The following is a 57,401-nucleotide window of genomic DNA, read 5'->3' on the forward strand; positions in this document are numbered from 1 at the left end:
ACGCGTCCGGGAACCGGCTCCCCAGCGGCGTTCTCTACGCTCCACGCTGCAGCGTTGGGCGAGAGGCACCCGGTCGGGCCCGCCGTGTCCGCGTAGGCGCCGGCGATCACCGAGTAGCCGGAGCTCAGGGGGAAGACCTGACGCGTCGAGGTCGTGCCCGTGCCGGCGCTCGGGAACTGCGTTGCGCCATAGCTGGACACAAAGGTGGTGGGCAGGTTCTTGGGCAGGCGTATCTTGCTTGCGCCCTCGCCTGAGTAGGTGCCCGCAAACTTGAGCTTGTAGCTGGCAGAGGCGTCGTACTGGAAGCTCACCGCGGTCGAGGCGCCCGCAGCGACACCCACGAACTCCTTCCTGGCGGGAGACTTGTGCTCGAGGTTGACGTATCCGGTCTGCGTGGCTGTCACGTCGTAATTCCCCGGGACGACCTTCAGGATGTAGCTGCAGCCCTGCGCGTCTGTCTTCATCGGGGTGACTGCTAGTACAGCCGCGCCGTTCGGCACGCTGCTCGGGGTGGCGGAGATGGTCACGCCGCCGCGCCCTTCGCCGTCTCCGTTCAGCACAGACACGAGGATGGTGCCGAGGCTGGGGTCGTTGATCGACTCCCCCGGGACGACGACTGTGTCGGAACGGACCGGGTCCGTGCCCTCGCGCATGTTTTCCCAGGTCACCTCGACGTTCACGCGCTTGTAGCGCAGCACTCCGCTGGCCGGGCTCGCCCCGCACTTGAGCTCGACGTCGGGGTCGGACACCCACTGAGTGTCCACCGCCACGGCAAAAACGTCCCCATTGACGGTCTTCGACGCGGTCGATCCGGTCTCCGCGAGCAGCTTGTCGTAGTCCGAGATCGACAGCGCCCGGTCGATCTCCTGCGAGGCGAGGTTGAGAGCTACCTGGCGCGCGCGGGCGTCGCGGGTCAGCGTCAGGGTCTGCAGCATCGTGTACACGAGCCCGGTGGAGACGATGGCGAAGATCAGCATCGCCGCGAGCACCTCGACGAGGGTCATGCCGGAGTCGTCGGTGCGCGCGAGGCGGCGGGTGAAGAACGCCACGGTTCCCCCTCTCGAGGAGATGTCGTCTGGGCGCCGCGTCGAGGTCGCGCTCGGTCGTCGGCGGGTCGCGCGGTGATACGCCCATGGGGCGCCGCCCTCAGGCGGCGCCCCACAGGTGAGTCGTCAGTGACCGATCACGGAGTAGTAGGGGCAGTAGGGGCAGCGGTCTCGGTGATCTTGCCGTCCGTGCTGCTGTACGTCCACGTGCCGGCGAGCGAGCCGTGCTTGCCCACGAGGGTGTACGTCTTGAAGTCACCCGCCGGCGTGACCGTGATCGTCACGTCGTCGGTGCCGTTAAAACCGTTTGCTTCGAGGTCAGCCAGGTCCATCGCGGCGTCCGACGCGTCCTTGTACAGACCGTTGTTGTCAGTCGCGAAGGACTCCGCGGCGATCGACGCGTTCTTGAGGTCGGAGGTTACGGCGGACTCCCAGGCCTTCTCGCGCTGGTTGAGGAACGCGGGGATCGCGATCGCGGCGAGGATGCCGATGATGATGATGACGACGAGGAGCTCGATGAGCGTGAAGCCCTTGTCGTTCTCCTTGGCGGAGCGGATGCGAGCCAGCATGAGCGGCCTGCCTTTCTCGGTTTCAGGTGCGAGGGTGAAGGTGTCGATCCCTCCGCAACGGAGTGACCTACGCCCTCTCATCGGCGTCGTTCGCGCACGACTTGAGGAGTTGGTGCGACGAGTTTTCCGCCGCCTCACCCCTCCGGGGTGATAACGCCCGTGGCGCTGTCGAAACGCCACGTCTGTCCCATCTGCGCGTGGCTTCCGACCAGATGAAAGGTCTCTCCCGACGGAAAAGGCGTCACGGAGACGGCCTCGGTGGGGACAAAACCGCTTCGGCCGAGGGCCGCGACATCGAGTCCGTCGTAGCCACCTCCCCGACCGGCGGCATACGCCTCCGCGGCGGTGCGCGCATTCCGCAGGTCGCTGACGACGGCCGTCTCCCACGCCTTGGCGCGCTGGCTGCTGTAGACGGGCCACGCGATCGCCGCGAGCACGCCGAGGATCACGATGACAACGAGGATCTCGACGAGCGTGAAGCCGCCGTCGGTGGTCGAGCGGGGGCGCACGCTCAGCCGACGAGCTCGAAGATCGAGAAAATGGGCATGTACAGCGCGATGATCATGCCGCCGACGATCACACCGAGGACGGCGATCATCAGCGGCTCGATCATGCTGGTCAGCTGCTCGGTCGTCGCCTCGACCTCCTGGTCGTAGAACTCGGCGACCTTCTCGAGCATGGTGTCGAGCGCACCGGTGTCCTCGCCGACCGCCATCATCTGGACGACCATGGGCGGGAACACGGGGTGCTGGGCCAGCGGTGCCGTGAGCGGCTTGCCCTCCCGGACGGACGCCTGCACCTCCTTGATCGCCTCGGCGATCACGTTGTTGCCCGAGGTCTCCCCCACGATGTCGAGCGCCTGCAGGATGGGCACGCCTGAGGACAGCATGGTGCCGAAGTTCCGGGTGAAGCGCGCGACCGCGACCTTCTTGAAGAGGTTGCCGAAGATCGGCGTCTTGAGCTTCATCGGGTCCACCCGACGGCGCACCTCGTAGTCGTTCTTGTGCTTGCGCCACCACGCCGCGGCGATCACGATCGCGATGATCAGCGGGATGATCCCGACCTTGAGCACACCGGAGAGGAATACCAGGAACTGGGTCGGCGCGGGCAGCTCGCCGCCGAGGTCGGAGAACATCTTCTCGAACACGGGGACGATGAACAGCAGCATGCCCACCACGGCGAGGATCGCGATGCAGAACACGACCACGGGGTAGGTCATCGCGGACTTGATCTTGGCCTTGAGTTTGACCTCGGCCTCAAAGTTCTCCGCCACGGACAGCAACGTCTCGTCGAGGAAGCCGCCGACCTCGCCGGCACGGATCATGTTGAGCATGAGCGGCGGGAAGATGTTCTCGTGCCGCGCGAGCGCGTTGGACAGCGAGGACCCCGTCTCGACGTCCGCCCGCACCTGGGCGAGGACCTTCTTGAGCTCGTCGCTCTCCGTCTGCTCCGACAGGATCGTGAGCGCGCGGAGCAGGCTCAGGCCGGAGACGATCATCGTGGCGAGCTGGCGCGCCATGATCGACAGGTCCTTGAGCGAGACCTTGGGGCCGAAGCCCGGGATCGTGATCTCGCGCTGCAGGCCGGTGCTCGACACCTCCTTGATGCTCAGCGGCGCCATGCCCATGGTGCGCAGACGGGTCGCGACGGCACCCTCGTTGGTGGCCTCGATCCGGCCCTTGACGGTCTTGCCCTTGCCGTCGCGCAGGGTGTACTCGTACGTGCGTGCTGCCGCCACGGTCACATGCCTCCGATGTTGTTGGCGGCGGCCTGCAGGGCAGCGCCACCCTGGTTCATGCGCGCCTGACGGCCGGTGAGCTTGTTGAACTCCTCGACGTGGTGGCACTTCTCGAGCCCGGTCTCGTACGTGATCTGCCCGACCCGTGCGAGGTCGGCCAGGTTCTGGTCCAGGGTGTGCATGCCCTGGTCGATCCCGGACTGCATCGACGTGTAGATCTGGTGCGTCTTGCCCTCACGGATGAGGTTCCGGATCGCCGGCGTCGCGAGCATGACCTCGGTCGCGACCACGCGCCCCGGGCGGCCCGCGCGCTTGCACAGCGTCTGGCAGACGACGCCCTGGAGCGTGGCCGCGAGCTGCACGCGCACCTGGCCCTGCTGCTCGGGCGGGAAGACGTCGATGATGCGGTCGATCGTCTGTGCGGCGTCCTGGGTGTGCAGCGTGGCGAACACGAGGTGGCCGGTCTCGGCCGCGGTCAGCGCCACCGAGATCGTCTCGAGGTCACGCATCTCACCGACGAGGATGATGTCGGGGTCCTGCCGCAGCACGTGCTTGAGCGCGTTCGCGAAGCTGTGCGTGTCCGCGCCGACCTCGCGCTGGTTGATGATCGACTTCTTGTGGTCGTGCAGGAACTCGATCGGGTCCTCGACCGTCATGATGTGGTCGGACCGCGTGCGGTTCGCCAGGTCGATGATCGAGGCGAGCGTCGTGGACTTGCCGGAGCCGGTGGGGCCCGTGACCAGGACGAGTCCGCGCGGCAGCCCGGCGAAGTTCGCGACGACCCCGGGGACCCCGAGCTCCTCGAGCGCCTTGATCTCGAACGGGATGACACGGAAGGCCGCGCCGACGGTCTCGCGCTGCTGGTACATGTTCACGCGGAAGCGTGCGACGCCGGGGACGGAGTAGGAGAAGTCGAGCTCCAGGTTCGCCTCGAACTGCTCGCGCTGGCGCTGCTTGAGCACCGAGTACAGCGTGCGACGCAGGCTCTCCCCGTCGATCACGGGGTACTCGAGCGGGACGAGCGAGCCGTTGCGACGGACCATGGGCGGAGCCTTGGCCGTCAGGTGCAGGTCCGAGGCGCCGCTCGAGACCATCTCCTGCAGCAGGTGGTCGATGTCCAGGTCCTCCGCGGTCGTCGCCGCGCCGCGGCGCGACTCCGCGCGGACGGGTGCACCGGCACCGGCACCGGCTACCGACGCACCGAGCGGACGCGCGGGCGCCTGCTGTGCCGCGGCCGGAGTCTGCACGCGCGTGACGGGCGGCGGGGCGGGGTCGTTGCGCACCTGCCAGCCGAGCGGCTGCGCGGGGGCGGCCTGTGCGGCGGCCCACGGCTGGGCAGGAGCCTGGCTGGCCAGCGGCTGTGCTGCACCAGCCTGCGGAGGCGGCGGGTACGCGCCGGGAGCACCCTGGGCCTGAAAGTGGCCGGGTGATACGGGCGCCGCGGCAGCCTGCTGGCCGTAGCTGCCGACGCCCATCGACCCCGACGCCATCGACGCGGGGCCGGGAGCGCCGAGCACCGACTCGCGGCGCAGCGCCCCGCGGGTGGGCATGCCTTCGGGTGCCCCGTACGGGGTGGGGTTCTCGTTGAGCTCAGCCACGCCTCTGCCTTTCACCTGTGTCACGCCGCACGCATGACGCCTACTTATCGGCGCGCTGCCGACCGTCCTTGAGGTCCGACGTCACGCCACGACGCGCAGGATCTCCTCGATCGACGTCTGACCCTCGACGACCTTCATCCAGCCGTCGTCGCGCAGCGTGATCATGCCCTCGGCGCGCGCCGTCTTGGCGATGTCCGCGGCGGACGAGCCGGACACGGCGTGCCGCTCGACGGCCTCGGTGACCTGCATGACCTCGTGGAGCGCGAGGCGGCCGCGGTACCCGGTTCCCGAGCACGTGGAGCAGCCCACGGGGCGCTGCAGGACGGGGATCTCCTCGCCCGGCACCCAGGGGAACCGCGCGGCCTGGAGCTCGACGTCGGTCGGCTCGTACGGCTCCTTGCACTTGCTGCACAGGCGGCGCGCGAGGCGCTGGGCGACGATGCAGTCGAGGGCGGACCCGACGAGGAACGGCTCGATGCCCATCTCGACGAGACGCGTGATGGCCGACGGCGCGTCGTTGGTGTGCAGCGTGGACAGCACCATGTGCCCGGTGAGGGCTGCCTCGATGGCGATCTGTGCGGTCTCGTGGTCACGGATCTCACCGAGCAGCACGACGTCGGGGTCGGAGCGCAGGATGGAGCGCAGCGCGCCGGCGAACGTCAGCCCGGCCTTCGGGTTCACCTGGACCTGGTTGATGCCGGGCAGGCGGTACTCGACCGGGTCCTCGACCGTGATGACGTTGATCTCCGGCTTGGAGACGGCGTTGAGGGTCGCGTACAGGGTGGTCGACTTCCCGGACCCGGTCGGGCCGGTCACGAGGATCATGCCGTACGGCTTGCTGTACGACTCGGAGTAGATCTCGTAGTTGGTCTGCCCGAACGACAGGTCGCGCAGGTCGAGGCTCGCGGTCGAGTTGTCGAGGATTCGCATGACGATCTTCTCGCCCCACACCGTCGGCAGCGTCGCGACGCGGAGGTCGATCTTGCGGCCGTTGTGCACCACGGACATGCGGCCGTCCTGGGGCTTGCGCCGCTCCGCGATGTCGATGTCGGAGAGGATCTTCACGCGGGAGATCACGCCGTTGGTGAGGTTCTTGGGCGAGCGCTGCATCTCGTGCAGCACGCCGTCGATGCGGTACCGCACGCGCAGGTCGTGCTCGCTGGGCTCGATGTGGATGTCGGAGGCGCGGTCGGTGATCGCCTGCGTGACGAGCAGGTTGACGTAGCGCACGATCGGCGCGTCGTCGGCGTCCACGCTCGTGAGCTTGGAGAGGTCCGTCTCCGCCTCGGCGGTGTTCTCCGCCTCGAACGCGTCCGTCAGGTCCGCCATCTCGCCGTCGGCGCGGCAGTACCGGTCGATCGCCCGCACGAGGTTGTCGTGGGCGGCGACGACCGGGGTGACGAACATGCCGGACATCGCACGCGCGTCGTCGAGCGCCATGACGTTGCCGGGGTCGGCCATCGCGAGGACGAGCTGGCCGTCGCGCACGCCGATGGGCAGCACGACGTAGCGCCGACACTGTGCAGCCGGGAGCATCGCCACGGCGGCGCGCTCGACCGGGTACTCGTCGAGGTCGACGAACTCCATGCCGACCTGGGAGGCGAGCGCCGCGACGAGCTGCTCCTCGCTGAGGATCCCCAGCTCGACGAGCACGCGTCCCAGGGACGTGCCGCGGACGACCTGCTCGTCCAGGGCCGCCATCAGCTGCTCCTCGTTGACCAGGCCCTCCTCCAGGAGGATCTCTCCGAGCTGCTTCATCACTCACTCCCTCGTCCGACGGCGCGCGAGAGACCGCCTCGCCCAGGTGTCCTATCGGCGGATCGGGCGCGGATCGTGAGCGTTTAGGCGGACGTGTTGCGCGCGGCGAGGGCAGCGGCGAGCGCGGCGTCCATGGCCGCCAGCGGCGGGGTGCGGTCGGTCATGAGCCGCACCTGCTCGGCAGCCTGGTGCAGGAGCATCCGCTCCCCGGGCGCCACGGCACCACCAGCGGCTGCCCAGGCGAGCGCCAACGGCGTCGGCGATGGGTACACGACGTCGAGGAGCGTCCCCCGGACCTGCACACCGGCGAGAAGAGGCGCCAGCGGGTCCCCCGCGCCGGCGGGCAGCGTCGAGACGACGACGTCGGCGCCCGGGAGGACCTCGCTGGCCCGGTCGAGCGTGGCGAACGTGGGCTCCACGCCCATCTTGTGCGCCGCGCGGCGGACGGCACCGGTGCGCGCGAGGGACCGCACGAGCACGACGGGCGCGTGGTGCCCGAGCTCGCCGAGAGCTGCCAGCGCTGAGCACGCGGTCGCTCCCCCGCCCAGGATCACGGCAGGACCGCCGGGCACAGGCGTGCGCACCTCGCGCAGCGCGGCCACGATCCCGTGCACGTCCGTGTTGGCGCCGACCTTCACGGCGGCACCGGGGCCGTGCTGCAGCAGCAGGGTGTTGACGGCGCCGACGGCCTCCGCCAGCGGCTCCACGTGGTCGAGCAGCGGCAGCACCGTCTGCTTCAGCGGCATGGTCAGGCTCAGCCCGGCCCACTCCGCACCGCGGGACGCGACGAACGTCGCCAGGCCCTCAGACTCCACGTCGATCGCGTCGTACTGCCAGTCGAGCCCGAGATCCCGGTAGGCCGCCCGGTGCAGCACCGGGGACAGCGAGTGCGCGATCGGGTGCCCGAGCACCGCTGCCCGCACGTCAGTCCTCCGCGTCGGCGGTGGAGTTCTCGCTGATCCAGGTGAGGTACTCCTGGCGGTTCACCAGGTGCTGGTCGTAGGAGTCCGTGAACTTCGTCTCGCCGGTCTCCGGGTTGACCGTCACGAAGAACACCCAGTTGCCGGCCTCGGGCTCCGCCACGGCCTCGAGCGCTGCCTTGCCCGGGTTGGCGATCGGCCCCGGCGGCAAGCCCTCGTAGCGGTAGGTGTTGTACGGCGAGTCGACGTTGCGCTGCTCGTCGGTGGTGCTCGCGTCCGCCGAGCCCTCCCCCGCGATGAAGTGGATGGTCGAGTCGAACTGCAGCGGCATGCCCTGATCGAGCCGGTTCTCGATCACCCGGGCGACCTTGGCACGCGCCTCGGCGGGCGCCTCCTTCTCCACCAGCGACGCCTTGATGAGGGCCTCCATGCGGTCGCCCTCCTTGATACCCAGGCTGTCCATGTCGGAGATCTGCTTGGCGATCATCGTCGAGAGCAGGTTGACCGCCGTCGTGCCCTCCTCGTACGGGTAGGTGGCGGGGGCCAGCCACCCCTCGGCGTCCCCGTCGGCCTCCTTGGGCAATCCGATCGCGTCCGGGTCCTCGAGGGCGGCCTCAAAGTCCTCGACCGGGATCGTGGTGACCGAGCTCAGGCGTGCGATCGTCTCGGCCACGCTGAGGCCCTCGCGGACCGTCACGCCGTCCTGGACGAGGTTCGCCTTGTCCAGCATCGCCGCGAGAGCGTCAGCGGCCTTCATCTCGAGCTGGAGCGAGTACGTGCCGTACGAGAGGTTCGGCGCGATGCCGGTCTCTGCGGTGTAGTCGCTGATGGCTGTGGTAAACGCGCGCTGCGACGCGACGACACCGGCCTCGGTGAGCGCCTGGCCGATGGCCGCGCCGGACGCGCCCTTGGCGACCTGCACCTGGACCTCGCCCGCGCCGGGGCCGTCGAAGTCCGTGGCAGCGACGACGTCGTCGCCCCCGAACAGGTCCGACCACTGGTTCTTGATGAACAACCCTGCGGCAACGACGAGCGCGCCGACCAGCACGACGACGACGGTCGTCCGGATGCGCCGCTGCCGACGACGACGCCGGGCGGACGGGCTGACGCGCTGCGCGCTCCGGGAGCGGCGGACCTCGGGGGCCGCGCCGGGCATCAGATCGCTCATAGGTCCACAGCCTCCGTCGGTGTCACGTGGATCGTCTGGGTTCTCGGCAAGGTCATCACGCGACCAGCTCCCCCGCCCGCGCGCCGCGCGAGCGCTCATGGTCGAGCGCCGACTGCAGGATGACGACGGCGGCGACCTGGTCGACCACCGAGCGGTGCTTGCGTCCGGCTCGTCCGGCCGCGTGCAACGCCTGGTGCGCGCTCACTGTACTCATTCTCTCGTCCACGAGCCGAACCTCGACCGGCGACACGAGCGCCGCGAGCTCCGCGGCGTAGGCCCGCGCGGCGGCGCTGGCTGCGCCTTCCTTGCCGCTGAGGTGCATCGGGAGGCCGACGTAGACGACGGCCACCTGGCGCTCCGTGACTTCCGTCACGAGGGCCGCCAGGTCCGTCCTGCGGGCGGACGTGTCACGCGCGAGCGTCTCCACGGGAGTGGCGATCAGCCCGTCTGGGTCGCTCGCCGCGACGCCGACGCGCACGGCGCCGACGTCGACGGCGAGGCGAGCCCCGCGAGGCAGAGTCACTGGCCTCGGGACCGCGCGACGTCGTCGCGCACGCCGGTCAGCGCCGCGGGAACAGCGCTCGCGTCGGTCCCACCGCCCTGGGCCAGGTCGTCCTTGCCGCCACCGCCGCCACCGAGCACGCCGGACGCGGTCTTGGTGAGCGCGCCGGCGCGCAGGCCGGCCTCGCGCGCCGCGGCGTTCGTCGCGATCACGACGAGGGCCCGACCGTTGCTCGCGCCGGCCACGGCGACGACGCTCGGGGCTGACTCCCCCAGGCGGCCGCGGACGTCAAGCGCGAGCGCCCGCAGACCGTCGGCCCAGGCGACCTCACCGGCGTCGTGCGTGACCACGCGGACACCCGAGACGTCCTGCGCCTGCCCCGCGAGCTGGCCCGCGACCGCGAGCAGCTGCGCCTGCTGCAGGGACGCGAGCTGCTTCTCGGCGTCCTTGAGCTTGGTCATGAGCGAGGAGATGCGCTCGGGCAGCTCGTCGCGCGAGCCGCCCACCAGCGAGGTGATCTGCCCGACGAGCGCGTGCTCCTTGGCCTGGAAACCGTACGCCTGGGCGCCCACGAGCGCCTCGACGCGCCGGACACCCGACCCGATGGAGGACTCCCCGAGCAGCGTCACGAGCCCGATCTCGCCCGACTGGGCCACGTGGGTCCCGCCGCAGAGCTCGAGCGACCAGTCGCCGCCGATCGACACGACGCGGACCTGGTCGCCGTACTTCTCGCCAAACAGCGCCATGGCGCCCATCTCGCGGGCCTTGTCGAGCGTGGTCACGGTGTCCGTGACGTCGAGGTTCTCCTGCAGCCGCAGGTTGACGCGCTCCTCGATCTCCGCCATCGCCCCGCCGGGGACGGCCTGGGCGCGACGGAAGTCGAAGCGCACGCGGCTCGGGGCGTTCTCCGACCCGGCCTGGGTCGCGTCCTTGCCGAGGCTCTCCTGCAGCGCCTTGTGGATCAGGTGCGTCGCCGAGTGGGCGCGCGCGATCGCACCGCGCCGGGCGGTGTCGATCTGCGCGGTGCCGGACTCGCCGAGCGTCACGGTGCCGTCGACCAGGCGGCCGCGGTGCACGTTGAGGCCCTTGAGGGGCGCCTGGACGTCGTCGATCTCGATGCGAGCGCCGCCGTCGAGCAGGATCGTGCCCTGGTCGGCCAGCTGGCCGCCGGACTCGGCGTAGAACGGCGTCGCGTCGAGCACGATCTCGACGTCAGCAGGGGCGGTGGCCGCGGGGGCCGGCTGGCCGCCCACGAGCAGCCCGACGACGTTCGAGCGCGTGGTCGCCTCGGTGTAGCCGAGGAACTGCACGGGCGCGGTCATCGTCTGACGCAGCGCGTCGTAGGCCGCGGTGTCCGTGTGGCCGGTCTTCTTCGCGACGGCGTCGGCCCGCGCGCGCGAGCGCTGCTCGGACATGAGCGACCGGAACGCCTGCTCGTCGACCTGCACGCCCTGCTCGGCGGCCATCTCCAGGGTGAGGTCGATCGGGAAGCCGTAGGTGTCGTGCAGCGCGAAGGCCTCGGCGCCGCCGAGGACGGGCGTGCCCGACGTCGTCGTCCGCTTGGCGGTCTGCACCGCGGTGTCGAGGATCGTCGTGCCGGACACGAGCGTACGCAGGAACGCCTCCTCCTCGCCGTAGGCGACCTGGGAGATGCGATCCCAGCCGGCCTCGAGCTCGGGGTAGGACGCCTTCATGAGGTCCTTCGAGATCGGCAGGAGCTCGCTCAGGGCGGCCTCCTGCACGCCGAGCAGACGCAGTGACCGCACGGCACGGCGCACGACGCGACGCAGCACGTAGCCGCGGCCCTCGTTGGACGGCGTGACGCCGTCGCCGATCAGCATGAGCGAGGACCGCACGTGGTCGGCGACCACGCGCATGCGGATGTCGTCCTGGGTGTCCCTGCCGTAGGTACGGCCGGTGAGCTGCTCGGTCGCGGCGATGACCGGGAAGATCTCATCGGTCTCGAACATGTTGGCCTTGTCCTGGAGCAGGAAGGCCATGCGCTCGAGCCCTGCGCCGGTGTCGATCGCCTTCTGGTCGAGCTCGCGCAGCAGCGGGTAGTCCTTGCCCTTGCCCTCGCCGCGCAGGAACTGGTCGAACACCAGGTTCCAGATCTCGAGGTAGCGGTCGCCGCCGGGGTCGACGTTGCCGCCCTCGGCCTCCGGGCCGAACGCGGGACCGCGGTCGTAGTGCCACTCGGCGCACGGACCGGCGGGCCCGGGCTGGCCCGTGTCCCAGAAGTTCTCCTCGCGCGGCAGGCGCACGATGTGCTTCGGGTCCAGGCCGATCTTGTTGGTCAGGACATCGAACGACTCGTCGTCCTGGTCCCAGAGCGTGACCCAGAGCCGGTCGCCGTCGAACCCATAGCCGCCGTCGGACTGCGCGCCGGTGAGCAGACCCCAGGCGAGGTCGATCGCGCCTTCCTTGAAGTAGTCGCCGAACGAGAAGTTGCCGTTCATCTGGAAGAACGTGCCGTGGCGCGTGGTCAGCCCGACGTTCTCGATGTCGTTGGTGCGGATGCACTTCTGCACGCTCGCGACGCGCGGCCACGGAGCGGGCTCCGTCCCGAGGATGTACGGGACGAACGGCACCATGCCTGCGACGGTGAACAGCAGGGACGGGTCCGGGGAGACCAGGGACGCGCTGGGCACGACGTGGTGGTCGTGCTTGGCGAAGTAGTCGAGCCAGCGCTGGCGGATGTCGGCGGTACGCATAGGTCCTCAGAACTCGTCGAGGGGAACGCCTGTTCCCGGGGTGCCCGCGCTGTGCCGCGCGGCGCGGAGGTCGGATGTGGGGGTGTCGTCGGTCGCCTGGCGAGCGGCGTGCTGGCGGAGCTCGTCCTCGCGGGCCTGCGATCCGGCGTGCAGGTCGTCCGTGAAGCCACGGATCCCGGCGGACAGCCTGCTGAGCAGGTCCTCGGCCTGGGTCTGGACGGTCTGCGCGGTCCGGGCTGCGACGGCGGGCGGGCTGTACCGCTCGGCCATCTCGCGTCCCTTGCGCTGGGCGTAGAGCGTGCCGCCGACGCCGACGGCGACCCAGAACAGGCGGCTCATGCGGCGCCGCCGCGGAACCGTGCGGACGCCTTGCGCGTGGCGTGGCCCAGGCCGGAGAAGAAGCTCGCGATCTTCACGGCGGGCGCGCCGAGCACGGCTGCGTAGACGTTGGTCAGCGCGGAGACGTTCTCCGTGACCTGGGCGGCGTTCGTGGTGATCGTGTCGACCTTCACGAGCTGCGCGTTGGTCTGGGCCACGGTCGAGGCGGCCTCGTCGAGGATGGGCAGGGAGTGCTCGGTGACGTCGCGCAGCGAGGTGCGCGCCTCGTCCAGCACCCGCCCGAGCTTGACGAGCGGCACCGCCAGCAGGGCTACCAGCACCACGAACGCGATGGCCGCGATGAGCCCGGCCACGTCTCCCAGATCCATTGTCGCTGTCCTTGTCCTCGTGCGGGGTCCGGCGCCGTGCGCCCCGTGAGCGCAGGTGCTGGTCAGATGGGGAAGAGACTACCGTCCGGCGTCCGGATCACCGTCGCCGGGAACGCGCGAGGGCCCCGCGCGCGCAAGCGTGCGGGGCCCTCGTCGTCGGATCAGCGCGAGTAGTGCTCGACGACGAGCTGAACCTCAGCCGTCACCGGGACCTCGGCACGCTTGGGGCGACGCACGAGCACGAAGCTGAGCTTCTCCAGCTGCACGTCCAGGTAGGCCGGAACGGCGGGGAGCACGTCGCGGTGCGCGCCGGCGGCGGCGACCTGGAACGGCGTCATGGCCTGGCTCTTCGGCTTGACCTGGACGGTCTGGCCGGCCTTCACGCGGAAGGAGGGGCGGTCGACGATCTTGCCGTCCACGAGGATGTGGCGGTGCACCACGGCCTGGCGGGCCTGGAGGACCGTGCGGGCGAAGCCCGAGCGCAGGACGAGCGCGTCGAGACGCATCTCGAGGAGCTCGACGAGCGCCTCACCGGTCAGACCGGACTCCTTGCGAGCCTCCTCGAAGGTGCGCGCCATCTGCTTCTCGCGCAGGCCGTACTGGGCGCGCAGACGCTGCTTCTCGCGCAGACGCACCGCGTAGTCCGACTCGGTGCGGCGACGGGCGCGGCCGTGCTCGCCGGGCGGGTAGGGGCGCTTCTCGAAGTGCTTGACGGCCTTGGGGGTGAGCGCAAGGCCCAGCGCGCGGCTCAGGCGAACCTGGCGACGCGAACGAGTCACTGAGGACACGAGGTACTTCCAATCCTGTCGAGATGTCACACCCGCGACGACGTCGTGGGTGCGGGACCAGCCGATGACCTCACCCTCGTGCCGGACGCTGCCGAGGCAGTGCCGGAGCGATCGCAGGATGGGGTGACGGGGCCGAGGTCCCAGGTGGCTGCACGAGGCAACCGCACGAGTCTACCTGACGCTCAGCCCTTGCGCCGCAGCATCTGCCGAACCTTGGCGAGTCGCTCCCCGAGCGAGCGCTCGTACCCGCGGTCCGACGGCGTGTAGTAGCGCGCGTCCGCCAGGTCGTCCGGGAGGTACTGCTGGGCGGCGACGGCGTGCGGGGCGTCGTGGGAGTACTGGTAGCCCTTGCCGTGGCCGAGGCCCTTGGCTCCGGCATAGTGCGCGTCCCGCAGGTGCGCGGGCACCGGCCCGCCCTTGCCCGCCCGGACGTCGGCGAGCGCGGCGCCGATCGCGAGGTACGACGCGTTGGACTTGGGTGCCGTCGCCAGGTGCACGACGGCCTCGGCCAGGATCAGCTGCGCCTCCGGCATGCCGATGAGCGCGACGGCCTGGGCCGCGGCGACCGCGGTCTGCAGCGCGCTGGGGTCCGCCATCCCGACGTCCTCAGCGGCGGAGATGACGATGCGGCGGGCGATGAAGCGCGGGTCCTCCCCTGCGGCGATCATCCGGGCGAGGTAGTGCAGCGCGGCGTCGACGTCGGAGCCTCGGACGGACTTGATGAAGGCGCTCGTGACGTCGTAGTGCTGGTCGCCGTCCTTGTCGTACCGCACGGCAGCGACGTCGATCGCCCGTTCCATCGCGGGGAGGTCCACGACGGCGGGTGCATCCACGCTCGCTGCCCCGGGGTCGTCCGCGAGGACCGCACCGGCCGCGGCCTCGAGGATCGTCAGTGCCTTGCGCGCGTCCCCGCCCGCCAGCCGGAGCAGGTGGCCGCGCGCCTCGTCGTCCAGGCGGACCACGCCCCCGAAGCCGCGCTCGTCGGTGACGGCGCGCTCCACGAGCGCCGCGACGTCGTCGGTGGACAGCGGCCGCAGCGTGAGCAGCAGCGACCGCGAGAGGAGCGGCGAGTTCACGGAGAAGCTCGGGTTCTCCGTGGTGGCGGCCACGAGCGTGACCCAGCGGTTCTCGACGCTCGGCAGCAGCGCGTCCTGCTGGGACTTGGAGAACCGGTGCACCTCGTCGATGAAGAGGACGGTCTCCTCGCCCCCGCCCGCAAGGCGGCGCCGGGCATCCTCGATGACCTGGCGCACGTCCTTGACCCCGGCCGTCACGGCCGAGAGCTCGACGAACCGGCGTCCCGAGGAGGCGGCGATCAGGTACGCGAGCGTCGTCTTGCCCGTCCCCGGGGGACCCCACAGGACGACCGACGACGGCGCCGCCCGGCCCTGCTCTGCGCCCGGGTCCACCAACCGCCGCAGCGGGGCGCCGGGCCCGAGCAGGTGCTCCTGGCCGGAGACCTCGGCGAGCGTGCGCGGTCGCATCCGGACGGCCAGCGGCGCCCCGGGTCCGGGCAGCGGCACGCCCTGGGCAGAGGAACCCAGGGTCTCGAACAGGTCCATGCCCCGAGGGTACGTCCCCGGACCGACACCGGGGGCCGGCGGATCGATGATCCGCCGGCCCCGTTTCGTGCTGCTCAGCTCCGCGTCAGCGGATCTTCTTCTTGGGCAGGTCCGTCTTCGGGACCTCCGCGGCCTCCTGCCCGGTCAGGACCGTCGCGTCCGGCGCGGGTGCCGGCTCGTCGCCGCCCACGGTCACCTGCAGCGCGATCGACTTGCCCGTGTCACCGAGGACGACGGAGCCGAAGTAGGTTCCCGCCTCGAGTCCGCTCCAGGCAACCGTGATCTCGCTCTCCACGCCGTTGCGCAGGGTGAGCGGGTCCGGCGTCGCGGTGAGGTTGCCGGCGTCACCCTGCAGCGCCACGAAGTCGAGCGAGGCGCTGGCGGGCCCGTTGTCCGACGTCGAGTACAGGTTCCCGATGATGTAGTAGTCACCGGGCGCCGGGTCAGTCAGGACGATCTGCTCCGACGCCGCCGCCGTGGCCGCCTGGATGACGCCCCCGGTCGCCGGGATGTACAGGAACATGTCCCAGTCGTCGGTCGGGTCGTCCGCGTTCACGGCGAACGTCGCGCTCGTCGCTCCCTCGGGGACCGTGACCAGCGAGTAACCGGTCGACTCGTTCTCGCCGATCACGGCCGGCTGACCGGGGACCTTCTCGATCACGGCGCTCAGCGCCTTGGACAGGCCGACGACCGACAGGTCCACCGTCGCGTCCACGCCACCGACGAGGTCGATCGTGCCCGACCCGTCCCCGGTCTCGGAGCTGAAGGTCGCGAGGCTCGGGGCGATCGCGGCCACCGGACGGACGGAGACCGGGCTCGCGACCGAGATCGCCGCGCCGCGGTGCTTGTCGCGACCCTTGCCGTACCAGGTGCCCTTCCCCTTGCCCTTGCCCTTGAGGTCCCAGCGCAGCTCGCCGTGGGAGAACGCCTCGAGGGCGGCCGAGCGGTTGGTGAAGGTGACGGTGAAGGACTTCTTCTCCCCCGCACGCTTGAACGAGAGCTTGGCGGGCTTGACCGTGACGTCGATGCCGGGGACGTCCGCGGTCGCGACGTACGTGCCGGGCGTGACCGCCGTGACCGTGCGCTTGACCGTGACCTCGCCCGCGAGGCTGCCGACCGCGATCGAGGCCAGGTTGACGTCCCGGGCCGCGAGCTCGCCGGCGATCAGGGCGTCCCACTGCCGCACGTCGTTCTGGTAGACCAGACCGGGCTTGGCCATCGCGCGGGGGTCGGCCATGCCGGCGCCCGTGGCGAAGTTGTCCAGGTCCGTGTCGCCGGCGTCGGTGACGGCGTCGAACGCGGACGTCATCATGGCCGACTTCACGGCGCTCGGCGACCACGTCGGGTACTTCGAGAGCATCAGCGCAGCCATGCCCGCGACGTGCGGGGCGGCCATCGACGTGCCGGACATGAACCCGAAGTTGTTGCCCTCGTAAGCCTCCGGCACGACGCCGGCGAGCACGTTCACGCCGGGGGCGGCGATGTCGGGCTTCAGGAGGTCGGAGTCCGCCGCGAGCGACGGACCGCGCGAGGAGAACGCCGCGATCTGCGGGAACGGCGTCTGCGGGAGGTCGGTGGTGTCCTCGTTGCGCAGCGCCGCGGTGATGCCGGGGTTGTCGATCACCTTCTGCTTGATCGACGGGTCGGAGATGTGGACCGTGGGCACGGCGTGCATGTCCGAGTCCTCGGAGCCCTCGGTCAGGTTCACGAGCACCATGCCGACGCCGCCGGCGTCGCGCACGACGACGGACTTCTCGGCGCGGGCGTTCTGGCCCCGGTCGCAGACGACGATCTTTCCCGTCGCCGCCGCGGGGTCGAGCGTCCCGGGCAGGCACAGGTTGGGGCTGACGGCGCCGGGCAGCCCGGCGTCCTGCGCGAGCACGACCTCCGTCTGCTCGACGTCCTGCGCCGCGATCGAGATGCCGCGGTACTTGGTGCCGTCCTCCATCTCCACGGTGCCGTAGAGCCCGGCCGTGAAGGTGGACGCGGCGACGGTCGTCAGCCACGGCGACGCGTGCGCCACGGTGCTGACCGTCGGTCCCGAGTTCCCCGCGGAGGCGGCGACGAAGACGCCGGCCGCGGCGGCGTTCTTGAACGCGATCGCGACCGGGTCGACGAACGAGTTGTTGTTGCCGGAGATGGAGTAGTTCAGGACGTCGACGCCGTCGACGATCGCCTGCTCGATCGCGGCGACCGAGGCCGAGGTGTAGCAGCCGCCCGTGTCCGGGTCCGTGTCCTCCCAGCAGATCTTGTACACGGCCAGCTTGGCCGCCGGCGCGACGCCGGAGCCCGTGCCGAAGTCGCGGCCCGCGACGACCTGGTCGACACCGTAGTTGCCGACCGCGGTGGTCGCGGTGTGGGTGCCATGGCTGCCGACGTCGACCGGGGAGATCAGCTCCTCGGGCGCGCGCTGGTCCTCGGGCACGTAGGTGAGGAAGTCCTCGGCGAAGTACCGCGCGGAGATCACCTTGTCGTTGCACTCGGTGCCGGCGAAGCCCTCGCCCGCCTCGCACGCGCCGCGGAAGGTCGTGCCGTCCGACTTCAGCATCGCGATGGTGCCGTCGGCGTCGCGGTAGGGCTCGCCGACCTTCGGCTTGCCGCCGCGGCCCCAGCCCCAGCCCTTGCCCTTCTTGGTCTTGGTGGCCTTCTTGACCGGGTCACCGGCGAGGAACTCGTTGTCAGGGTCGTATCCGCTGTCGATGACGCCGACGACGACGCCCTCGCCAGCGTCGCGCACGCCGCCGTACACGCTGTTCCACGTGCCCTTGCGGCCGCTGAGGCCGAGGAAGTCGGTTCCCGAGTAGTCAGGGGACAGCTGCACGTTCTCCGCGACCGCGAGCACCTGCGGGTCCTTGGCGAGCTCGGTCGCCTGCTCGGCGCTGAGGTCAGCCTGGAAGCCGTTGAGGACCGTCGTGTAGGTGCGCTGGAGGTCAGCGTCGTGCCCGCGGGCCACGGAGCGCTGCTGCTTGTTGAGGTGGGCCTGGTACTTCTTGACGTCCGCATCGGTCATGTCCAGCTTCTCGCCGCGCTCGACCTTGGTCGCGTCGATGCCGGCGACACCGCCGTCGTACGTGGTGACGGGCGCGTCCTTCAGCACGACGATGTAGTTGCCGTCCTTGTACGACTCGATGACCTCGCCGGTCACCGCGGTCGCAGGTGCGGCAGCGGAGCCGGACCCCGTGCTCGCGAGCGCGTGCGGCGCGACGCCGACGCCGAGGACGAGCGGGAGTGCTGCGACGAGCGCCGTTGCTCGCCGTCTGACCGCGAAGCGGCTCCGTTCGACTTCTCTCACCATGGAAGGTGCCTCTCTCGTGATGGACGCCCTCGCGGGCGACGGATCCCCGTCGGTCACGACCCGGCAGCGCGGCCGTGCACCAAAACGACCATCGGGGATGATTGCGAGAAACGTACCCGAACGCGCGCGATATGGATACGGCGTCGTGCAGATATCTTCACGGCAGGGTCCGATAACGGCAATGCTCGCCCCCGCGTGGCGCCATCGGTCCCGGGGGTGAGAGATTAGGGCGGTGTTCGAAGCCCTCGGTCGCTCCCTCGCCCGCCGCCCACGTCGCGCGCTGGCCCTCTGGCTGGTCGTCACGCTCCTGGGCGTCGCCGTCGCGCTCGTCGGCGTGACCGGCGAGAACCTGTTCGAGCGCCTCGAGAGCGGGGACACCCCCGTCGCGGGCTCGCAGAGCACCGAGGGGAACGAGATCCTCGCGACGCAGGACACCACGGGCGAGTCCGTGACGATGATCGTCTCGGGTGTGGACCTGGCCGACCCGGGCCTCGCGACGACCATGGCGGGCGTCAACGCGTCGGTCAGCGAGGTGACCGGGGTCGCGAGCGTGATCGACCCGTTCATCCTCCCGGACGGCCTGCAGAGTCCCGCCGCCGCTCCCCTGCTCGCCCAGGGCGGGGACGGCTTCATCGTCGTCACCGAGCTCGCGGCGTCCCTGACCGAGGACGAGTCTGCCGGCGTCATGGACGAGGTCGTCGAGGCGCTGCGCGCTGCGGGTGGCACCATCGCCGCGGTCCAGCCCGAGGCCGAGACGCTCGTCGGCTCCACGAGCCTGATCGTCGACGCCATCACCGACCAGGTCCAGCAGGACCTGCAGACCGGCGAGGCGGTCGCCCTGCCGGTGGCGCTCGTCATCATGGTCCTCGTCTTCGGTGGCTTCCTCGCTGCCGCGATGCCGATGGCCGGTGCGATCGCGTCGATCGGGGCCGGTCTCGGGGTCCTCTACGCGTTGTCCTTCGCGCTCGACGTCGACGCGTCCGTCGTCAACGTCGTCACGCTCGTGAGCATCGGCCTGTCGATCGACTACGGCCTCCTGATCGTGTCGCGGTTCCGGGAGGAGCTGGCAGCTGCGACCGGCGGGGAAGCGACCACGTCGCGCCGACGGCGCGCCGAGAGCCCAGCCACGCAGGCGCTCGTGCGCACCATGGCGACCGCGGGTCGGACGGTCGCGTTCTCCGCGCTGACGATCGCCATCTCGATCGCGGGTCTGATGGTCTTCCGGCCGGAGATCCTGCGGGCGATCGGCGCCGCCGGGCTCGCCATCGTCCTCATCGCCGTGGGGACCGCGCTCACCCTAGTTCCCGCGCTCCTGATGCTGACCGGGACGCGCCTGGCGCGGCCCGGGGTCCTGGCCAAGGTGCGACCGCTGCGCAAGGTCCTGGCGACGACCGCCGACGTCGAGACGGACGAGGGCGTCTTCTCGCGGCTCGCCGTCCGCGTGCAGCGCCACCCCTGGATCGTCCTGGTGAGCTGCGTCGTCGTGCTCGTTGTCCTCGCCCTGCCCGTCGCCAGCCTGCACATGCGCAACTCCGGGATCGAGCTCCTGCCCGCCAGCGCGCCGCAGCGCGAGTTCGTGCGCGAGCTCGCCGCCGAGTATCCCGACGCCGCCGGCTCCGACCTCGTGATCGTCACCCAGACGACGCTCGAGGCCGCCACCGCGTGGACCGCCACCCTCGCCGGCGTGTCGGGCGTCGAGGCGGTCGAGGGGCCGACCGCGCTGGGCTCCTATGCGGTGATCGGCGTCGACGCGGCCGGCACCGACCCCGGCGGTCCGGAGGCCTCCGCGCTCGTGCGTGAGCTGCGCACGCTCGACCCGGGGTTCGAGTACTGGGTGACCGGCCAAGCCGCGGGCCAGGTCGACTTCACCGACGCGCTCACCGAGCGCGCCCCGCTCGCAGTCACGGTGGTCGTGCTCGCGACGTTCGTCCTGCTCTTCCTCATGACGGGGTCCGTCGTGGTGCCGATCAAGGCGCTGCTGACCAACGCGCTCTCGCTCGCGGCGTCCATGGGCGTGCTCGTGTGGGCCTTCCAGTACGGGCACCTCGAGGGACTGCTGGGCTTCGAGTCCACGGGCGGGATCGAGACGTACGTCGTCGCGCTCGTGATCGCCTTCGCGTTCGGCCTCGCCATGGACTACGAGGTCTTCCTGCTCGCGCGCATCAAGGAGCTCTACGACTCGGGGCTCGACAACGACGCGGCCGTCCGGGTAGGCATGCAGCGCTCCGGACGGATCATCACATCCGCCGCCGCGATCATCGTCGTCGTCTTCGCCGGGTTTGTGTTCGGCGACCTCCTCGTGATCAAGGAGGTCGGCTTCGCCCTCGCGTTCGCCGTGCTGCTCGACGCGACGCTCGTGCGGCTCCTCCTGGTGCCGGCGACGATGACGCTCCTGGGCCGCTGGAACTGGTGGGCGCCCGCGCCGCTGCGGCGCCTGCACCAGCGCTTCGCCCTCACGCACTGACGGCAGGACGCCGGGACGGTCAGCTCAGCCGGTAGGTGACGAAGCTCGGTCCGTGCTGGAACCCGATCCGCTCGTACATGCGCCATGCGGGCTCGTTCGCGGTGTACACGCCGAGGGAGGCGAACGCGCAGCCCTCCGCGAGGAGGTCCCGGACGGCGACGGAGAGGAGCTGCTTGCCGAGCCCGCGCCCGCGCGCGGCCGGATCGACCCCGAGCGACGACAGGTGCGGCGCGCCGCCGTCGGCGACGTGCAGCGCGGAGATGACGCCGAGCAGGCGACCGGAGTCGCGCACGCCCCACCAGCCGAGCGCCTGGGTGGTGCACGGTCCTGCGCTCGCGTCGGGGAACGCCCGCTCGAGGCACTCGCCGATCTCGTCGGCCACGGGACCGTCGGCCGGCCCGGTGGTCAGTCGGCCGAGGGAGAGCCCAATGTCGCTCGCGCGGCCCGGGCTGACGAGGGGGCCCACCGCCAGCGGGCTGTCGGCCCACATCCACTTCCAGCGGCTCTCGGCCGCGGGCAGGCCCAGGTCGGCGTGCACCCGCTCACCGACCGCCCCGGCGAACGTGCCGTCCTCGACGAACACCCGGCGCACGGTCGCGAAGGGGTCCACCTCCGCGCGGACGACGCTCGCGTCCCCCCGCACGACGTCGCGTAGCAGCCCGGCGATCCGCTCAGGGTCGCCCAGGCCCAGCAGGTAGTCGATGCGATCGGGGTCCTCCGGCGGGTCCGAGGGGCGCGCCGCAGGACCGATGACGAGCACGCACGCGTCGGCGTCGGCGTGCACCCAGCGCACCGGCGCCCCGGCGAACTCGCCGTTGAGGTACGGCGAGCGCGACCAGGGCGCCGGGAGCACTGCGAGATTCGAGGCGAGCACCTCAGACAGCGGAGGTCTCCCCTGCCGGAGCCTCGGCCTTGGGCGCCGGAGCGTCGACCCCGGCCTCCTTGCGCTGCTGCGCGGTGATCGGGGCGGGCGCCTGCGTGAGCGGGTCGAACCCGCCGCCGGACTTCGGGAACGCGATGACCTCGCGGATCGAGTCGGACTTCGTCAGCAGGGCCACGATGCGGTCCCACCCGAAGGCGATGCCGCCGTGCGGGGGCGCGCCGAACGCGAAGGCGTCGAGCAGGAAGCCGAACTTCTCCTGCGCCTCCTCCTCGCCGATCCCCATGATCCGGAACACCCGCTCCTGCACGTCCCGGCGGTGGATACGGATCGAGCCGCCACCGATCTCGTTGCCGTTGCAGACGATGTCGTACGCGTAGGCGAGCGCCTCGCCCGGGTTCTGCTCAAACGTGTCGATCCACTCGGGCGTGGGGGACGTGAACGCGTGGTGCACGGCGGTCCAGGCGCCCTGGCCGACAGCGACGTCGTCGTCCTCGCCCGTGGGCTTGAACAGGGGCGCGTCGACGACCCAGACGAACGCCCAGGCGTCCTCGTCGATCAGACCGGCCTTCTTGCCGATCTCCAGGCGCGCCGCACCCAGGAGCGCACGAGCCTCGGTCGGCTTGCCGGCAGCGAAGAACACGGCGTCGCCCGGCTTCGCGCCCGTGGCCTGGGCGAGCCCGGCGCGCTCGTCGTCGGACAGGTTCTTGGCCACCGGGCCGCCGAGCTCGCCGTCCTCGGTGAACGTGACGTACGCGAGGCCCTTGGCGCCGCGCTGCTTCGCCCACTCCTGCCAGGCGTCGAACCCGCGACGCGGGGTGGCCGCCCCACCGGGCATGACCACGGCGCCGACGTACGGTGCCTGGAAGACGCGGAAGGGCGTGCTCGCGAAGTACTCGGTGAGCTCGACCAGCTCGTTGCCGAACCGCAGGTCAGGCTTGTCCGAGCCGTAGCGCTCCATGGCGTCCTTGAACGTCATGCGCGGGATGGGCGTGGGGATGGTGTAGCCGATCAGGTCCCACAGGGAGACGAGGATCTTCTCCGCGACCGCGATCACGTCGTCCTGCTCGACGAAGCTCATCTCGACGTCGAGCTGGGTGAACTCCGGCTGGCGGTCCGCACGGAAGTCTTCGTCGCGGTAGCAGCGGGCGATCTGGTAGTAGCGCTCCATCCCCGCAACCATGAGCAGCTGCTTGAACAGCTGCGGCGACTGCGGCAGGGCGTACCAGGACCCGGGCGCGAGCCGCGCGGGGACCAGGAAGTCGCGGGCGCCCTCGGGCGTCGAGCGCGTGAGCGTGGGCGTCTCGATCTCGACGAAGTCCTCGGCCTCGAGCACGCGGCGCGCAGCGGCGCTCACCTTGGAGCGCAGGCGCAGCGCAGCAGCGGGGGCAGGACGGCGCAGGTCCAGGTAGCGGTGCTTGAGCCGAGCCTCCTCACCGATCGTCTCGGTGCCGTCGAGCGCGGTGGACACCTGGAACGGCAGGGGCGCGGACTCGTTGAGCACGACGACGTCGTTCGCCACGACCTCGATCTGACCGGTCGCGAGGTTGGTGTTCTCGTTGCCGTCGGGGCGCTTAGACACCGTGCCGGTCACCTGCAGGACGTACTCCGCGCGCAGCGGGTGGGCTACCGCCTCGTCCCGGATCACGACCTGGGCGACGCCCGACGCGTCCCGCAGGTCGATGAAGGCGACGCCGCCGTGATCGCGCCGACGGTCCACCCACCCGGAGAGGGTGACGGTCTGACCGATCTGCTCGGTCCCCAGGGAACCGGCGGTGTGAGTGCGAAGCACGAAGAAGTCCTTCCGAACTGCGATGACGGGTGCCCGGCGTGGTCTGCGCCGGGCGCGGCACGAGGCGCGCCAGACAAGTCTAGACGTAGGCTCGAGCACACCCGAGCGCCGTGCGGCGCCCCCGCACCCAGGAGCACCCAGGAGCCCTGATGGCACGTCAGATCGCCACGAACACGTCCGTCTCCCGCGCCGAGCTCGAGGACTTCCTGCGCACGAGGCACCGCGCGGTCCTCCTGACGACGCGCGCCGACGGCTCCCCCCCAGCTCTCCCCCGTCGCGTGCGGGCTCGACGGCGCCGGCCGGCTCGTCGTCTCGACCTATCCCGACCGCGCCAAGGCCGTCAACCTGCGCGCCCGCCCCGCGGCGTCGGCGTGCGTGGTCTCCGACGACTGGGACGGCCCGTGGGTCCAGGTGTCCGGCACCGCCGAGGTGCTGGACCTGCCGGACTCGGTCGAGCCCTTGGTCGAGTACTTCCGCTCGATCGCCGGGGAGCACCCCGACTGGGACGAGTACCGGGAGGCGATGCGCACCCAGGGCAAGTCCCTCGTCCGGCTCACGATCGAGCGCTGGGGACCCGTCGCGACCGGAGGCTTCCCCGCGTACCTCGCCTGACGCCCGCGCCGTCCAGCAGATGGACGGCCCGCGGGCCGAGCCTGGCGGGGGCGTGCCGGCGCTGCTAGCGTCGGCGTCACCAAGCCTCCGGGGAGCGCACGAGCGCTGAGAGTGCGGGCCGGACTCACGTCCCACCCGCAGACCCGTGGAACCTGATCTGGTCAGTACCAGCGTAGGGAGCAGGGCTGCAGCTCCAGCGTGCGTCCGCGTCAGCGGGGGCACGGCCCCGGCGTGCGTCGGGGGTCGGGGCTCGCGTCTGCACACCCCCGGGGGCGTCGACGCGAAAGGTCTTCCGATGACGCCCTCCGCCCCCACCCGCCCCGACGAGCACGGCATCGGAGCGCGCCTCACCGCCTCGGTGATGCGTGACGACTACGTCGCCGTCCTCAGCGACGCGCTCCTCGCCGCCGGTGCCCAGGCCGACCTCACCACGATCGAGACCGACCACGTCTCGACCTTCGTTCGCGGCGACGAGGACGCCCTGCTGCGCTACACCGGCGCCGTCGTCGCTGAGCTCGCGGCGACCGGCGCGCACGCGATGGTGCACCTGCTGCTGTCCCGGGGGTGCCCCGGGGAGGTCGCATGCTCCCCGACGGACGTCTGCGAGCGGTCACCGCGCACGGTGGCACCGCTGCCGCCGACCGGCCACGAGGTCGCCGCCCAGTGGTCGTTGTACCCGCTCAGCGACCAGCACATGGACGCGATCGAGGAGGCGATCGCCGACGTGCGGGGTGCGGGCCTGGTCACGACGCCGCGGCACTACGTGACGGAGCACGTCGGCGACGCAGGCGAGGTCCTCACCGCAATCGTCCAGGGCTGGCTCTGGGCGGGCCGCGGCGTGGCGCACACGGTCGCGCACGCCACCGTGTCGATCAACCACCCGAGCACCGACGACCTCCGGGCCAGCATCGCCGCCCACCAGCGCTACGAGGACGCACGATGAGGGCCCGCCTCGCCCTGCACGAGCTGGTCCTCCTCGCGGTGCTCGGGGCCGTGTTCGGGTTCCTCTACTGGGCCTTCGTCCAGGCCTGGTACGCGCTTCAGGTGGCGATGGGCCCGCTCGGGGACGTCGCCCAGAACGTACTCGCGGGCGCGTGGATCGTGGTCGCTCCCCTGGCGCTCTACATCGTGCGGAAGCCGGGGGTCGGCGTCGTCGCCGAGCTCATGGCCGCGATCATCGAGGTCGTGTTCCTGGGCTCCCCCGTCGGCGCGCCCCTCCTGCTCGCGGCGTTCGTCCAGGGCGCGAGCGCCGAGGTCGCGTTCACGGCCACGCGCTACCGCCGGTACGGGTGGCCCGTCTTCGTCGCCAGCGGGCTGAGCGCGGGATTCCTGACCTTCGCCTACAACATGGTGCGCCAGGGCTGGTGGGGACAGGAGCACCTCGAGCTCCGCCTGCTCCTCACGGTGGTGTCCTGCGTGCTCCTGAGCGGTGTGGCGGCGAAGCTGCTCGGGGACGCGCTGGCACGGACCGGCGTGCTGGACAACCATGCGATCGTCCGCGACCGCACGCCTGAACCGGTAGGCGCATGACGCCGGTCAGCGCACGGGACCTGACCGTCCGCTTCCCGCGCCGTCCGCACCCGTCGCTGCAGGGGGTGGACCTCGACGTGGCGTCAGGCGGACAGCACCTGCTCCTGGGCCCCTCGGGCGCGGGGAAGTCCACGCTGCTCCGGGTCCTCGCCGGGGTCGTCCCAGGCACGGTGCACGCCGAGGTCACAGGGTCCGTCACGACCACGGGATCGGTGGGCTACGTGCAGCAGAACCCGCACGACGCGCTGTGCCTCCCGGACGTGGACAGCGAGGTCGGGTTCGCGCTGGAGTGCGCGGGCGTGCCGACCTCCGAGGCCCGCGCCCGCGTCCCGGCCGCGCTGGCGGCGGTCGGCGCGGCGCACCTGCGCGACCGCGACCCGGCGACGCTCTCGGGCGGCGAGGCGCAGCGGGTCGCCCTGGCGGCCGTGCTCGTGGGGGACCCGGACGTCGTCGTCGTCGACGAGCCGACGGCGATGCTCGACCCCGCCGCTGCCCGCGGCGTGGCCGGTCTCGTGGCCCGGCGCGGGCGCGCGGCCGTGGTCCTGGCCGAGCACCGGCTGGACCTCGGTGCGCCGCTGCCGGACGCGGTGACGGTGCTGGACGCGCAGGGGCGCGTGGTGGCGTGCGGGCCGACCAGGCACGTGCTGGCGGACACGCACGCGGTGCTCGAGGCACAGGGCTGCTGGCTGCCGATGAGCGTCCGCGCCGCGGTGCACGGGCACGCTGCGGCCCTCGCGCTCCCGCACACCTACCGGCGGGAACGGCGGCTCGCCCCAGGAGCTGCGCTGCTGGTGGCCGCGGGCATGGGAGTCCGCTCCCCCGACGGGGTCGACCTCGTGCGCGACGTCGACCTCACCCTCCGGGCGGGCACCGTCACCGCCGTGATCGGCGTCAACGGCGCGGGCAAGTCGACCCTGCTGCGCGCGGTCAGCGCCGTGGTCCCCACGAAGGGCACCGTGCGCGGCGGGCGCGTCGCGTACGTGGCCCAGGACCCCGAGCACCAGTTCCTGGGTCGCACCGCGGGCGCGGACGCGGCGCTCGGCGCGACCCGAGACGTCGCCGAGGTCCTCGCCACGTTCGATCTCACCGACCACGCGGACCGGGACCCCTTCCGCCTGTCGGGCGGCGAGCAGCGGCGCCTCGCGCTCGCCGGTGCGGTCGCCTCCGGCCGGGACGTGATCGCGCTCGACGAGCCCACGAGCGGGCTGGACCGGCGCCACGCCCGCGACGTGCTCGCGGCGATCGACCGCCATGCCGCTGCCGGCGGAGCGGCGATCCTCACGTCGCACGACCTCACGCTGGTGGCTGAGAACGCCGACGACGTCGTCGTCCTGCACGAGGGCCGCCTCGTCGCGCGTGGCGCGCCCGACGACGTCCTGCACGACACCGTGCTCGGCCCCTTCGGCCTGACCGTCCCGGCGCTGCTGCACGCTCGCCGCAGTGCCGGGCTGCGCGCCGACGGGACCCCGGCGCGGGACCGAGCGAACACGGCGGCCCGCTCGTGAGCCGCGCGGCGCCGCCCCTCGAGCCGTGGCTGCGGGAGCGCGACCCTGCGGTCAAGCTCGGGCTTGCGCTCGCCGTGTCGACCGCGGTGCTGCCGCTGACCGACCCGGTGACGACGTCGTCGTTGTACCTGCTGGCACTGGCGGCCACCCTGCTCGCTGTGCCCGCGCGCGTCGTCGTGCGGGCGCACGCCGCCTTCGCGCCCTTCGTGGTCGGGATCGTGGTGGTCAACGTGCTCACGCGTCCGGGCCCGTCGCTGACCCTCGCCGGACTGGACATCAGCCGCCACGGGCTCGCGGTCGGGGTCGCCCTCGCGGCGCGCGCCCTGCTGATCGCGACGATCGCGCTCGCCGTGACGCGCACCAGCGAGCCCGCCGCGACCATCCTCAGCCTCCGCGACCGTGCGCGGCTCCCCGCCGAGGCCGCCTATGCGCTGCTCACCGCGAGCCGTGTCCTCGCCGGCCTGCCGGCCGTGTGGCACTCGATCCGCACCGCCCAGGCCTCGCGCCTGCCGCGCGGTGGACGCGGTCCCCGTGCCCTGGGGCGCGCGGCGTTCACGCTCCTGGTCACCAGCCTGCGCCGGAGCGAACGGATGGCGATCTCGCTGGAGACGCGCGGTCTGGGAACCGGCCCCGGGGCCGCCGCAGCGCCGCCTCCGCTGACGGCGGGCGACCGCTGGCTCGTCGTGGTCGTGGTGCTGGTCGGCGCCGTCGTCGTGGTCGCCGGTGCCCTCGGCGGCTGGCTGCGCGGTCCCGGCTACCTCACGGGGTGACGGCTATTCCTCCATGACCTTCGGCTGGTACCGCACCGCTCGGTACTCGACGATGTCGTCGAGCACGCTGGCGGGGTGGTAGGCGCGGAAGTCGGTGTTGCGCGCCGCGGCGGTCGTAGCCGGCAGCTCGAAGGTCGTGGTCTCGCCGACCTCGATCGCCACGGACTTGATCGCCTGGAACGTCGCCACGACCGTGCCGTCGGCGTCGATCCCCTGGATGTCGAAGTCATCGAACCGGATGGCCCCGACCGCCTCAGGCACGCCGGGCTTGACTGCCTTCTTCGTGATGGTCACGGGAAGCAACTCCGCACCGGGCTCACCAGTGATCTCACCGAAAGTGAAGTCTGCGTCGTAGTAGTCGTAGACCGGCGCAGACCTGACATAAGGAGCGGACACCGTGATCTCTTCCGTGGCGGGCGCGTCCTGTGTGTCTGCGGTGAACTCGAAACTGTTCTCCAAGTCGAGCAGCTGCACGTCTGTGCTGGCTCCGGGAGCAAGGACGAAGGTGCCGCCGTCGGTCACCTGGCTTCCGTCGCTCCCGTCGGCGACGAGGAGCACACCGATCGCGCACGTCACGTCGAGCGGATTCGTCATCGTCACCGGCACGTAGTGGCGCCACTCCTTGCCGTAGAAGTCGGCACCCTCGTCGTCTCCTGCGGTGACCTCTCCGATGGTGACGAATCGCTCGATCTCAGCCGTGTCCTCGATCTTCTGGTCCGGGCACGCGTCGGCACCAGTGTCTGAGTCCACAGGGGCGCCCGTGGTCGATGGAACGCCTGCCGTGGTCTCGGCCGTCCCACCGGGCGCGGCCGGTGCGTCTGTCGTGCCCCCCGAGCACCCAGTCAGGGCTGCGAGGATCGCGCCGGTAGCGACAAGGGTGCGCGGGTTCATGTGTGCTCCTACGGGTCGTAATCTCACGGGTTGACGGCACTCACGGTCGGCCAGAGGTCGGCGGCCGGAGGCATCCAGGAGGCGCGGTCGGCCGCCACCTGGTCGCCCGAGCGGATGTCCTTGACCTGGTCGGGTTGGGCCGGCACGACGGTGCCGTCCGCGCGGGTGGACTCGGTCGTCGCGGGGAACCAGACGAACGGCACGCCACGGCGGTCGGCGAACTTGATCTGCTTGCCGAACTTCGCGGCCGCGGGCGCCACCTCCGCGGGGATGCCCCGGGCGCGGAGCGCGGCGGCGATCGCGTCGGACTCGGCGCGCCCCTCCTCGGTGGTGACGGCGACGACGACGGCGGTCGGGACGGAGCGGGAGGCGCGCACGAGGTCCGCGTTGAGCAGGCGCGAGACGAGGCGGGACACGCCGATCGACAGACCCACGCCGGGGTACGTCGTCGTGCCGTCGGAGGCGAGCGTGTCGTAGCGCCCACCGGAGCAGATGGAGCCGAGCTGCTCGTGCCCGACGAGCACGGTCTCGTAGACCGAACCCGTGTAGTAGTCCAGGCCCCGGGCGATCTTGAGGTCGGCGACGACCACGCCCGGCGCGCGCACGGCCGCGGCGGTGATCAGCGCCTCGAGCTCGACGAGGCCCACCTCGAGCAGCTCGCTGGTCACCTGGTACGCGGAGGCCAGGTCGCGCACCCGCTGGATCACCGAGGTGTCCGGGCCGCTCACCGCAGCGAGCTCGAGGCACGCCATCGCCTGCGTGCGCGTGGCCCCGGCCTCGGCCTCGAGGAGCTGCACGACGACGTCGGGGCCCACCTTGTCGAGCTTGTCGATCGACCGGAGCACGGCGTCCACGTCGCTCAGCCCGAGACCACGGTAGAAGCCCTCCGCGACCTTGCGGTTGTTCACCAGGATCCGCACGGGCGGCACCCCGATGGCCTGGAGCTCACCGAGCGCCTCGGCCATGACCAGCGGGAGCTCGACCTCGTAGTGGTACGGGAGCTCCCCCGCGCCGACGACGTCGATGTCCGCCTGGACGAACTCGCGGAAGCGGCCGTCCTGGGGGCGCTCGCCCCGCCACACCTTCTGGATCTGGTACCGGCGGAACGGGAACGCGAGGTGACCTGCGTTCTCCAGCACGTAGCGCGCGAACGGCACCGTGAGGTCGAAGTGCAGGCCGAGCTGGTCGCCCCGCGCGTCCGCGCCGCCGTCGTCCGCCCCCTCCTGGAGCCGGCGCAGGACGTAGACCTCCTTCGAGGTCTCCCCCTTGCGCAGCAGCTGGTCGAGGGGCTCGACGGCGCGCGTCTCGATCCCCGCGAAGCCGTGGAGCTCGAAGGTGCGGCGAAGGGTGTCGAGGATGTGCTGCTCGACGATGCGACCGTCGGGTCGCCACTCGGGGAATCCGGACAGGGGGGTGGGGCGGGCCATGGTCCCCGATCCTAGCGGCGCGCCAGGTACGGGTTGGTGCGCAGCTCCACGTCGAGCCGGGTGGCCGGGCCGTGACCGGGCAGGACAAGGGTGCGCGGGTCGAGCGTCGACACCACGTCGGTCAGCGTCCGCGTCATCTGCGGCATGTCACCACCGGGCAGGTCCGTGCGTCCGATCGTCCCGGCGAACAGGACGTCGCCCGTCAGCGCTACCGCGACCGTGCCCTCCGCGACCCCCGGACGTGCCGCGAGCGGGAGCGGGCCCTGCGGCCCCGGCAGGACGCTGTCCGGCGCCACCGCCTCGTCGACGACGAACAGCGTCGCGCCTTGCGTGTGCCCGGGCGCGTGCACCGCGCGGACGGTCAGCCCGCCGAGCGTGAGGGCCTGTCCCGCGGTGAACGTCGACACGTCCGTCGGGACCACGTGCTGGTCCGGACCGAAGCCCGCCGCGGCCAGCGCCTGCGCGAGCGGGCCGGAGGCTCCCCCGGTCGAACCGTCGAGCGAGCCGAACGGGTCGGCCAGACGGTAGGCGTCGTCCGCGTGGATCCACAGGGGCACGCCGTAGCGCGTACCGAGCTCGGCCGCGGACCACGTGTGGTCCAGGTGGCCGTGGGTCGCCAGCACCGCGACCGGCGCCAGCCCCCGGCGGACCACCGTCGCATGCACGTCGTCGGCCACCCCTCCCCCGGCGTCCACGATCACGCACGGGCCTGAGCCGTCGGCCGACAGCAGGTAGCAGTTGGCCCCGAACACCGGGGCGAGCAGGGTCTCGACGTGCATGCTCGCAGGCTATCCCGGGCGGTCCGCCGACGAGACTCGCCGGTCGGGCAGCCCCGGATCTGACGTCGCGTCCCTAGACTAGGGAGCGTCCGAACCTGTGGACCTGTCACGCCCCGCCCCGCGGGGCAGTCGATGACGACCCGAACGTCCCCCGGGCCGTCACCAACCGAGGAGTGAAGCTCGATGAGCGAGAACACCGAAGGCGCACCCACCCCGAGCGAGCCGGAGGCGGCCGCTCCTCACCCGACGCCCCGACCGGTCCCGACACCGAAGGCCGTCGCCGCGCGCCCCGCGCCACGGCCGGCCGCCAGCGCCAGCCCTGCGCCCGCGCCCGTGGTGCCCGTCCCCGACGAGGCTGCGGCGATCGCGGCGGCGCGCGAGTTCGGACGCGTCGACGACGACGGCACCGTGTACGTGCGCGAGGGTGACGGTGAGCGCGCCGTCGGGCAGTTCCCCGGCGTCCCCGCCGACGAGGCGATGGCGCTGTACGTCCGGCGCTACCTCGACCTGCGCGCCAAGGTCGGGCTGTTCGAGGCGCGCCTCGACAGCGCGGAGCTGGGGATCAAGGAGATCGACCAGACCCTCGCGACCCTGCGTCAGGACCTCGCCGAGCCGGCTGCCGTGGGCGACCTCGACTTCCTCCGGACCAAGGTCACGGCGCTCGCCGAGCGCGCGGCGGCCCGCCGCGGCGAGCTCGAGGCCGAGCGCGCCGCAGGCAAGGAGAAGGCGGTCGCCGAGCGCACGGCGATCGTGGAGCGCGCCGAGGCCATAGCAGGGACCGACCCCGCGCGCATGCAGTGGCGTCCCGCGGGCGACGAGCTCCGCACCCTCCTCGACACGTGGAAGGACGCGCAGCGCAACGGCCCGCGCATCGACCGGCCCACGGAAGAGTCGCTGTGGAAGCGGTTCAGCCACGCGCGCACCGCGTTCGACCGCGAGCGGCGCCACTACTTCGCCGAGCTCGAGCAGAACAACGCGCAGGCCAAGAACGTCAAGGCCGCCCTCGTCGACGAGGCCGAGAAGCTTGCGAGCAGCACCGACTGGGGTCACACGGCGGGCGCCTACCGCGACCTGATGACGCGGTGGAAGGCCGCAGGCCGCGCCAACCGGAAGGACGACGACGCCCTCTGGGCCCGGTTCCGCGGCGCGCAGGACGCGTTCTTCGCGGCCCGCGAGGCGGCGAACGCCGCCACGGACGCCGAGTACGGCGCCAACCTCGTCGTGAAGGAGCAGATCCTCGCGGAGGCGGAGAAGCTCGTGCCCGTGAAGGACCTCGGCAGGGCGAAGACCGCGCTGCGGGACCTGCAGGACCGCTGGGAGCAGGCGGGCAAGGTGCCGCGCGGCGACGTGCAGCGCGTGGAGGCGCGCATGCGCGCCGTCGAGACCGCCGTGCGTGAGGCGGAGGACGCGGCCTGGCAGCGCTCCAACCCGGAGACGCGGGCGCGCGCCGAGGGTGCAGCGGCGCAGCTGCAGACGGCGATCGCGTCGGCTGAGGCCGACCTCGCGTCGGCCGAGGCCGCCGGGGACAAGCGGAAGGTCAAGGAGCTGACCGAGACCATCGCCGCGAAGCGGACGTGGCTCGAGCAGATCCAGCGGGCCGCCCAGGACTCCTGAACGACAGGGTCGGCGTCCACAGGGCGCCGACCCCTGCTGGCACACGGCCCGCCCGGGGCCCAAGGTGGTCGGGTGCTCCTCGACCTGTTCCGTGCCCCTGCGGCCCCGACCGACGTCGTCGTGCCCGCCCACGTGGGTGGCTCCGCGGCCTACGCGGCGCTCGTGCGTGAGGGCGCGCTGCGCCCGGTCTGGACATCCGGCCTCGGCGACGCACCCGTCGCTCTGCGCGCCACCGCGGCCGACGACGCGACCGGCCGGGCGTGCGCGCTGCACCGCGCCGGCGCGGGCGCGCTGCTCGCCGGTGGCGCGCCGATCCCCTCGGGCGCCGTGGTCGTGCTCGAGACGGCGCTGTGGGTGCACGTGGGCGGCCACCTGGCCGCCACGATCCACGTCTGCCGTGCCGCGCAGGGGCGCCCGCCGCTGCCTCGTCCCGGTCTCACGTGGCACGAGCTGCGACTGCGCCCCGAGGACGTCGAGGTGCGCAGCGGCCTGGCGCTCACGACTCCCGCACGCACCGCGGCGGACCTGGCGCTCTGGCTACGTCCCGCCGACGCGCGCGCCGCGCTGGCACGGATCCTGCCCCTCGTCACGCCCGACGACGTGGTCGCCCGCCTCGCCGTCGAACCGCGCAGCGGCCGCGCGCGTGACCTGGTCCGGCTCGCGGCTGCTCAGTCCTGCAGCGCCGGGGCCTCCTGAGCCCGCGAGCCCGTCAGCCGGTAGACGTCGAACACGCCGTCGACCTTCCGCACCGCCTTGAGCACGCTGGCCAGGTGGGCGGGGTCGGCCATCTCGAACACGAAGCGTGAGATCGCGACGCGGTCGTTCGTCGTCGACACGGTGGCCGAGAGGATGTTGACGTGGTGGTCGGACAGCACCCGGGTCACGTCGGAGAGCAGGCGCGCGCGGTCGAGGGCCTCGACCTGGATCTGCACGAGGAAGAGGGTCGAGCTGCCGCTCGTCCAAGTGACGTCGACGAACCGCTCGGGCTGGGAGCGCAGCCCGTCGACGTTGCCGCAGTCCGCCCGGTGCACCGACACGCCCTGCCCGCGGGTGACGAAGCCGATGACCTCGTCGCCGGGGACTGGCGTGCAGCACTTCGCGAGCTTGACCCAGACGTCCTCGACACCCTTGACGACGATGCCCGGGTCTCCGGCGCGGCCGCGGCGCGACGTCCCGGGGCGGGCGACCTCGGCCATGTCCTCCTGGGCGCCCTCCTCGCCGCCCATGCCCTGCACGAGCTTCTGGACGACCGATGCCGCGGACGCCTGCCCCTCCCCGACGGCCGCGTAGAGCGCGGAGACGTCGGGGTAACGCATCTCGCTGGCGAGCGCGACGAGCGACTCGTGCGACAGCAGGCGCTGGATCGGCAGGTTCTGCTTGCGCATGGCCTTGGCGATCGCGTCCTTGCCCTGCTCGATCGCCTCCTCGCGGCGCTCCTTGGAGAACCACTGCTTGATCTTGTTGCGCGCACGAGGGCTCTTCACGAACGCGAGCCAGTCACGGCTCGGGCCGGCGTTCTCCGACTTCGAGGTCAGCACGTCGACCACGTCACCGTTGTCGAGGGGCGAGTCGAGCGACACGAGGCGCCCGTTAACGCGGGCGCCCATGGTGCGGTGACCCACCTCGGTGTGCACGGCGTAGGCGAAGTCGACAGGCGTGGCACCGGCGGGCAGCGCCATGACCTCGCCCTTGGGGGTGAACACGTAGACCTCAGCGCCGGCCATCTCGAAGCGCAGCGAGTCGAGGAACTCGGCAGGGTCGGCGGTCTCCCGCTGCCAGTCCACGAGCTGGCGCAGCCACTGCATGTCGCTCGAGCTCTTGTCCGGGCCCGGCGCCGTCGTGCCCTTGGCGGCTTCCTTGTACTTCCAGTGCGCCGCCACGCCGTACTCGGCACGACGGTGCATCTCGTGCGTGCGGATCTGGATCTCCACCGGCTTCCCGCCGGGGCCGATCACGGTCGTGTGCAGGGACTGGTACATGTTGAACTTGGGCATCGCGATGTAGTCCTTGAACCGGCCGGGGACCGGGTTCCACCGCGCGTGCAAGGAGCCGAGGACCGCGTAGCAGTCCCGGACCGAGTCCACCAGGACCCGGGTGCCGACGAGGTCGTAGATGTCCGCGAAGTCGTGACCGCGCACGATCATCTTCTGGTACACCGAGTAGTAGTGCTTGGGGCGGCCGGTGACGGTCGCCTTGATCTTGGCCGCACGCAGGTCGGCGACGATCTGCTCGCGCACCACGGTGAGGTACTCCTCGCGGGCCGGTGCGCGCTCGGCGACCAGGTGCACGATCTCGTCGTAGACCTTCGGGTACAGGGTCTGGAACGAGAGGTCCTCGAGCTCCCACTTGATGGTGTTCATGCCCAGGCGGTGCGCGAGCGGCGCGTAGATCTCGAGGGTCTCGCGCGCCTTGCGCGCCGCCGAGGCGGCCGGCACGAACTTCCAGGTACGTGCGTTGTGCAGCCGGTCCGCGAGCTTGATGACGAGCACGCGGATGTCCCGCGACATCGCGACGACCATCTTGCGCACGGTCTCCGCCTGGGCTGCGTCGCCGAACTTCACCTTGTCGAGCTTGGTGACGCCGTCGACGAGCATGGCGATCTCCTCGCCGTACTCGGTCCGCAGCTGCTCGAGCGAGTAGTCGGTGTCCTCGACCGTGTCGTGCAGCAGGGCTGCGGCGAGCGTCGGGGGCGTCATGCCCATCTCCGCGAGGATCGTGGTGACGGCGACAGGGTGCGTGATGTACGGGTCGCCGCTGCGTCGCTTCTGACCACGGTGCGCGCGCTCGGCCGTGACGTAGGCGCGCTCGACGAGCGACAGGTCGGCCTTGGGATGGTTTTGACGCAGCGCCCGGAGCACGGGCTCGAGCGCGGGCGAGGACTGCGGGCGCGCGCCGAAACGCACGAACCGGCGCAGCGTCGTCGGGTTCGGGGTCGGCACCGGTGCCGGCGTGGTCACCGGAGCGGCGACGGGCGGCTGGGCGCCGCGCGCGGGCGCGGCGCTCTCGCGTGCTTCGTCTGCCATGCCGGCCTCCTGCCCGTGCTCGAACCGAACGTCTCATCCTACGGCCGCGGCCGCGTGCCCGGGCCCGCGCTCCGCCCAGGGCGCAACGCTGGTCAGTCGAGCACGGACTCCACGCGGTGATCGCCCAGCCGCGCGCGACCGTCGAGCTCGGGCAGCTCCATCAGGAACACCAGACCGACGACCTCCGCGCCCGCGCGCTGCAGGAGGTCGACGCCAGCGCTGGCCGTCCCCCCGGTGGCGAGGATGTCGTCGAGCACCAGCACGCGGGCGCCCGGCTCGACGACTCCGTCACGGATCTCGAGGGCGGCCGTGCCGTACTCGAGCTGGTAGCTGGCGTGGTGGACCGGCGGCGGCAGCTTGCCGGCCTTGCGGACCGGCAGGAATCCCGTGCCGAGGTGGACGGCCAGGGGCGCGGCGAACATGAACCCGCGTGCCTCCATGCCGGCCACGTGGTCGAACGGCTCGAACGCTGCCGAGACCTCCGCCAGGCAGCGCACCGCGGCCGCGAAGCCGCCGGTGTCCGCCAGGACGCCGGCCACGTCACGGAACATCACGCCGGGTGCGGGAAAGTCCGCGACCTCCCGGACGAGCGATCGGACGAGGGCGCGGTCGGCGTCGTACCCGCTCACTTGCGCTTCTTCTTGCGCGGCTGCGCCTGGTTGCCCAGGTGGTGGCCGGGCCTGGGCGCGCCGGCGACGTGCGGGGCGACGACGGTCGTGCCGTCCTCGGCGACCGTCACCCGAGAGTCGAGGACCTTCTTCGTGTGCGCAGCGATCGCGGTCTCACGCTCCCGCAGCTCGACCTCGATGGGGGTCGCGAGGAAGACCGACGAGAATGTCCCGGCCGCCATCCCGACGAACAGGGCGAGGGCGATGTCGCGCAGCGTGCCGGCGCCGAGGACGAAGGCGCCGATGAACAGGATCGACGCCACGGGCAGCAGCGCTACCACGGAGGTGTTGATCGAGCGCACGAGCGTCTGGTTGACCGCCAGGTTGGCGCGCTCCGCGTAGGTGTCGATGCGCTGCTCGAGCACGTCCTCGGTGTTCTCGCGCACCTTGTCGAAGACGACCATGGTGTCGTAGAGCGAGTAGCCGAGGATCGTCAGGAAACCGATGACCGTCGCCGGCGTGACCTCCCAGCCGACTGCGGCATAGACGCCGACGGTGATGATGAGGTCGTGGAAGAGCGCGACCAGCGCAGCCACGGCCATCCGCCAGTTGCGGAAGTAGATCGTCATGACGACGCTGACGAGCAGCAGGAAGACGACCAGACCCTGCAGCGCCTTGCTCGAGACATCCTTGCCCCACGACGGCCCCACGAAGGACGCTGACACGTCCTCGGGCGTGACGTCGTACGCCTCGGCGAGCGCCTCGCGCACGGCCGTCTCCTCGGCCTTCTCCAGCTGCGCCGTCTGCACGCGGATACCGTCGGTACCCACGGTCGTGACCTTGGGCGGCTCCGTGACGCCGGCCTCGGCGACCGCCTCGGTGGCCAGATCCTGCGACGTCGAGGCCGCGTTCGTCACGACGAACTCGGAGCCTCCCCGGAACTCGATGCCCAGGTTGAAGCCCCGCACGAGCAGGAGCAGCAGGCAGACGACGACGAGGATCGCCGACGCGGCGTAGAACCGGCGACGCTTGCCGACGATGTCGTAGGACTTGCGCCCCGTGTAGAGCTCGTTGCCCCAGCGGGCAAGGTCGAGTGCCATCAGCGCTTCTCCCCGTTCTCGGTGGCGTCGTCCGCCGACGTCGTGACGGCCGCGGCCGTCGTGGTGCTCGTGGCCTCCGCCGCCCTGCGCTCGGCGGCGCGGCGCTCAGCGATCGTCATGCGCGTCCCGTCCGCCCCTGCGGGCACGACCTTGCCGCGACCCACGTAGCGGGGGGCCGCCCCGCCGAGCGCGCGCGGGTCCAGCCCGGACAGCCGGTGACCCGAGGCGAAGAACTTCGTCTTCGCCAGCAGCGCCACCAGCGGGTGGGTGAACATGACGACGACCAGCAGGTCGACCAGGGTGGTCAGACCGAGGGTGAAGGCGAACCCGCGCACCCCGCCGACGGCGAGGAAGTACAGGACGACCGCAGCGAGGAAGCTGACCGTGTCCGACGCGAGGATGGTGCGCCGGGCGCGCGACCAGCCGCGATCGACCGCCTGCTGGAGCGTCCGACCGTCCCGGAGCTCGTCGCGGATGCGCTCGAAGTACACGATGAACGAGTCCGCCGTGATGCCGATCGCGACGATCAGGCCGGCGACGCCCGGGAGCGACAGGCGGTAGCCCTGGACCCAGGACAGCAGCGCGATCACGAGATAGGTGATCACGGTGGCCAGGACCAGCGACGCGACCGTCACGAGCCCGAGCGCGCGGTACTGCACGAGCGAGTAGATGACGACCAGGATCAGTCCGATGAGGCCGGCGATCAGGCCCTTCTGCAGCTGCTCCGAGCCGAGGGTCGCGGAGATCTCCGACTGGCTCTGCACGACGAAGTCGAGCGGGAGCGCGCCGAAGTTGAGCTGGTTGGCGAGCGTCGCGGAGCTCTCGCGGTCGAAGGCCCCGCTGATCTCCGCGCGGCCGTCGGGGATCACGGTCTCCACGGTCGGCGACGAGATCACGAGGCCGTCGAGCACCATCGCGAACATGTTCGGCGGGACGTCCTCGCCCAGGAGGCTCGAGGTGTAGTAGCCCGCGAGCCGCGTGGTCGCGTCGGTGAACGCCTGGACGCCGTCCCCGGCGAACTCGATGTTCACGACCCACTCGTTCGTGGTGCCGCCGTTGGCGAGCTGGCGCAGGCCGGAGGACGCGGTGTCGATCTGCGTACCCGCGATCTCCACCGGACCCAGGATGTACTTGGCCGTGCCGTCGCCCGAGCAGGTGACCAGGACGCCGTCGGGGTCGCCGTTCTGCCCGCCGGTCAGGCTGGCTGGGTCGAGGCAGTTCAGCGCGTCGAACTCAGCGCGGACCTCGTCGGTGATGCGGGCACGGTCGCTCGGGTTGTCGGGGTCGATGGCCGGCGCCTCCTCAGTGGCGGGCTCCTCGGTGGCGGGCTCCTCGGTGGCGGGCTCCTCGGTGGAGCCGCCGTCCTCGGTCACGAGCGGGGTGCCGGAGGACCCGCCGGTCCCACCCGTGGACTCGTCGGTCGCCTCGTCCGTCGCGGGCTCGCTCGCCTCGTCGGTCGCGCCGTCGGTTGCCTCGTCCTCGACGACGACCTCGCTGTCGTCGACGACGACCTCGTCCTCGGTCGTCGCCTCGGGGTCGACGCCGAGCTCTGCCAGCTGCTCCTCGGTGAGGCTGGAGAGCGTGTCGGCGTACTCGAGCACCGGGCGGAAGTTCATCTGCGCCGAGGTGCTGACGAGGTCGAGCGTCTCCTGGTCCGGCGAGCCGGGCAGAGCGACCACGATGTTGCTCCCGCCCTGGCTCGTGATCTCGGCCTCGGCGACGCCCGAGGCGTCGACGCGCTGGCGGATCACCCGGATCGCCTCGGCGATGTCCTGCTCGGTGACCTCAGAGCCATCCGTGGTCACGGGCGTGAGGATCACCTGGGTGCCGCCCTCGAGGTCGAGCGCGAGCTTGGGAGACAGCTCCGCGTCCGACCACCGGGTGCCGGCGACCAACGACCCGGCACCGAGCACGATCAGCAGCGCGAGGGTGATCAGAGTCCGCAACGGGCGCGGATGCTTCTTGCTGGTAGTCACCTAGATCTCTTCTCTTCGCAGGACCGCGACCGCGGTCCCGGGGTGTCAGGAGTGCGGCTGGTCCCGGTCGTCGGGCGTGGGGTCGGACGCGGCGTCGTCCGCGTGCTCGAGCTCGGCCCCGTCGCTCGCCTCGGTCTCGGGTTCGACCACCTTGGCGATCGCCTGGCGGAGCCACACCGAGCGGCTGCCCTCGGACGTCAGGGTGATGCGGTCGCCGTCGACCGCGGTGACGGTGCCGAAGAAGCCGGAACCGGTCATGACCTCCTGACCGGGAGCCAGGAGGTCGCGGAACCGCGCCGCCTCCTTCTGCCGCGCACGCGCGCGCCGGCCCGACCACCACATCATCACGCCGAGCGCGAGAAGGATGAGGATCAGGGTGTAGTCCTCGGGCATGGAATTCCTGTCGTCGGGGCTGGTGCCAGCGTGCGCGCGCAGGCCGAAGACCCGCACACGTGCGCCTCGGGGAGTCTAGGCCCCCGCCGCCCCAAGTCCCAACGCCTCGCCGACGCGGCGTCGCACGACTCGAGGGACAGCCACCCGTGCCCTCAGAGGTCGAGCTGGCCGGGCAGGGGCGGCGGGGTCAGGCCCAGGTGCGCCCACGCAGCCGGGGTGGCCACGCGCCCGCGCGGCGTGCGTCCCATGAGGCCCTCCCGGACAAGGAAGGGCTCGGCCACGGTCTCCACCGTCTCGGGCTCCTCACCCACCGTCACGGCGAGGGTCGTCAGGCCGACGGGTCCCCCGCCGAAGCGCGTGCAGAGGGCCCGCAGCACCGCGCGGTCGAGGCGGTCCAGGCCCAGGGCGTCGACCTCGTAGACCTCGAGCGCGGCACGCGCGGCCGCGATGTCCAGCCGGCCGTCGCCCCGCACCTGGGCCCAGTCGCGGACCCGGCGCAGCAGCCGGTTGGCGATGCGTGGCGTACCGCGCGAACGCGAGGCGATCTCGCTCGCGGCGTCCGCCCCGAGCTCGACGCCGAGCAGCCCGGCCGATCTCACGAGCACCCGCTCGAGCTCGTCGTCGGAGTAGAAGTCCAGGTGACCAGTGAACCCGAATCTGTCGCGCAGCGGCGCAGGCAGCAGACCCGCACGCGTCGTCGCGCCGACGACGGTGAACGGCGGCAGGCTGAGCGGGATGGCGCTCGCGCCGGCGCCCTTGCCGACGACGACGTCGACGCGGAAGTCCTCCATCGCGACGTAGAGCAGCTCCTCGGCCGGGCGGGCGAGGCGGTGGATCTCGTCGATGAACAGCACCTCGCCCTCCTCGAGCGAGGACAGCACCGCAGCCAGGTCCCCCGCGTGCTGGATCGCGGGTCCGGACGTCACCCGCAGGGACGTGGCGAGCTCCGCGGCGATGATCATCGCGAGGGTCGTCTTGCCCAGTCCCGGCGGTCCCGACAGCAGGACGTGGTCGGGGGTGGCCCCGCGCCCGACGGCGGCGTCGAGCACCAGGGAGAGCTGGTCGCGCACCACGCGCTGCCCGACGAACTCGTCGAGCCGGCGGGGGCGCAGTGCGGCCTCGGCCGCACGCTCGAGATCGTCGGCGCCCGGCGCGACGACCCGCTCGGTCGCCTCAGCCACGCTGGCCACCGAGCGTGCGGAGCGCGTCGCGCAGCAGGTCGCTCACGGGCACGCTCGCCTCCTCGCGGTCACCGACGATCTGGTCAACGGCCTCCTGCGCGGCGCGGGCGTTCCAGCCCAGGCCCACGAGGGCCTCGACGACCTGCTCGGACGGGCCGCTGCGCACGGGCGCCGGCGCCGACGCGGGTGCGCCTCCGGTCGGCGGGCCCAGCTTGTCCGCCAGCTCGAGCGCGATGCGCTGGGCGCCTTTCTTCCCGATGCCGGGCACGCGCTGGAGGGTCGCGAGGTCCTCGGCGGCGACGGCGACGCGCAGAGCGTCGGGGCTCAGCACGGCGAGCATCGCGAGCGCCAGGCGCGGGCCCACGCCGCTGACGGTCTGCACCTTCTCGAAGACCTCACGCTCGTCGTCGTCGGCGAACCCGTAGAGCGTGAAGGAGTCCTCGCGCACGACGAAGGACGTGGCGAGGGCGGCCCGCTCCCCCACGCGCAACGGTGCGAGCGTCGCGGGCGCCGCCTGGACGCGGAGCCCCAGGCCCCCGACCTCGACGACGACCGAGTCGAGCCCGCGGGACAGGACCGTCCCCTGCACGGATGCGATCACGCTGAACCAGACCTCCTACGCCGCGCGGCCCGTGGGACGCCGGATACGAACACGTGTACGAACGTCACCGTAGCAAGGGCTACCGACGCGGCGGCGTCCGACGCGCCGCCTGCTCGGCCGCCGCCCAGGCGCGCTGCGCCGACGTCATCTCGTGCCGCTCGCCCCCCTGGAGCGCTCCCGCGGGCCGCCACAGGTGGCAGATCGCCAGCGCGAGCGCGTCCGCGGCGTCGGCAGGGCGCGGGATCTCGGTCAGGCCGAGGATCCGCGTCACCATCTGCTGCACCTGAGCCTTGCCCGCGGTACCGCTGCCCGTCACGGCTGCCTTGACCTCGCTCGGGGTGTGCATCGCGACGGGGATCGACCGGCGGGCTGCGGCCAGCATGGCGAGCCCCGCGACCTGCGCGGTGCCCATCACGGTGGACACGTTGTGCTGGGCGAACACGCGCTCGACGGCGACGACATCGGGCACCACCCGGTCCAACCACTCGTCCAGGCCCTGCGCGATCTGCAGCAGCCGGAGGTCGACGCTGGCCCCGGCCGGCGACAGCAGCACACCCACCTCGACGAGCGAGGCGCGCCGGCCCGGCTGCGAGTCGACGACGCCGACGCCGCAGCGGGTGAGCCCGGGATCGACGCCGAGGACGCGCACGGGAACTAGTCGTCCTCGAGCTCGGCCATGACCTCGTCGGAGGCGTCGAAGTTCGAGAAGACGTTCTGGACGTCGTCGGAGTCCTCGAGGGCGTCGATCAGACGCAGCACGGCGCGGGCGCGCTCCGCGTCGACCTCGACCTGCATCGACGGGTAGAACACGGCGTCGGCCGAGTCGTACTCGATGCCCGCCTCCTGCAGCGAGGTCCGCACGGCGACCAGGTCCGTAGCCTCGGAGAGCACCTCGAACGCGTCTCCGATGTCGTTGACCTCCTCGCCGCCGGCCTCGAGCACGGCCTCCATGACCGCGTCCTCGTCCGTGCCGGCCTTGGGCACGATCACGACGCCCTTGCGCGAGAAGAGGTAGGAGACGGATCCGGGGTCGGCCATCTGGCCACCGTTGCGGCTGAAGGCGGTGCGGACCTCCGCGGCGGCGCGGTTCTTGTTGTCCGTGAGGCACTCGACGAGCACGGCGATGCCGCCCGGGGCGTAGCCCTCGTACATGATCGTCTGGTAGTCGGCGCCGCCGGCCTCCTGGCCGGAGCCCCGCTTGAGCGCGCGCTCGATGTTGTCGTTCGGGACCGAGGTCTTCTTGGCCTTCTGGATGGCGTCGAAGAGCGTGGGGTTGCCGTTGACGTCACCACCGCCGGTGCGGGCAGCGACCTCGATGTTCTTGATGAGCTTGGCGAAGAGCTTGCCGCGCTTGGCGTCGATCGCGGCCTTCTTGTGCTTGGTGGTGGCCCACTTGGAGTGTCCCGACATCTCTCAGCTCTCCTCGACGATCGACACGAAAAGTTGGTGGACGCGCGCGTCGCCCGTGATCTCCGGGTGGAACGAGGTCGCGAGCAGCGACCCGGCACGCACCGCGACGATCTTACCGGCCGTGTCGCCCGCGCCATCGTGCGACACCGTGCGTACCCGCCCCAGGATCTCGACCCCCGGGCCGACCTCCTCGACCCACGGAGCCCGGATAAACGACGCCGGGACGGGGGCGCCCGGGACGCCGACGACGTCGACGACCGTGTCGAAAGAGTCGACCTGGCGCCCGAAGGCGTTGCGCCGGACCGTGACGTCCAGACCGCCGAGGGTCTCCTGGTCGTGCACGCCACCGAGGACGCGGTCGGCGAGCAGGATCATGCCCGCGCACGACCCGTACACGGGGAGCCCGTCGCGGATCATCGCCCGCAGCGGGTCGCGCAGGTCGAACGCGCGCAGGAGCTTGTCGATCGTGGTCGACTCGCCGCCGGGCAGCACGAGGCCGTCCACGTCGGCCAGCTCGGCCGGTCGCCGCACGGGCACGCTGCGGGCGCCCGCCTGCTCGAGCGCGTCGCGATGCTCGCGAACGTCGCCCTGCAGCGCGAGCACGCCGATGGTGGTGGTCACGGTCGGGTCCTCCTGGGGTTCGTCGCGACGGCGGGCGCCGTCATGTGCCGATCTCGCGCTCGACGCCGTCCCAGCCGTCCTGCAGCGCCTCGACGAGGTCGGGCAGCTCCCTCGGGAAGACCTCGACGTCGGCGGACCGCAGCTCGGCGACCGTCAGCCACGCGACGTCGTCGACGACCTCGCGCTCCAGGGCGGTCCAGCCGTCCCGCGCGAGCGTCGTGTCGCCGGCCAGCCGCGCGACGAAGAAGACCTCGTGCTGGCGGCAGTGCTCCCGGGCGAAGTCGAACACCGCCGAGCGGCGGCCCACCGGGCCGACGAGCGCTGCGTCGTCGAGCGCAATGCCTGTCTCCTCATGCACCTCGCGGACGGCAGCACCGCGCGGGGTCTCCCCCGGGTCGATGCCGCCGCCCACGGTGAACCACCACGAGCGCTCGGGCAGGTCGACGTCGTGGCCACGAACGAGCAGGACGCGGCCGGCGGCGTCGAGCAGGACGACGCGCGCGGCGGAGCGCTCGCGCATGCCGTCCGCGCCGCGCCGCCAGCCGGCCGCGTCGAGCTCGTCGTGCTCCCGAGTCACCAGCCGCGCTCGGCCAGCCGGTGCGGGACGGGGATGTCGTCGACGTTGATGCCGACCATGGCCTCACCAAGACCGCGGGAGACCTTGGCGATCTCGTCCGGGTCGTCGTAGAACGTGGTCGCCTTGACGATCGCGGCGGCGCGCTGCTCGGGGTTGCCGGACTTGAAGATGCCGGAGCCGACGAACACTCCCTCGGCGCCGAGCTGCATCATCATGGCGGCGTCCGCGGGCGTCGCGATGCCGCCGGCGGTGAACAGCACGACCGGGAGCTTGCCCGTTGCCGCGACCTCCTTGACGAGCTCGTACGGCGCCTGCAGCTCCTTGGCGGCGACGAACAGCTCGTCCTCGGGCAGCGACGTCAGGCGGCGTATCTCCGCGCGGATGGTGCGCATGTGCGTGGTCGCGTTGGAGACGTCGCCGGTGCCGGCCTCGCCCTTGGAGCGGATCATCGCGGCACCCTCGGTGATGCGGCGCAGGGCCTCGCCGAGGTTGGTCGCGCCGCACACGAACGGCGCGGTGAACTTCCACTTGTCGATGTGGTTGGCGTAGTCGGCAGGCGTGAGGACCTCGGACTCGTCGATGTAGTCGACGCCGAGGGACTGCAGCACCTGGGCCTCGACGAAGTGGCCGATGCGCGCCTTGGCCATCACGGGGATCGAGACGGCCGCGATGATGGAGTCGATCATGTCGGGGTCGCTCATGCGCGACACCCCACCCTGGGCGCGGATGTCCGCCGGGACGCGCTCGAGCGCCATGACAGCGACCGCGCCCGCGTCCTCGGCGATCTTGGCCTGCTCCGCGGTGACGACGTCCATAATGACGCCGCCCTTGAGCATCTCGGCCATGCCGCGTTTGACCTGGGCGGTGCCGGTGGTGGGCTGGGCAGCGGGCGTGGTGTTCTGAACCGTCACGGGGACCTCGTTCGCACGTCGTCGGAGATGCGGCGCTCGTGCCGCGGCGGCAATCCTATGCGGAGGTCGCGGCACGCCGGTCGGTCGGTCTGCCTAGTGAACGCGGCCAGGCGTCGTCCAGGTCCACCATGGTCGGCATGGCCGCGTGCCCGGCCAACCGGATCGTGCGGACGAGCGGCTTGCGGCGCATGCGCTGCGCCTGCGCGACGGCCTCGTTGTGGAACCGGCGCGCCAGCTGCACGCGGTACCAGGACGCAGCGACGGCGTCGAGGAGCTCGGGCACGTCCTCGACGAGGTCGGCCATGTCCTCGGGGTCGTCGAGCACCGCACGCAGCACCTGGCTGAGGTTGCTCTCGGCCTGCGCGCGCTCGTCGTCCAGGCCGTCGCCCAAGGCCTGGCCGATCGCCCGGCCGGGCGCCCGTCCGTGGTGCACGGAGTCCGCGAGGTCCGGGACGGCGACGAGCAGCTCCCGCCCGCCGCTCGCCTCGTCGGCCTCGCCGATGGCTTCCGACGCGGCGTCGGCCAGCGCCAGGGCGCTCGCCGGGTCGAGCTCGCCACTGAGGGCGAGGGTCTGCGCGGCGGAGGCCCGGCGCAGCAGCTGGGCGTCGAGCGCGATGCGGCTGGCGACGACCTTGCGGTGCAGCCGGTCGAGCCGCGTCGCCGCCCGCCAGACCACGACGAGCGCCACGATCAGGACAGCGACGACGAGCACGGCGATCTCGGACCACGTCATCGGGTGCCTCCTTCTCGGCGGAGCGCGCGCAGCGCTCGTCGCTGCTCGCGGGGGTCGTCCGCGACCCGGACGGTCGCGTGCGACGCGGCCAGCGCCATCTCGTACACGGTCAGCACCTCGTCGGTCACGACCGACCAGTCGTAGCGGCGCACCGCCACCGAGGCGGCAGCCCGCACGCGCTCGCGCAGGGGCGCGTCCCGCAGCGTGGCGACCATGGTGCGCGCCAGGTCCGCGCCGTCGCCGGTGCGGAACAGCACGCCCGCCTCCCCTTCCTCGAGCACGCGGCGGAAGGCGCCCAGGTCGCTCGCGACCACGGCGGCCCCCGCGCTCATGGCCTCGACCAGGACGATCCCGAAGCTCTCGCCCCCGGTCTGCGGGGCGCAGTACACGTCGACGGACGACAGCAGCGCGGCCTTCTCGTCGTCGGTGATGGGGCCGAGGAACTCGACCGCGGCGGCCTGGTCGCCCAGCGCGGCGATCGCCGCTGCCTTCCCGTCGTCCCCCTTGCCTGCGACCAGGAACCGGGCTCCGGGGATCTCCGCGAGGATCGCCGGGATCGCCGAGGTCAGGACCCCCAGGCCCTTGCGCGGCTCGTCGAGCCGGCCGAGGAATGCGATCGTCGGAGCCTCGGGCGTCCCGACCCAGCGCGGGTCGGCCTCGGCGCGCTCGAACGGCTCGACGTAGACGCCGTTGGGGATGACGACGGCGTCGCCACCGAGGTGCTCGATCAGCGTCCGACGAGCGTCCTCCGAGACCGCGATGCGCGCAGCGATCTTCTCGAGCGCGGGTCGGACGAACGGGTAGGCGACCTGGAGCGCGCGCGAGCGGGTCATCGACGTGTGGAACGTGCCGACGATCGGCCCGCTCGCGATCCACAGCGCGAGCATGCTGAGCGACGGGGTGATGGGCTCGTGCAGGTGCAGCACGTCGAACTCGCCGGCGACGAGCCAGCGGCGCACCTTGGCGGCTGCGACCGGGCCGAACCGCATGCGCGCGACCGAGCCGTTGTACTTGAAGGCGATCGCGCCCCCCGCGGACGTCATGTACGGCTCGATCGGCGTGTCCTCGTCGGCGGCCACGAGGACCTCGACCGAGTGCCCCTTGGCCATGAGCGCCTCGGCGAGGTCGCGCACGTGGAACTGCACGCCGCCGGGCGCGTCGAACGAGTAGGGGCAGACGATCCCGACGCGCAGGGGGCGGCCGTCGGGCTCGGGCCACCGAGCGGTCTCAGTCATTCACCGGCCTCCTGGCGCGTCTGGGCGTAGCGGTCGGCGTCGAGGTCCTCCACGAACACCTTCTGGAGCATGTGCCAGTCCCACGGGTGCGCGGCGATCGCGCGGCCGAGCGTCGTGACCCAGCCCTGGGTAGCGACGGCGACCTGCTGCTTGCGCGGCAAGGACCTGTCGATCTCGACCTCCTCGTGGATCGTCACGACGATCCCCCAGGGGGTCCTGGCCACGCGCCGCCGGGCGCCGCGCAGCCGCTCGTAGCGGATGGAGACCGGGAACAGGGGCGCACCGGAGGCGACCGCCAGCGCCGCTGGCCCCGCCGCGACGCGCGCCGTGCGGCCGGCGAGCTCGACTTCGATCCCGCGCGCGGTCAGGTCGCGGTCGGCCAGCAGGCACACGAGAGTCCCGCCCCGCTCCGCGGTGCGGATCAGCTCGGGGAAGACGCCGTCGTCCCCGAGCGCGAGGATCCGCATGCCGACAGACTCGCGGAACTCCAGGAACTCCCGGAACAGGCGGTCGGGCTTGAGGCGCTCCGCGACCGACAGCACGGGCATGAGCGCCACACCGGCCCACGCGCCGGCGAGGTCCCAGTTGCCCATGTGGCTGAGCGCGGCGACGGCCGAGCCGCCGGCGTCACGCACGCCGATCAGGCCGCCGTCGTCGACGAAGCGCACCCGCGCGACCAGCTGCTCGCGGCTGGCTCGCCGCAGGGTGAACGCCTCGGCGTAGTAGCGCATGTAGGAGCGCATCGCTCGGTGCGACACCCGGCGCAGCTCCCGAGGGCTCTGGCCCGGTGCCACGCGGTCGAGGTTGCGCTCGAGCTGGCGCACGCCGCCGCCGCGCCGCGCCCAGGCGACGTCCGCGCCCAGGACGAGCGCGCCGCGCACGAGCGCGGGCGGCACGACTCCCCCGACGTCCCACGCGAGCTGGAAGAGGGCGCCGGCGTCGGGCCGCCTCACGGCGTCTCGCGCGCCACGACGGCCGAGTGCTCGGCCGCCTGGCGGTGCACGGTCGCCATGCGCTGGCCGATCGTCACGGCCGCGGCGACGGCGAGCACCCCGAGGGCCCAGACGAGCACGGCGTCGGGCAGGCCCAGCCCCACGAGCAGCGCGGCGACGAGGGCGACCGTGATGCGGTCGGCGCGCTCGGCGATCCCCACCGCCGCAGTCATCCCGAGCCCCTCGGCACGAGCCCGCGCGTAAGGCACCACGGCGCCGAGCGCGAGGCACGCGAGCGCGACCACGAGGCCCGCGTCGTTGTCACGGCCCGCGAGGTACAGCAGCAGCCCGCTGAAGATCGCCGCGTCGGCCACGCGGTCGAGCGTCGAGTCGAGGAACGCGCCCCACCGGCTCACGCGTCCGGACTCGCGCGCCATCAGGCCGTCCACCGCGTCCGAGAACACGAACAGCGCGACCACGAGCGCGCCCGCGGTCAGGTGCCCCGCGGGCAAGAGCCACAGAGCCGAAACGACGACGCCCAGGGTCCCCGCGACGGTCACGGCGTCCGGGCTCACGCCAAGACGGAGCAGCAGGCGCGCGAACGGTCCGAGGACCTTCGCCACTCCGCTGCGCAGGTGGTCGAGCATCAGGAGTCCTTCGGGTCGGAGGTCGGCCAGGCCGCGGCGAGACGTGCCCGGGTGTCGGCGAGCAGCTCCGGCAGCGCCTTGGTGCGCGCCACGATCGGCAGGAAGTTCGCGTCCCCCGCCCAACGCGGCACGACGTGCTGGTGCAGGTGAGCGGCGATCCCGGCACCCGCGACGGGGCCCTGGTTCATGCCCAGGTTGAAACCGGCCGGTGCGGACACGTCGCGCGTGACGCGCATCGCAGTCTGCGTCAGGGCTGCGACGTCCCGCACCTCGGCGTCCGTGAGCTCGGTGTAGTCGGACACGTGCCGGTACGGGCACACGAGGAGGTGACCGGTGTTGTACGGGAACAGGTTCAGCACCACGTACGCCGCCGCGCCTCGGGCGACGATCAGGGCCTCGGCGTCGTCGCGTCCGGGCGCGACGCAGAACGGACATGTGTCCTCGCCGTCGTCGTCCGGCTTGCCCTCGCCCTGGATGTACACCATCCGGTGCGGGGTCCACAGGCGCTCGAAGCCGTCCGGCTCCCCCGGGAAGCTGGCCGACCGCTCGCGTGCGTCGTCGTCGTCCACCGCCCGCTACACCTGCACCCGGGAGCGGACGGCGGACACGATCCGGTCGACGGCCTCCGCCACCGGGACGCCGTTGTCCTGGCGCCCGTCGCGGTAGCGGAACGACACGGCTCCCGCCTCGACGTCCTCGCCGCCCGCGATGAGCACGAACGGCACCTTCTGCGTCGACGCGGTGCGGATCTTCTTGGCGAACCGGTCCGTGCCATCGTCGAGCTCGGCGCGGATGCCCTGCGCCTTGAGCTGCGCGACGACGTCGGCCAGGTAGTCGTTGAACGGCTCGGCCACGGGGACGGCGACCACCTGCACGGGGGCGAGCCACGCGGGGAACGCGCCGGCGTAGTGCTCGAGCAGCACGCCGAAGAACCGCTCGAGCGACCCGAAGAGTGCGCGGTGGATCATCACGGGGCGCTGGCGCGACCCGTCCGCGGCGGCGTACTCGAGGTCGAAGCGCTCGGGCAGGTTGAAGTCCAGCTGGATCGTGGACATCTGCCAGGTGCGGCCGATCGCGTCCCGGGCCTGCACGGAGATCTTGGGCCCGTAGAAGGCCGCGCCACCCGGGTCCGGCACGAGGTCCAGGCCCGACGACGCGGCGACCTCCTCGAGCGTGCGGGTCGCCTCGTCCCAGATGTCGTCGTCGCCGACGAACTTCTCCGGGTTCTTGGTCGAGAGCTCGAGGTAAAAGTCGTCGAGCCCGTAGTCGGCGAGCAGGTCGAGCACGAAGCGCAGCGTCGACGTGAGCTCGTCCTTCATCTGCTCCTTGGTGCAGTAGATGTGGGCGTCGTCCTGGGTGAGCCCTCGCACGCGGGTGAGCCCGTGCACCACGCCGGACTTCTCGTACCGGTACACGGTGCCGAACTCGAACAGCCGCAGGGGCAGCTCGCGGTAGGACCGCCCGCGCGCGGCGAAGATCAGGTTGTGCATCGGGCAGTTCATGGGCTTCAGGTAGTAGTCCTGGCCCGGCTTGCGCAGCGTGCCGTCCTCGTCACGCTCCTCGTCGACGTGCATCGCGGGGAACATGCCGTCGCGGTACCAGTCCAGGTGGCCCGAGATCTCGTACAGGTGCCCCTTGGTGATGTGCGGGGTGTTGACGAACGAGTACCCGGCGTCGATGTGCCGCCGGCGCGAGTAGTCCTCCATCTCGGTGCGGATGATGCCGCCCTTGGGATGGAAGACGGGCAGGCCGGAGCCGATCTCGTCGGGGAAGGAGAACAGGTCCATCTCCGCGCCCAGGCGGCGGTGGTCGCGGCGCTCGGCCTCGGCGAGACGCTCGAGGTGAGCCTTGAGCTCGTCCTTGGTGGGCCACGCGGTGCCGTACACGCGCTGCAGCTGCGGGTTCTTCTCGCTGCCGCGCCAGTACGCGGCGGCCGAGCGCATCAGCTGGAAGCCGTTGCCGATCAGCTTGGTGCTGGGCAGGTGCGGGCCACGGCACAGGTCCTGCCAGGCGACCTCGCCCCCGCGACGCTTGTTCTGGTAGATGCTCAGCTCGCCAGCGCCGACCTCGACCGACGCGCCCTCGGCCGCGGCCGCAGCGTCGCCGGAACCCTTGAGGCCGATCAGCTCGATCTTGTACGGCTCGTCCGCGAGCTCGGCGTGGGCCTCGGCGTCGGTCACGACCCAGCGGTGGAAGGTCTGGCCCTCCTTGATGATCCGCATCATCGCCTTCTCGAGGGCCTTGAGGTCCTCGGGCGTGAACGGCTGCGCGACGTCGAAGTCGTAGTAGAAGCCGTCCTTGATGGGCGGGCCGATGCCGAGCTTGGCGTCGGGGTTGACCTGCTGCACCGCCTGGGCGAGGACGTGTGCGGCCGAGTGGCGCAGGACGGCGAGGCCGTCCTCGGAGTCGATCGTCACCGACTCGATCTCAGCGCCCGCGTGCACGGTCTCCGTGAGGTCCTTGAGCTCGCCGTCCACGCGCATGACGACGACGTCCCGGCGCTCCGCGAAGAGCTCGGTGCCCGTCGTGCCCACCGGGACCGTCGTGGGGACGGAGTCGACGGTCGCGACGACGGATACGAGCTCAGACTCGGACACAGTGGTTCTCCTACGAGGTGCATGGGGCGGAGACGTCCGAGGGCGGACGTCTCCCCCGATGCTACCGACCGCCCTGCCGTAGGTCGTGCACCGCGCCGGTCCGGGTCAGGAGCAGCCGTGCACCGCGGCTGCGATCTCGTCGATGCGCTGGCGTGCGTCCTGCACGGCCTTGTCGCCTCGCGGCAGCGAGTTGACCATGATCGAGAACGCCTTGAGACGCCCGTCCGCACCCACGGTGTAGCCGGACAGCGCCTGCTCGTGCTCGAGCGTCCCCGTCTTGGCGACGACGGCACCCTGGGCGCAGCGAGCCGCCTGCGAGGTGAACCGGTAGTAGCCGGAGTGGAGGGAGCCCGTGCGGCCGGCGATCGGCAGGCTCGTGTCCGAGAAGAGGAGCTGGCTCAGGCGCGGGTGCGCCGCGGCGTCCGCAGCGACGGTGAGGAGCGAGGTCATGGTGGTCGTCCGCACACGGTTGGCGGGAGAGAGCCCGGAGCCGTCCACGACGGTCAGCCCGGTGACGTCGACACCGAGGCGCTTCAACGTGCGCGTGGTGGCCTTCGCTCCCCCGCGGAACGTTGCGGTGTAGCCGGCGTCGACCGCCAGGTGGCGGAACAGGACCTCCGCCACCTCGTTGTCCGAGACCCGGAGCATCCGTGCGACGAGCTCGCCCACGGGCTCGCTGGTCACGGAGGCGACGGGACGTGCCTTGGCCGACGTCGAGGTCACCTTGCCGCCGAACTTCACCACCCAGCCACGAGGCAGGTCCTTCTTCAGACGCTTCATGTAGTACGAGGTGGCGGAGCGCGCGGAGTCGCTCGACGACCCGACGGTGCGCAGCGTGGCCCGCACCGGCCGGATGATGCGGTTCGGGTAACCGCCGTAGCGCCACGAGGCGTGCTTGGTCGCCCCTCGGAACAGCGAGTCGTCCAGCCGCACGTGCACGACGTGCTTGCCCTTCGACTTCGCGGGCGCCTTGGCGCGCAGCGCCGCTGCCGTCTGCGTGGCGAGGTCGCGGATCTTCGCGTTGGTCAGCGCAGGGTCGCCGCCTGAGACGAACGTGACGGTGCGCGAGCGGCCGGTGCGCTTGACCGCCGTCGTGAACACGCGGTCCGGCCCGAGCGCCTCGAGCGCGGCGACGGCGGTCAGCAGCTTCTGGTTCGACGCCGGCACCCGGGCGAGGACCGTCTTGCGGCCGTAGACCTGCGCGCCCGAGGCGACGTCGGTCACCTCGATCGAGAGCGCCTTGCCGAGCTTGCTCCCGGCGAGGCTGCCCACGCGAGCGGCGAGCCGGGCGTCGGCAGTGGGCTGGTCGGCGACGACGGCGGCGGGGTCGGGAGGCCAGATGCCGGCGTGCGCGGCGGGTGCCAGGCCGAGGGTCAGCGCGGCGGTGAGAGCTGCCGCCAGCGCGACGATGCGGCGAGGACGGCGAGAGGGCTGCGGCTGCGCGGCCGACGCGAGGGCTGTGGTGGTCACAGGCTGAACCATCGACCATCCACCGCCCCAGATCAAGGTTTCCGTCACAACTACGAGGTTTCGTGAGCGACGGCGGTGATCCCGCGCGCGGTGTCACCTGTCAGCAGTAGCCTCGTCTCCATGCCCCGCCACGCCCGCCCTCGCCCGCGTCCCGCCGCATGATCGAGCTGCGGGGGGTCTCCAAGCGATTCGGCGGCGGCACGGACGCCGTCCTGGACCTCGACCTCGTCATCCCGGCCCACCAGGTCACTGTGCTCGTCGGTTCCTCCGGCTCGGGCAAGACGACGGTGCTGCGCATGATCAACCGGATGGTCGAGCCCACCGCCGGCACGGTCCTGATCGACGGTGACGACGTCGCCGCGCTCGACCCCGTGCGGCTGCGCCGCCGCATCGGCTACGTCATGCAGAGCTCAGGGCTGCTTCCCCACCGCCGCGTCCTCGACAACGTCGCGACCGTGCTGCGGCTCAACGGGATGGGACGGCGGGACGCCCAGGCCCGCGCGCTGGAGACCATGGACACCGTCGGCCTGGACCGCGCCATGGCAGACCGCTACCCGCACCAGCTCTCCGGCGGTCAGCAGCAGCGGGTCGGGGTGGCCCGAGCACTCGCGGCCGACCCCAACATCCTGCTCATGGACGAGCCGTTCGGCGCCGTCGACCCGATCGTCCGGACGGACCTCCAGGACGAGCTGCTCCGCATCCAGAACCAGCTCGCCAAGACGATCGTCCTGGTCACCCACGACATCGACGAGGCCTTCCGGGTGGGCGACCGCGTCGTGATCCTCCGTGAGGGTGGCCGGATCGCCCAGCAGGGCACGCCAGCTCAGATCATGGCCGCGCCAGCGGACCAGTTCGTCGCTGACTTCGTCGGGGTGACGCGCGGGCGTCGGTCGTTGCAGGTGCGCGTGCAGGACGGGCGCCGCATCGTCGTCGACGCCGAGGGCCGGCCGGCAGGAGTCCTCGAGGAGGAGCCCACCGCATGAGCTGGATCGGCGCGAACCTCGAGCTGATCGCCGACCTCGCGGTCCGCCACGCGCTGCTCTGCGTGGTCCCGATCCTCGCGGGGCTCGCCCTCGCTCTCCCCCTCGGCACGCTCGCCTGGCGCGTGCGCCCCCTGCGCGCGGCCATCCTGACGGTGGTCGGGCTGGCCTACACCATCCCGTCCCTCGCGCTGTTCGTGCTGCTCCCCCCGCTGCTCGGCATCAGCTTCCTCAGCGAGGCGAACGTGGTGATCGCCATGTCGATCTATGCGGTCGCCCTGATGACACGGTCCGTCACCGAGGGGCTGGCGTCCGTCGACCCCTCTGTGCGCCAGGCCGCGGTCGCCCTCGGCTACTCGCCGTGGCGACGGTTCTGGGCGGTCGACCTCCCCCTCGCGGGGCCGGTGCTCCTCGCCGGGCTGCGGGTCGTGGCCGTGAGCACGGTCAGCCTCGTCACCGTCGGGGTGCTGGTCGGCATCCGCAGCCTGGGCTACCTGTTCATGGACGGGCTGCAGCGCGGCATCCCGGAGGAGATCGTCGCGGGAATCGCCGCGACGGTGCTCATCGCGCTCCTGTTCGACCTCGCCCTCGTCCTGGTCGGCCGGGTACTGCTGCCCTGGACGCGCCGCCCGAGCCGGCGTGCCGCACGGCTGCGACTGACCGCGAGGGGGGCCGCGTGAACCTCTTCCGCGACGCGCTCGCCTGGCTCCTCGATCCCGCGCAGCACACCGGCGCCGGGCGGATCGCAGCCCGGGTGCTCGAGCACCTCGGGTACACGCTGCTCGCGCTGGCAGTCGCCGCGCTCGTGGCGATCCCGCTGGGCTACCTGATCGGGCACACGGGTCGCGGACGTCAGCTGGCCGTCGCGCTGTCGGGCGCCGCGCGCGCGCTTCCGTCCCTCGGGCTGCTCACCGTCCTGACGCTCGCGGTCGGTATCGGTGATGCCTGGCTCGCGGCCACCGTGGTGCTCGTCGTCCTCGGGATCCCGTCGGTGCTGGCCGGCGCGTACGCCGGTCTGGAGGCGATCGACCGTGACGTGATCGACGCAGCACGCGCGACCGGCATGACCGAGTGGCAGGTTCTCGCGCGCGTCGAGGCTCCGCTCGGGCTGCCGCTCCTCGTCGGCGGCCTGCGCAGCGCGGCGCTGCAGATCGTCGCGACGGCGGTCCTCGCCTCGTACGTCGGGCTCGGCGGGCTCGGCATCTACATCCAGCGTGGGATCGCGCTGCGCTCCTACGACGAGATGCTTGGCGGGGCGCTGCTCATCGTCGCGCTCGCCGTCGTCGTCGACGCCGTCCTGGCCGCGGCTGCCCGCGTGGCGCGGACGATCGCCGCTCCGGCGCGACAGCCCGCCGTGCACACAGCAGACTGACCCCAGACAACAGGCTCCAGCGGAAGAGGAACTCCCCGTGAACGCTCGCCAGCAGCACCGTCCGACCGTCCGCCGCTCGCCGCTCCGCGCGCTCGCCGTCCGGGGCGCTGCGGTCACCACGCTCGCCCTCGCGCTCACCGCATGCGGCGGTGGCGAAGACCCGCTCGCCCCGACGAGCGCGCCCACGGCCACCGGCGAGAGCGGCGGCGACGCGCCCGTCGTCGTCGGCTCGCAGGCGTACTACTCCAACGAGATCCTCGCCGAGATCTACTCCCAGGCGCTCGAGGCCGACGGCTTCGAGGTCACCCGCCAGTTCCAGATCGGGCAGCGCGACGTCTACCTGGCCGCGATGACGTCCGGCGAGGTCGACGTGCTCCCGGAGTACTCCGGAAACCTCCTGCAGTTCTACGAGGCGGAGACCGAGGCCCGGTCGCCCGAGGACGTGGCCGCGGCTCTCCCCGACGCGCTGCCCGAAGGCCTGACCGTCCTCGAGCACGCCGAGGCGCAGGACGCCGACTCCTACACGGTCACGCGCGAGTTCTCGGAGTCGAACGGGATCACCAGCCTCGCCGATCTCGCCGGCTATGACGGCGACGTCACGATCGGTGGCAATCCCGAGCTCGAGTCGCGGCCGTACGGCCCGTCGGGGCTGCAGGAGCTCTACGACGTGACCGTCGACTTCGTGGCGATCGGCGACAGCGGCGGCCCCCTGACCCAGGACGCCCTGCGCGACGGCACGATCACGATGGGCAACGTGTACACCGCTGACCCGGTCCTCGCGGCGGGTGAGCTCGTCGCGCTCGAGGACCCCGAGTCGATGTTCCTCGCGCAGAACGTGCTTCCGCTGGTGGCCGCGGATCGCGCCGAGGAGCTCGCTGCGACCCTCGACCCGATCAGCGCAGCGCTCACGACCGAGGACCTCGTCGCGATGAACGCACGCAGCCAGGGCGAGCAGCTCGACGCCGCGACCATCGCCACCGACTGGCTCACCGAAGAGGGGCTGCTGGGCTGATGAGCGCCACGACGGACCTGCTCGCCGACGCCTTCGGACGCATCCGCGAGGTCGTCCACGAGGTCCTGGACGGCCTCCCCACCGAGCACCTCGACGTCCGGCCCGATCCGGAGGCGAACTCGATCGCGTGGTTGGTCTGGCACCTGGCACGGGTTCAGGACGACCACGTCGCCGACGTCGCCGGCCGTGCGCAGGTGTGGACCGAGGACGGCTGGGCGGAGCGCTTCGGCCTCGACCTTCCGGCCGAGGACATCGGCTACGGGCACTCGCCCGACGACGTCGCGCGGGTCCGTGGCCTGAGCGCCGAGCTCCTGACGGGGTACGTCGACGCGGTGCACGCGCGCACCCTCGAGTTCGTCGGCAGCCTGGCGGACGACGATCTCGCACGGGTCGTGGACGAGCGCTGGGACCCGCCCGTGACGCTCGGCGTGCGGCTCGTGAGCGTCGTCTCCGACGACCTCCAGCACGCCGGCCAGGCGGCCTACCTGGCCGGCATGCTGGGCCGGGGCGCAACAGCCTGACCTGACGGCGGACCACCGGGTCGACGCTCGCGCTGGATAGGGTGTGGCATCGCCAGCAGGTTCGCATCCAGCGGGCCAGCATCAGCCGCATCGACCGATCAGCGAGGACACCCCGCCATGAGCGAGCCCACGACGACCATCCCCCGCAGCGCCGAGACCATCGTGACCGGGCTCGCGCTGGCACTCGTGGCCGCGCCCGTCGTCGGGCTGCTCGGATGGGCGATGACCTCCGGGCTGTTCCTGATCATCGCCGCGATCATCTCGCTCGCCGGGACGGCCACCTTCCTGGTGGGCCTGTTCCGAGCGTTGCAGCGGTTCGACCGGCACACCGACCTGAGCGGCGCGGGCGAGCTCCCCGCACCAGCGGCCGGACCCCAGGGCCACCTCTCGAGCAGCGACCCGGCTGCGGCGGTCGTCCCCGGTGGCCGCTGGGGCATCGGCGCTCCCACCCCGTAGCCGGAGCGACCCCCGATGACCGGCTCGACCCCGCTCCCGGCCCTCGACCGCGCGGCTGCTGACGCGATGTGGTACGCGTACGCCGCGGCCCACCCGCGCGCCGTCGCTGCGTGCCCGGAGTACACCGTCGAGACCTTCGGCGACTCCGCCGAGCTCGCCGACGCGCTCCTCGCCGTCGTGCTCAGCGGGCGCAAGCGGGCGACCGCCGAGCTCGCCGGGGAGTTCGACGAGCTGCCGCGGATCGGCTCCCACTGGATCGCGTGCGACGGCCGGGGTGCGCCGCGCATCGTCCTCCGCAGCACCGAGCTCCGCCTCGCCCGGTTCGACGACGTCGACGCCGCCTTCGCCTACGACGAGGGCGAGGACGACCGGACGCTCGCGAGCTGGCGCACCGAGCACCGCCGCTACTGGGAGCG

The 57,401-nt window shown here is 71.9% G+C and carries 53 protein-coding genes, 1 pseudogene and 1 riboswitch (2 of these 55 cut by a window edge); of the genes and pseudogenes, 15 read left to right on the top strand and 39 right to left on the bottom strand.

All coding sequences use genetic code 11. The features are described from left to right. The 15 genes from BMZ30_RS06340 to BMZ30_RS13940 form a co-directional block, all read right to left on the bottom strand. Positions 1 to 1,049, bottom strand: partial view of a prepilin-type N-terminal cleavage/methylation domain-containing protein gene (locus tag BMZ30_RS06340; RefSeq protein WP_093376286.1) — the 5' portion only. 313 nt of this gene lie to the left of the window's left edge; the window shows 1,049 of its 1,362 coding nt (coding positions 1-1,049); it begins with the start codon at positions 1,047 to 1,049; the stop codon falls past the left edge of the window. 134 nt (positions 1,050 to 1,183) lie between these two features. After that, entirely contained in the window at positions 1,184 to 1,615 is a 432-nt protein-coding gene (locus BMZ30_RS13965; protein ID WP_093376288.1) for a prepilin-type N-terminal cleavage/methylation domain-containing protein, read from the bottom strand. A 134-nt stretch (positions 1,616 to 1,749) separates the two neighbouring features. Beyond that, on the bottom strand, positions 1,750 to 2,124 hold the full coding sequence (locus BMZ30_RS06350; protein WP_093376290.1) for a prepilin-type N-terminal cleavage/methylation domain-containing protein: 375 nt from the start codon (positions 2,122 to 2,124) through the stop codon (positions 1,750 to 1,752). Between the two features lie 2 nt (positions 2,125 to 2,126). Next, a complete protein-coding gene (locus BMZ30_RS06355) occupies positions 2,127 to 3,353 on the bottom strand; it encodes a type II secretion system F family protein (RefSeq protein WP_093376292.1) in 1,227 nt (408 codons plus the stop codon). Positions 3,354 to 3,355: 2 nt separating this feature from the next. Then, positions 3,356 to 4,951 (bottom strand): type IV pilus twitching motility protein PilT, encoded by a 1,596-nt coding sequence (locus tag BMZ30_RS06360; RefSeq protein WP_229828544.1) that lies wholly within the window; start codon positions 4,949 to 4,951, stop codon positions 3,356 to 3,358. A gap of 81 nt (positions 4,952 to 5,032) precedes the next feature. Beyond that, a complete protein-coding gene (locus BMZ30_RS06365) occupies positions 5,033 to 6,709 on the bottom strand; it encodes a GspE/PulE family protein (protein ID WP_093376294.1) in 1,677 nt (558 codons plus the stop codon). Positions 6,710 to 6,792: 83 nt separating this feature from the next. After that, the gene (locus BMZ30_RS06370; protein WP_093376296.1) at positions 6,793 to 7,632 is read right to left on the bottom strand and encodes a shikimate dehydrogenase; all 840 of its coding nucleotides are present in this window, start codon (positions 7,630 to 7,632) and stop codon (positions 6,793 to 6,795) included. Position 7,633: 1 nt separating this feature from the next. After that, positions 7,634 to 8,797, bottom strand: a complete 1,164-nt coding sequence (gene mltG / locus BMZ30_RS06375; protein ID WP_177191299.1) for an endolytic transglycosylase MltG — start codon at positions 8,795 to 8,797, stop codon at positions 7,634 to 7,636. Positions 8,798 to 8,852: 55 nt separating this feature from the next. Beyond that, positions 8,853 to 9,320 carry a Holliday junction resolvase RuvX gene (gene ruvX / locus BMZ30_RS06380; protein WP_093376300.1) on the bottom strand — a complete coding sequence of 156 codons (468 nt, stop codon included), beginning with the start codon at positions 9,318 to 9,320 and terminating at the stop codon, positions 8,853 to 8,855. After that, entirely contained in the window at positions 9,317 to 12,013 is a 2,697-nt protein-coding gene (gene alaS / locus BMZ30_RS06385) for an alanine--tRNA ligase (RefSeq protein WP_093376302.1), read from the bottom strand. Before alaS ends, ruvX begins: the two co-directional genes overlap by 4 nt. A gap of 6 nt (positions 12,014 to 12,019) precedes the next feature. Then, positions 12,020 to 12,352, bottom strand: coding sequence for a hypothetical protein (locus tag BMZ30_RS06390; RefSeq protein ID WP_093376304.1), 333 nt, complete (start codon positions 12,350 to 12,352; stop codon positions 12,020 to 12,022). Next, positions 12,349 to 12,720: a DUF948 domain-containing protein gene (locus tag BMZ30_RS06395; protein WP_093376306.1), complete on the bottom strand. Its 372-nt coding sequence runs from the start codon at positions 12,718 to 12,720 to the stop codon at positions 12,349 to 12,351. Before BMZ30_RS06395 ends, BMZ30_RS06390 begins: the two co-directional genes overlap by 4 nt. 161 nt (positions 12,721 to 12,881) lie before the next feature. Further along, complete coding sequence (gene rpsD / locus BMZ30_RS06400) at positions 12,882 to 13,508, bottom strand: 30S ribosomal protein S4 (RefSeq protein ID WP_093376308.1); 627 nt, start codon at positions 13,506 to 13,508, stop codon at positions 12,882 to 12,884. A gap of 182 nt (positions 13,509 to 13,690) precedes the next feature. Next, a complete protein-coding gene (locus tag BMZ30_RS06405) occupies positions 13,691 to 15,070 on the bottom strand; it encodes a replication-associated recombination protein A (protein ID WP_093376311.1) in 1,380 nt (459 codons plus the stop codon). Between the two features lie 85 nt (positions 15,071 to 15,155). After that, on the bottom strand, positions 15,156 to 18,365 hold the full coding sequence (locus BMZ30_RS13940; RefSeq protein WP_093376313.1) for a S8 family serine peptidase: 3,210 nt from the start codon (positions 18,363 to 18,365) through the stop codon (positions 15,156 to 15,158). Between the two features lie 232 nt (positions 18,366 to 18,597). On the opposite strand from BMZ30_RS13940, the gene BMZ30_RS06415 reads away from it, so the two are divergent. Further along, a complete protein-coding gene (locus tag BMZ30_RS06415; protein WP_229828543.1) occupies positions 18,598 to 20,829 on the top strand; it encodes an MMPL family transporter in 2,232 nt (743 codons plus the stop codon). Positions 20,830 to 20,848: 19 nt separating this feature from the next. Here the strand turns inward: BMZ30_RS06415 and BMZ30_RS06420 are convergent, their stop codons facing one another. Both BMZ30_RS06420 and aspS read right to left on the bottom strand, forming a co-directional pair. Next, positions 20,849 to 21,703, bottom strand: a complete 855-nt coding sequence (locus BMZ30_RS06420) for a GNAT family N-acetyltransferase (RefSeq protein WP_093376317.1) — start codon at positions 21,701 to 21,703, stop codon at positions 20,849 to 20,851. 1 nt (position 21,704) lies between these two features. Continuing rightward, a complete protein-coding gene (gene aspS, locus BMZ30_RS06425; protein WP_093376319.1) occupies positions 21,705 to 23,501 on the bottom strand; it encodes an aspartate--tRNA ligase in 1,797 nt (598 codons plus the stop codon). Between the two features lie 149 nt (positions 23,502 to 23,650). On the opposite strand from aspS, the pseudogene BMZ30_RS06430 reads away from it, so the two are divergent. From BMZ30_RS06430 to BMZ30_RS06450, 5 genes and pseudogenes are all read left to right on the top strand, one after another. Next, positions 23,651 to 24,113: pseudogene (locus tag BMZ30_RS06430) on the top strand (PPOX class F420-dependent oxidoreductase). A 78-nt stretch (positions 24,114 to 24,191) separates the two neighbouring features. Next, positions 24,192 to 24,310, top strand: a riboswitch (TPP riboswitch). Positions 24,311 to 24,408: 98 nt separating this feature from the next. Next, positions 24,409 to 25,056: a YkoF family thiamine/hydroxymethylpyrimidine-binding protein gene (locus BMZ30_RS06435; protein WP_093376321.1), complete on the top strand. Its 648-nt coding sequence runs from the start codon at positions 24,409 to 24,411 to the stop codon at positions 25,054 to 25,056. Further along, positions 25,053 to 25,643, top strand: coding sequence for an ECF transporter S component (locus BMZ30_RS06440; RefSeq protein ID WP_093376323.1), 591 nt, complete (start codon positions 25,053 to 25,055; stop codon positions 25,641 to 25,643). The genes BMZ30_RS06435 and BMZ30_RS06440 overlap by 4 nt, the downstream gene beginning before the upstream one ends. After that, positions 25,640 to 27,148: an ABC transporter ATP-binding protein gene (locus BMZ30_RS06445; protein ID WP_093376326.1), complete on the top strand. Its 1,509-nt coding sequence runs from the start codon at positions 25,640 to 25,642 to the stop codon at positions 27,146 to 27,148. Before BMZ30_RS06440 ends, BMZ30_RS06445 begins: the two co-directional genes overlap by 4 nt. Next, positions 27,145 to 27,918 carry an energy-coupling factor transporter transmembrane component T family protein gene (locus BMZ30_RS06450; RefSeq protein WP_093376328.1) on the top strand — a complete coding sequence of 258 codons (774 nt, stop codon included), beginning with the start codon at positions 27,145 to 27,147 and terminating at the stop codon, positions 27,916 to 27,918. The genes BMZ30_RS06445 and BMZ30_RS06450 overlap by 4 nt, the downstream gene beginning before the upstream one ends. A gap of 3 nt (positions 27,919 to 27,921) precedes the next feature. On the opposite strand, the gene BMZ30_RS06455 is transcribed toward BMZ30_RS06450, so the two are convergent. The 3 genes from BMZ30_RS06455 to BMZ30_RS06465 form a co-directional block, all read right to left on the bottom strand. After that, positions 27,922 to 28,668, bottom strand: coding sequence for a hypothetical protein (locus tag BMZ30_RS06455; protein WP_093376330.1), 747 nt, complete (start codon positions 28,666 to 28,668; stop codon positions 27,922 to 27,924). A 164-nt stretch (positions 28,669 to 28,832) separates the two neighbouring features. Continuing rightward, positions 28,833 to 30,236 carry a histidine--tRNA ligase gene (gene hisS, locus BMZ30_RS06460; protein ID WP_093376332.1) on the bottom strand — a complete coding sequence of 468 codons (1,404 nt, stop codon included), beginning with the start codon at positions 30,234 to 30,236 and terminating at the stop codon, positions 28,833 to 28,835. A gap of 11 nt (positions 30,237 to 30,247) precedes the next feature. Beyond that, positions 30,248 to 31,015 (bottom strand): MBL fold metallo-hydrolase, encoded by a 768-nt coding sequence (locus BMZ30_RS06465; protein ID WP_093376334.1) that lies wholly within the window; start codon positions 31,013 to 31,015, stop codon positions 30,248 to 30,250. Positions 31,016 to 31,198: 183 nt separating this feature from the next. On the opposite strand from BMZ30_RS06465, the gene BMZ30_RS06470 reads away from it, so the two are divergent. Next, a complete protein-coding gene (locus BMZ30_RS06470) occupies positions 31,199 to 32,629 on the top strand; it encodes a DUF349 domain-containing protein (protein ID WP_093376337.1) in 1,431 nt (476 codons plus the stop codon). A gap of 72 nt (positions 32,630 to 32,701) precedes the next feature. Next, the gene (locus tag BMZ30_RS06475; RefSeq protein WP_093376339.1) at positions 32,702 to 33,325 is read left to right on the top strand and encodes a hypothetical protein; all 624 of its coding nucleotides are present in this window, start codon (positions 32,702 to 32,704) and stop codon (positions 33,323 to 33,325) included. On the opposite strand, the gene BMZ30_RS06480 is transcribed toward BMZ30_RS06475, so the two are convergent. The 19 genes from BMZ30_RS06480 to dacB all read right to left on the bottom strand — a co-directional run bounded on the left by BMZ30_RS06480 (position 33,298) and on the right by dacB (position 52,644). Then, positions 33,298 to 35,652, bottom strand: a complete 2,355-nt coding sequence (locus tag BMZ30_RS06480; protein WP_093376341.1) for a RelA/SpoT family protein — start codon at positions 35,650 to 35,652, stop codon at positions 33,298 to 33,300. The two genes, BMZ30_RS06475 and BMZ30_RS06480, sit on opposite strands and share 28 nt — an antisense overlap. A gap of 92 nt (positions 35,653 to 35,744) precedes the next feature. Then, the gene (locus BMZ30_RS06485) at positions 35,745 to 36,281 is read right to left on the bottom strand and encodes an adenine phosphoribosyltransferase (protein WP_093376343.1); all 537 of its coding nucleotides are present in this window, start codon (positions 36,279 to 36,281) and stop codon (positions 35,745 to 35,747) included. After that, entirely contained in the window at positions 36,278 to 37,360 is a 1,083-nt protein-coding gene (gene secF, locus BMZ30_RS06490) for a protein translocase subunit SecF (protein WP_093376345.1), read from the bottom strand. The genes BMZ30_RS06485 and secF overlap by 4 nt, the downstream gene beginning before the upstream one ends. Continuing rightward, positions 37,360 to 39,336: a protein translocase subunit SecD gene (gene secD, locus BMZ30_RS06495; RefSeq protein WP_229828541.1), complete on the bottom strand. Its 1,977-nt coding sequence runs from the start codon at positions 39,334 to 39,336 to the stop codon at positions 37,360 to 37,362. Before secD ends, secF begins: the two co-directional genes overlap by 1 nt. Before the next feature lie 45 nt (positions 39,337 to 39,381). Continuing rightward, the gene (locus tag BMZ30_RS06500; RefSeq protein WP_229828539.1) at positions 39,382 to 39,786 is read right to left on the bottom strand and encodes a preprotein translocase subunit YajC; all 405 of its coding nucleotides are present in this window, start codon (positions 39,784 to 39,786) and stop codon (positions 39,382 to 39,384) included. A 95-nt stretch (positions 39,787 to 39,881) separates the two neighbouring features. Beyond that, entirely contained in the window at positions 39,882 to 40,910 is a 1,029-nt protein-coding gene (gene ruvB / locus BMZ30_RS06505) for a Holliday junction branch migration DNA helicase RuvB (RefSeq protein ID WP_373296847.1), read from the bottom strand. After that, a complete protein-coding gene (gene ruvA, locus BMZ30_RS06510; protein WP_093376352.1) occupies positions 40,903 to 41,511 on the bottom strand; it encodes a Holliday junction branch migration protein RuvA in 609 nt (202 codons plus the stop codon). The genes ruvB and ruvA overlap by 8 nt, the downstream gene beginning before the upstream one ends. 79 nt (positions 41,512 to 41,590) lie before the next feature. Continuing rightward, positions 41,591 to 42,160 (bottom strand): crossover junction endodeoxyribonuclease RuvC, encoded by a 570-nt coding sequence (gene ruvC / locus BMZ30_RS06515; protein WP_093376354.1) that lies wholly within the window; start codon positions 42,158 to 42,160, stop codon positions 41,591 to 41,593. A 5-nt stretch (positions 42,161 to 42,165) separates the two neighbouring features. Continuing rightward, positions 42,166 to 42,921: a YebC/PmpR family DNA-binding transcriptional regulator gene (locus BMZ30_RS06520; protein WP_093376356.1), complete on the bottom strand. Its 756-nt coding sequence runs from the start codon at positions 42,919 to 42,921 to the stop codon at positions 42,166 to 42,168. Positions 42,922 to 42,924: 3 nt separating this feature from the next. Further along, on the bottom strand, positions 42,925 to 43,542 hold the full coding sequence (gene pdxT, locus BMZ30_RS06525; RefSeq protein WP_093376358.1) for a pyridoxal 5'-phosphate synthase glutaminase subunit PdxT: 618 nt from the start codon (positions 43,540 to 43,542) through the stop codon (positions 42,925 to 42,927). Positions 43,543 to 43,582: 40 nt separating this feature from the next. Continuing rightward, complete coding sequence (locus tag BMZ30_RS06530) at positions 43,583 to 44,119, bottom strand: NUDIX hydrolase (RefSeq protein ID WP_229828538.1); 537 nt, start codon at positions 44,117 to 44,119, stop codon at positions 43,583 to 43,585. Continuing rightward, the gene (gene pdxS, locus BMZ30_RS06535; protein ID WP_093376360.1) at positions 44,116 to 45,030 is read right to left on the bottom strand and encodes a pyridoxal 5'-phosphate synthase lyase subunit PdxS; all 915 of its coding nucleotides are present in this window, start codon (positions 45,028 to 45,030) and stop codon (positions 44,116 to 44,118) included. Before pdxS ends, BMZ30_RS06530 begins: the two co-directional genes overlap by 4 nt. 55 nt (positions 45,031 to 45,085) lie before the next feature. Next, positions 45,086 to 45,763 carry a hypothetical protein gene (locus BMZ30_RS06540; RefSeq protein WP_093376362.1) on the bottom strand — a complete coding sequence of 226 codons (678 nt, stop codon included), beginning with the start codon at positions 45,761 to 45,763 and terminating at the stop codon, positions 45,086 to 45,088. After that, on the bottom strand, positions 45,760 to 46,998 hold the full coding sequence (locus BMZ30_RS06545) for a glycosyltransferase family 4 protein (protein WP_093376365.1): 1,239 nt from the start codon (positions 46,996 to 46,998) through the stop codon (positions 45,760 to 45,762). Before BMZ30_RS06545 ends, BMZ30_RS06540 begins: the two co-directional genes overlap by 4 nt. Continuing rightward, positions 46,995 to 47,951 (bottom strand): phosphatidylinositol mannoside acyltransferase, encoded by a 957-nt coding sequence (locus BMZ30_RS06550; protein ID WP_093376367.1) that lies wholly within the window; start codon positions 47,949 to 47,951, stop codon positions 46,995 to 46,997. Before BMZ30_RS06550 ends, BMZ30_RS06545 begins: the two co-directional genes overlap by 4 nt. Beyond that, complete coding sequence (gene pgsA, locus BMZ30_RS06555) at positions 47,948 to 48,577, bottom strand: phosphatidylinositol phosphate synthase (RefSeq protein ID WP_093376370.1); 630 nt, start codon at positions 48,575 to 48,577, stop codon at positions 47,948 to 47,950. The genes BMZ30_RS06550 and pgsA overlap by 4 nt, the downstream gene beginning before the upstream one ends. Next, on the bottom strand, positions 48,577 to 49,146 hold the full coding sequence (locus BMZ30_RS06560; RefSeq protein WP_229828537.1) for an HIT family protein: 570 nt from the start codon (positions 49,144 to 49,146) through the stop codon (positions 48,577 to 48,579). Before BMZ30_RS06560 ends, pgsA begins: the two co-directional genes overlap by 1 nt. A gap of 6 nt (positions 49,147 to 49,152) precedes the next feature. Next, on the bottom strand, positions 49,153 to 51,174 hold the full coding sequence (gene thrS / locus BMZ30_RS06565; protein ID WP_093376372.1) for a threonine--tRNA ligase: 2,022 nt from the start codon (positions 51,172 to 51,174) through the stop codon (positions 49,153 to 49,155). Positions 51,175 to 51,279: 105 nt separating this feature from the next. Next, the gene (dacB, locus tag BMZ30_RS06570) at positions 51,280 to 52,644 is read right to left on the bottom strand and encodes a D-alanyl-D-alanine carboxypeptidase/D-alanyl-D-alanine endopeptidase (protein WP_143073140.1); all 1,365 of its coding nucleotides are present in this window, start codon (positions 52,642 to 52,644) and stop codon (positions 51,280 to 51,282) included. A 158-nt stretch (positions 52,645 to 52,802) separates the two neighbouring features. Between dacB and BMZ30_RS06575 the strand changes: the two genes are divergently transcribed. The 7 genes from BMZ30_RS06575 to BMZ30_RS06605 all read left to right on the top strand — a co-directional run. Beyond that, positions 52,803 to 53,627: an ABC transporter ATP-binding protein gene (locus tag BMZ30_RS06575; RefSeq protein WP_093376377.1), complete on the top strand. Its 825-nt coding sequence runs from the start codon at positions 52,803 to 52,805 to the stop codon at positions 53,625 to 53,627. Next, complete coding sequence (locus tag BMZ30_RS06580; protein ID WP_093376379.1) at positions 53,624 to 54,304, top strand: ABC transporter permease; 681 nt, start codon at positions 53,624 to 53,626, stop codon at positions 54,302 to 54,304. The genes BMZ30_RS06575 and BMZ30_RS06580 overlap by 4 nt, the downstream gene beginning before the upstream one ends. Continuing rightward, complete coding sequence (locus BMZ30_RS06585) at positions 54,301 to 54,996, top strand: ABC transporter permease (protein WP_093376382.1); 696 nt, start codon at positions 54,301 to 54,303, stop codon at positions 54,994 to 54,996. The genes BMZ30_RS06580 and BMZ30_RS06585 overlap by 4 nt, the downstream gene beginning before the upstream one ends. A 37-nt stretch (positions 54,997 to 55,033) precedes the next feature. After that, positions 55,034 to 56,008: an ABC transporter substrate-binding protein gene (locus BMZ30_RS06590; protein ID WP_093376385.1), complete on the top strand. Its 975-nt coding sequence runs from the start codon at positions 55,034 to 55,036 to the stop codon at positions 56,006 to 56,008. Beyond that, entirely contained in the window at positions 56,008 to 56,529 is a 522-nt protein-coding gene (locus BMZ30_RS06595) for a mycothiol transferase (RefSeq protein ID WP_093376387.1), read from the top strand. Before BMZ30_RS06590 ends, BMZ30_RS06595 begins: the two co-directional genes overlap by 1 nt. A gap of 117 nt (positions 56,530 to 56,646) precedes the next feature. Then, positions 56,647 to 56,985 (top strand): hypothetical protein, encoded by a 339-nt coding sequence (locus tag BMZ30_RS06600; protein ID WP_093376389.1) that lies wholly within the window; start codon positions 56,647 to 56,649, stop codon positions 56,983 to 56,985. A 15-nt stretch (positions 56,986 to 57,000) separates the two neighbouring features. After that, positions 57,001 to 57,401, top strand: partial view of an ASCH domain-containing protein gene (locus BMZ30_RS06605; RefSeq protein ID WP_093376391.1) — the 5' portion only. 94 nt of this gene lie beyond the right edge of the window; 401 of the gene's 495 nt are visible here — the first part of the coding sequence; it begins with the start codon at positions 57,001 to 57,003; its stop codon lies beyond the right edge, outside the window.

Origin of the sequence: Flavimobilis marinus (assembly GCF_900113055.1) — a bacterium.
Classification (GTDB): Bacteria; Actinomycetota; Actinomycetes; order Actinomycetales; family Cellulomonadaceae; genus Flavimobilis; species Flavimobilis marinus.

What these genes read in the sequence shown, in the direction of transcription:
- BMZ30_RS06445 (WP_093376326.1), top strand. Translation starts at nt 25,640, where the DNA reads ATGACGCCGGTCAGCGCACGGGACCTGACCGTCCGCTTCCCGCGCCGT.
- BMZ30_RS13965 (WP_093376288.1), bottom strand. Translation starts at nt 1,615, where the DNA reads ATGCTGGCTCGCATCCGCTCCGCCAAGGAGAACGACAAGGGCTTCACG.
- BMZ30_RS06440 (WP_093376323.1), top strand. Translation starts at nt 25,053, where the DNA reads ATGAGGGCCCGCCTCGCCCTGCACGAGCTGGTCCTCCTCGCGGTGCTC.
- BMZ30_RS06365 (WP_093376294.1), bottom strand. Translation starts at nt 6,709, where the DNA reads ATGAAGCAGCTCGGAGAGATCCTCCTGGAGGAGGGCCTGGTCAACGAG.
- mltG (WP_177191299.1), bottom strand. Translation starts at nt 8,797, where the DNA reads ATGAGCGATCTGATGCCCGGCGCGGCCCCCGAGGTCCGCCGCTCCCGG.
- hisS (WP_093376332.1), bottom strand. Translation starts at nt 30,236, where the DNA reads ATGGCCCGCCCCACCCCCCTGTCCGGATTCCCCGAGTGGCGACCCGAC.
- BMZ30_RS06600 (WP_093376389.1), top strand. Translation starts at nt 56,647, where the DNA reads ATGAGCGAGCCCACGACGACCATCCCCCGCAGCGCCGAGACCATCGTG.
- BMZ30_RS06580 (WP_093376379.1), top strand. Translation starts at nt 53,624, where the DNA reads ATGAGCTGGATCGGCGCGAACCTCGAGCTGATCGCCGACCTCGCGGTC.
- BMZ30_RS06390 (WP_093376304.1), bottom strand. Translation starts at nt 12,352, where the DNA reads ATGAGCCGCCTGTTCTGGGTCGCCGTCGGCGTCGGCGGCACGCTCTAC.
- pgsA (WP_093376370.1), bottom strand. Translation starts at nt 48,577, where the DNA reads ATGCTCGACCACCTGCGCAGCGGAGTGGCGAAGGTCCTCGGACCGTTC.
- BMZ30_RS06465 (WP_093376334.1), bottom strand. Translation starts at nt 31,015, where the DNA reads ATGCACGTCGAGACCCTGCTCGCCCCGGTGTTCGGGGCCAACTGCTAC.
- BMZ30_RS06395 (WP_093376306.1), bottom strand. Translation starts at nt 12,720, where the DNA reads ATGGATCTGGGAGACGTGGCCGGGCTCATCGCGGCCATCGCGTTCGTG.
- secF (WP_093376345.1), bottom strand. Translation starts at nt 37,360, where the DNA reads ATGGCACTCGACCTTGCCCGCTGGGGCAACGAGCTCTACACGGGGCGC.
- BMZ30_RS06435 (WP_093376321.1), top strand. Translation starts at nt 24,409, where the DNA reads ATGACGCCCTCCGCCCCCACCCGCCCCGACGAGCACGGCATCGGAGCG.
- BMZ30_RS13940 (WP_093376313.1), bottom strand. Translation starts at nt 18,365, where the DNA reads ATGGTGAGAGAAGTCGAACGGAGCCGCTTCGCGGTCAGACGGCGAGCA.
- alaS (WP_093376302.1), bottom strand. Translation starts at nt 12,013, where the DNA reads ATGCGTACCGCCGACATCCGCCAGCGCTGGCTCGACTACTTCGCCAAG.
- BMZ30_RS06545 (WP_093376365.1), bottom strand. Translation starts at nt 46,998, where the DNA reads ATGACTGAGACCGCTCGGTGGCCCGAGCCCGACGGCCGCCCCCTGCGC.
- BMZ30_RS06575 (WP_093376377.1), top strand. Translation starts at nt 52,803, where the DNA reads ATGATCGAGCTGCGGGGGGTCTCCAAGCGATTCGGCGGCGGCACGGAC.
- BMZ30_RS06540 (WP_093376362.1), bottom strand. Translation starts at nt 45,763, where the DNA reads ATGACGTGGTCCGAGATCGCCGTGCTCGTCGTCGCTGTCCTGATCGTG.
- BMZ30_RS06480 (WP_093376341.1), bottom strand. Translation starts at nt 35,652, where the DNA reads ATGGCAGACGAAGCACGCGAGAGCGCCGCGCCCGCGCGCGGCGCCCAG.
- BMZ30_RS06470 (WP_093376337.1), top strand. Translation starts at nt 31,199, where the DNA reads ATGAGCGAGAACACCGAAGGCGCACCCACCCCGAGCGAGCCGGAGGCG.
- BMZ30_RS06520 (WP_093376356.1), bottom strand. Translation starts at nt 42,921, where the DNA reads ATGTCGGGACACTCCAAGTGGGCCACCACCAAGCACAAGAAGGCCGCG.
- BMZ30_RS06595 (WP_093376387.1), top strand. Translation starts at nt 56,008, where the DNA reads ATGAGCGCCACGACGGACCTGCTCGCCGACGCCTTCGGACGCATCCGC.
- BMZ30_RS06405 (WP_093376311.1), bottom strand. Translation starts at nt 15,070, where the DNA reads ATGGACCTGTTCGAGACCCTGGGTTCCTCTGCCCAGGGCGTGCCGCTG.